We start from the raw sequence: 57,274 nt of genomic DNA, 5'->3' as shown, positions 1-57,274 counted from the left end.
TGGCCGATGTTGACCCGCTTCAGGGCGCGCGGCGCAGTTCCGATGCGTCGTCCGTTTCTGTGGATGAAACAGATATCGCGGCGGCCGCGCTGGACCGTCTGTATCGCCCACAGGCGCTGGATGTGCCGGTTCTGGTAGCGCGCGACGCGCCTATTGCGACGCTGAACCCTGGTAGCCTTGGCAATTTTGCCGTGCCGGAATTGCCCAGCTTTACACTGGCAGAGGCAAGCCTGTCGTCGTCAGAACCAGCTGGACTGGCAGTTCCACAGGTTGTTGAACCCGTATCGCCTGGCGTCGAAATGGTGGCCGTGCGTCCCTCTTGGGTGCAGGTCACTGCTGCAGATGGCTCTGTTATCTTTGAAGCCATCATGAATGCAGGCGACAGTTTCTCGGTTCCGCTGACAGAAGAGGCGCCTAAGCTGCGCACCGGCGAAAGCGGCGCAATCTATTTTGCTGTCAATGGTGATCATTTTGGTCCGGTTGGCAACCGTGGTCAGGTAAGCAAAAATGTCGATCTATCGGTGGATGGCGTCTTGGACCGCTTTGAGGTTGCCGATTTGAGCGACGGGAAAAACAGCGCCCTTGCAACTATGGTTGCGGCCCTGCAAACCCAGCCTGCCTCTGAGTAGAGACCATAAAACCCGGCTATATTGGCGGCTACCGCCGATCTGCCCTGCGTTGACATCTTCCCGCAGAAAGAAAACCCGTCTGTTGTGGGGGTGGTAGGCTCCCACCCATTGCAGCGCCAGTGCAGAGCCCTTAGTTAAACCCCAACGAGGGTCAACCGGGATCAGCCTGCATGTCGATGAATCACATTCGCCCCTGGCGCAATATTGAGCGCCGCAAAAGCCGTCAGATCCATGTCGGTAAGGTCCCCATTGGCGGGGATGCTCCCATCGCGGTGCAGACCATGACCAATACGCTGACCACGGATATTGCGGCCACCATTGCCCAGGTTCAGGCCGCAGCCGAGGCTGGGGCCGATCTGGTGCGGGTCTCGGTGCCGGATGAGGCCTCCTCCAAAGCCTTGAAAGAGATTGTCGCCGAAAGCCCGGTCCCCATTGTTGCGGATATCCATTTTCACTACAAACGTGGCATCGAGGCCGCCGAGGCGGGCGCGGCCTGCCTGCGGATCAATCCCGGCAATATTGGCGATGAAAAACGGGTGGCCGAGGTGATCAAGGCGGCGCGCGATCATGACTGTGCCATCCGTATTGGCGTCAACGCCGGCTCATTGGAAAAACACCTGCTGGAAAAATATGGTGAGCCCTGTCCCGCCGCCATGGTTGAAAGTGGTCTGGACCACATCAAGATCCTTGAGGATCATGATTTCCACAATTTCAAGATCTCCCTCAAGGCGTCCGATGTCTTTATGACCGCCACCGCCTATCAGCAATTGGCCGATGCCACCGACGCACCAATCCATATTGGGGTGACCGAGGCCGGCGGCTTTGTGTCCGGTACCATCAAATCAGCCATCGGGCTGGGCCAGTTGTTGTGGATGGGCATTGGCGACACCCTGCGCGTCAGCCTCTCGGCGGATCCGGTCGAAGAGGTGAAAGTGGGTTTTGAGATCCTCAAATCTCTGGGGCTGCGTCATCGCGGCGTCAATATTATCTCCTGCCCCTCCTGCGCGCGACAGGGGTTTGATGTGATCAAAACCGTCGAGGCGCTGGAACAGCGGCTTGCCCACATCCACACGCCGCTCAGCCTGTCGATCATCGGCTGCGTGGTCAACGGACCAGGTGAGGCGCTGATGACCGATGTCGGCTTTACCGGCGGCGGTGCCGGCTCTGGCATGGTCTATCTGGCAGGCAAGGCCAGCCACAAGATGAGCAACGAAGCCATGGTGGATCACATCGTCGAAGAGGTGGAGAAAAAGGCTTCTGAGATCGCCGCCAAAGAGGCGCTGGAGGCCGCGGGGGACTGATCCCGCTCCCAGTTGGCCCAGGCGGGCCTGTCTCCACATGCAAAAGGGCGCCAGTTTAGGCGCCCTTGTTTGTTTTGTTTGTCCGGTTAGATCAGCTGTTTTCTTCGCGCTGTTCATCCACCAGGATTTTCATCTGATCCGCAGGCAGATATCCCCGCAGCAGTTGGTTGCCGAGTACAAAGGTCGGTGTGCCGGAAATGGCCAGGTTCTGAGCCAGATCGCGGGTGCGGCGCAGCTCATCGGTGACGTCATCGGAATCCATCGCGGCCAAAATGGCATCCGCGTCGATCGACAGCCCTTCGGCCAAGCGGCGCAGGGTGACCTCATTCAATTCGCTGCTTATTTCAATCAGCGCGTCATGGACCTGTTCATAGGCCTCATCCCCGGCCACCTGTTTTGTGGCAACCGCAAACCGGGAGGCAAAGACCGAGGCCTCTCCCAGAATGGGGAATTCTTTGACGATGAGCCGGATATTTCCGTCAGCCTGAAGGAGCTTGGCAACTTCTGGTGCCGCTTTGCGGCAGTAGCCACAGCGGTAATCCATAAATTCAACCAGGGTAATATCGCCCTCAGGGTTGCCACCGACCCAGGAATAGCCATCGTTGTGCAGCTCTTCCAAATTGGCGGCGACCATGGCCACATCCCGGTTGGCCTCGTCTGCTGCTTGTTGCTGTTCCAGCAGATTGACAGCCTCCAGGATCACCTCGGGGTGTTCCATCAGATAGGCCCGCACTTCGGCCCCAAAGGCCGCGCGTTCCTCTGCGGTCATTGCACCCAGTTCAAAGGCCTGCGCCGGAAGGCTGCCCAAAGCGAGCGCCGCAGCAGTTGCGACCCCGGTGGCCATGCGCGAAAGAGGTTTCATCGTCGTTTCCTTTTTTGACTTTGTTCATAGGCCAGCACAACATCCTGCGCGCGGCGCCAGGTGGCAGAGCCACGTGGCAGCAGCGCCACTGCACGTTTTGCGTGAAGGCCTGCATCTTCAAAACGCCCGGCAAGAGCGTAGCGTTCGGCAGTCACCAAAGCTGCCATACCGTTTTGTCCGGTCTTGGCATAGGCCTGTGACATATCCCGCAACAACAGCGCATTGCGAAAATCCAGACTGCGGGACCTCTCCATTGTTTTTAAGGCCGCAGTTGCCGCACCAGCGGCCAGTTGCGCCCGCCCATAGCTGGCCAGAACCAGAGGTTCAGAAGCGGCAAGTTGCACCGCACGGGCAAAGCTGTTTTTGGCCGCGTTCCAGCGGCGGTTTTCAAACAGAATTTGACCTTTGAGTTCATGGTAGAAGGCATCATTGGGGCGGATAGAGAGGGCGCCATTAATGCCGCGCAGCGCCTTTTGTAGGTCCCTGCGTCGATGGTAGGCAATGGCCTCACGCATCAGGCGAATATCCCTGTGCGGCTCTTCCTTGGCACGGCGCAGGCTCCATTTGGGGGCGCGTTTGAAGGCAGAGAGCTTGCCGCGTATGCGGGCAAACCAATACTCGTCCTGAGGGTCAGGGGCGCTCACGCGGCCATGGGAGGTCACAAAGGCCTCGGCGGCGCGGATCCGGTCCCGGCTTAAGGGGTGCGAGCGCATGTAGGGATCCTGGTGCGCGGCGCTGAGCACTTCCTGGCCGGCAAAAATCTTGTGCAGGTCCACCAGTCCCTGTGGATCAATGCCAGCCGCCTTGAGGTAGCGTGCGGCGGCGCGATCCGCCGAGGATTCTTCGGCACGGGTATGGGACAGAAATCCCCGCAAGGCAGAGGTCTGTGTGCCAATGGCGATGCCGCCTGCGGCCTCACCGGCGCCTGCAGCAGCGGCCAGGGCGGCAAGGGCCAGACCCAGCCCGGCAGCGGTGCCGGCGGATTGCAAGTTTTGCATTCTTCGGGCGATGTGCCCATTGGTAATATGGGCCGCCTCATGGGCAATCACCGCCTGCAGCATTTCAGGGCTGGAGACCTTTAGGATCAGGCCGTAGTTGATAAAAATTGCACGGCTGTCCAGAACAAAGGCATTAAACTGGGAGTCATTCACCACCAGAATGCGCAGGCGTTTTGCGTTCAGACCAGCGGCGCGCAGCACAGGGGCGGCCAGCCTGGACAGGCCCTGTTCGATATCCGCATCCCGCAATAGCGTGATCGTCGCCGCCTGGACACAGGTGGCGGTATAGACGAGCAGGCAAAACACCACGGCCGGGATTGACGCCAGCCGAGAGAAACGGTCAAAAGTCATGCGCGCACCATGGGAGATCATCATGCGAAACTCAAGCAGATCAAACGTCGATCCCTTCATTGTGATGGATGTGATGGAGGCAGCCCGCCAGGCCGAAGAGCAGGGGCGCCACATTATCCATATGGAGGTGGGGCAGCCCTCGACCGGGGCGCCGATGGCGGCGCGGCGGGCTCTGGCGGATGCGCTGGAGGACAATAGTCTGGGCTATACCGTGGCGCTGGGTTTGCCTGCCCTGCGACGCCGTATCGCACGGCTGTATGGCGAATGGTATAATGTTGATCTGAACCCGGACCGGGTGGTGGTTACGCCAGGGTCCTCCGGCGCTTTTCTACTGGGCTTTACCGCCCTGTTCGACAGCGGCGACCGGGTCGGCATTGGCGCGCCGGGCTATCCTTCCTATCGTCAGATCCTGTCGGCGCTGGGGCTGACCCCTGTTGATGTCGAAACCGCGCCGGAAAACCGGCTGCAGCCGGTGGCCGCTGATCTTGAGGGGCTGAACCTGGACGGGCTGATGGTGGCGTCGCCGGGCAATCCCACGGGCACGATGCTTGATTGCGGGGCAATGGGCAGCCTCATCGACGCGGCGCGGGCGCAGGACGCGTCTTTTATTTCGGATGAGATCTACCACGGCCTGGAATATGAGGCCAAGGCGGTCACCGCGCTGGAGCTGACGGATGATTGCTATGTGATCAACTCCTTTTCCAAGTTCTTTTCCATGACCGGCTGGCGGGTTGGCTGGATGGTGGTGCCCGAAGATCAAGTGCGGGTGATCGAACGGCTGGCGCAGAATATGTTTATCTGTGCCCCACATGCCAGCCAGGTCGCAGCCCTTGCGGCGCTTGATTGCCAAGATGAGATGCGCGAAAACCTTGCGGTTTATGCCCGCAATCGCCAGCTGATGCTGGAGGGGTTGCCTGCAGCTGGCTTTGACAAGATCGCGCCACCGGATGGTGCCTTTTATGTCTATGCCGATGTGTCTGATCTGACCACAGACAGCCGCAGCTTTGCCGCTGAAATCCTTGAAAAGGCGGGTGTAGCTGTGACGCCGGGTCTGGATTTTGATCCGGTCCGCGGCGCCACGACGCTGCGGTTTTCCTATGCACGCGGCACGGCGGATATCAAAGAGGGCCTTTCCCGGCTCAAGGCCTTCATGGCGGCGCGTGGCTGAAAGATGCAAACGGTTAGGCAGGCAGTTTGATCTCTCCTCCGCGCGGCGGCTAGGATAGGACAAAGCCATAAACACAGGGCAGGGGCAGTACATGGGCAGATTGAACGCGGCGGTGACGGCCCTTTGGTTGGGCGGGCTATGCGCTATGGGGTCTTTGGCCTCAGCGCAGGAATTTAGCGGCCTGGCACGCGTCACCAGCGAGGTCTCGCAGATCAGCGATACTGGTGACGGCGCGACCCTTCAATTGGGGCTGAGCCAGGGGGTGCCGTATCGGCTGTTCACCCTGGATGAGCCCGCTCGCCTGGTGCTGGACTTTCAGGAGGTCGACTGGAGCGGGCTCGACCCGGAAGCATTTTTGAGCGGCGAGGCTGTGGCCTCGGTGCAATTTGGCACCTATGTGCCCGGCTGGTCGCGGTTGGTGCTGGAACTCTCTGAACCGATGGTGGTTGCCGCGGCGGCGCTGGAGGTCGATCCGGTGACCGCGGCTGCGGTGCTCAAGCTGGACTTGCAGGCCAGCACAGCAGAAGATTTTGCCAAAGCGGCGGGCGCGCCGCAGGATGCCCGTTGGGATTTGCCCGCGCCACAGGTTTTGGACGTCGCGCCGCACCGGGATGAAAACGCGCCGCTGCTGGTGGTGCTGGATCCGGGGCATGGTGGTATTGATCCTGGGGCCAAGGCTGCGAACGGCGTCGTCGAAAAAGATCTGATGCTGCAGTTTGCGCTGGAGCTGGGCGAGGTTTTGGTGCGCTCGGGTCAGTTTGCGGTTCAGGTCACCCGGGATGGGGATTATTTTGTCTCGCTTGAGCGGCGCACCGCGCTGGCGCATCAGGCCGGAGCGGATTTGTTTATTTCCTTACATGCGGATTCGCTGACCCAAGGGCACGCCCATGGCTCCACCGTCTACACCCTATCGCAAGAGGCCACGGATGCGGCCTCGGCCAGCCTGGCAGAGCGCCATGATCGCGCCGATCTGCTGTCGGGCACCGACCTGAGCCACACAGATGATCTGGTTGCCGGGGTGATGCTGGATCTGGCGCGACAGGAAACCCAGCCCCGCAGCGAAGCCCTGGCACGGGCCTTGGTTACCGGGCTGAAGGAGCAGGGCGGGCCGCTTAATCGTAAGCCGTTGCGATCTGCCGGGTTTTCGGTGCTGAAATCCGCCGATATCCCATCAGTTCTGGTGGAGGTCGGGTTTTTGTCCAGCCCCCGCGACCTGGCCAATCTGCAAGATCCTGATTGGCGCCGGCAAACCGCAACTGCGATGCTGAAAGGTCTGATTGATTGGCGGATAGCGGATGACGCGCGTCGCGCTCTGGTACGCCAATAGGCCAAATGCGCTGTCGTCAGACCTGATGACAGCCCTGCGACAGACCTGCGACAGACGTAGCGGGCTCTGCAGGTCTTTTTTTGTTTCCGGTGGTTGCAGGGTTTGAAGAGAAAAGGCAAAGACCCGAGGGGCATTGCAAGGCGTTTTTTCCCCTGTGACGGCATCTTTCCGCTGTTTCCGCTTTTGACCCCAGGCCGTCTCCCTCCTATATAGGCGGCACCCCGCGAGAAAGGCAGCATCCGTGCTCAGGTTTATTCTATCCTTCTTTGGTTCGATCTTCAGCACCGTAACCCTGGGCATTGCCATGGTTGCGCTGACACTGGGAGCGATTTTCTGGATCTATGGGCGTGACCTTCCCAGTCATGAATCCCTGTCGCAGTATCAGCCACCAACCATCAGCCGGATTTATTCTGGCGAGGGGCGGATGATTGATGAATTTGCCAAGGAACGGCGCCTGTTCACACCTTCGGCGGAGATCCCGGATTTGGTGAAACAGGCGTTTATCTCGGCTGAGGACAAGAATTTCTATTCCCACAATGGCTATGATGCCCGTGGTATTGCCGCCGCCGCAGTTGAGGCGGTGCGCTCGCGCGGGGATAACGTGCGCGGGGCGTCGACGATCACCCAGCAGGTGATGAAAAACTTCCTGCTGTCCGGCGACCGTAAGGCAGCGCGCAAGGTCAAAGAGATCATCCTTGCCACCCGGCTGGAGGAGACGCTGAACAAGGATCAGATCCTTGAGCTCTATCTCAATGAGATTTTCCTCGGGCAGAACTCCTACGGGGTGACGGCAGCGGCGCAGAGCTATTTCAACAAGACCCTGGGTGAGCTGGCACCCCATGAGGCGGCGACGCTGGCCTCGATGCCCAAGGCGCCGGGGAAATTCCATCCGGTGCGAGGTAAGGCGCGGCTGAAGGAACGGCGCGACTATGTGCTGCGGGAAATGTTTGAAAACGGCTACATCTCCGACGCCGTTTATAAAGTCGAAGTCCAGCAGCCGCTGCGCTCGGTGCAGAATGGGGACTTCCCCAGTTTCCGCACCACCCTGCCGCCCCGTGATTATTTTACTGATGAAATCCGCCGCCAGCTGTCTGAGAACTTTGGCGAAGGCGAGTTCTTTACGGGCGGCCTGTCGGTGCGCGCGACCATTGATGCCGAGATGCAAACCGAGGCGGCCGATGCGCTGCGCACGGGATTGCAAAAATATGACCGTTCGCGTGGGGTCTGGATCGGCACCGGCGTTACCCTGGAAGAGGAAGTGCTGGCGGATGAGGCAAGCTGGCGCGAAGCCCTGGCACAGGCCGAGGTCCCCCGCGATATTACGCTGGGCGGTAAATGGTATCCGGCTGTGGCACTAGAGGTCGGTGACAAGGCCCTTATTGTTGGCGTCGAGGAACAGACCGGCACCGGTGCAGTGCCGCGCGATGACATCAAATGGATGAAGGGCAGCTTTAAGGACAACATCACCCGTGGCGATGTGGTGCTGGTGCGCGCTGCTACGGCGGATGACGGCAGCATTAAGCATTGGTCGCTGCGTCAGGTGCCCGAGGTGCAGGGTGGCTTTGTGGCGATGGATGTGAACACCGGCCGGGTTCTGGCGATGCAGGGTGGATTTTCCTATCAGGATTCCGTGTTCAACCGCGCAACACAGGCGCAACGCCAGCCGGGCTCCAGCTTTAAACCTTTTGTTTATGCGGCGGCCCTGGACAGTGGCTATAGCCCGGCGACCATCGTTATTGATGCGCCAATCGAGATCAACACCCCACAGGGGCTGTGGCGTCCCAAGAACTCATCGAATAAATTCTATGGACCAACGCCCCTGCGCACCGGCATCGAGCGGAGCCGGAACCTGATGACCATTCGTCTGGCACAAGAGGTCGGTATGCCGGTTGTCGCGGGGTATGCTGAACGCTTTGGGGTCTACGACAATATGGGCACCTTCCTGGCCAACTCCTTGGGTGCAGAAGAAACCACGCTGTACAAGATGGTGGCGGCCTATGCGATGTTCGCCAATGGCGGCGAGCGGGTGCAGCCAACCTTGGTGGACCGGGTGCAGGATCGCTATGGGCGCACGATCTATCGCCATGATGATCGCGACTGCGTCGATTGCGCCTCGCCAGGCCTGCCAGCCGGGCAAGCGCCCCGTATCGCCACGGACCGCGAACAGGTAATGGATCCAATCACCGCCTATCAGCTGAGCTCGATGATGCGGGGCGTGGTGGAGCGGGGCACCGCCTCCAGTGTGATCAACCTGCCGGTTCCCACCGCAGGCAAGACCGGGACAACCAATGATTCCCGCGATGTCTGGTTTGTGGGCTTTACCTCCAATATTGTCGCGGGCTGCTACATGGGGTTTGACCAACCCCGTCCGATGGGGCGGGGCGCCTATGGCGGCACCATGTGTGGTCCGGTGTTCCAGCAGTTCATGAAGGTGGCCACCGAGAAATTTGGCGGTGGACCCTTTGAAGTGCCCGAGGGTGGTCATTTTATAAAGATCGACCGCTATACTGGTGCACGCCTGCCCGACAGTGCTTCCGGCGCCTATGTGGTGGCCGAGTATTTCCGCGACGGGGCTGAGCCCATCTTTGGTTTGGCTTTTGACGGCGGTTTTGCGATGGGGTCTGATCTGCCGCTATTGGAAGAGGTGCAGCAATCTGGCCGTCAGGTGACCACCTCTAGCGGCGGCACCGCAGTTCTGGGACCAAAGGCCACCTTTGGCACTGTCACATCAGGCGGCCAGTATTAGGCGCTGAAACTGTGCACTCGCTTCGCGTCGCAGCTAAAGGAAGCTTCGGGGGAAGGATAACGTTTTTTATCCCAGGGGCGGAGCAGGTGTTTCCGGCGATGTCGCGGGGGCCGTGGCCATCAAAGCCAGAGTTTCTCGCCGGGTGAGACAGTGGCGCGCTGTGGGGCCAAAGCCCAGGGGGTGGCCACGCAGCTCAGGCATACAATCAAACAGGCTAAACAGGGCCGGTGGGCCTAGGGCCTCAAGCGCCTGATCGCCGGGAAAGAAGCTCTCGGTGGGACAGTTCTCCGCATAGATAATCTCATGCTGATCCAGCAGCAGGTGAACATAGGTGATCATGCCACCCGGCTGGCGGCGAATGCAGTGATCGTTGACCAGGTGATGCGCCGCCGACAGAACCTCATTGGTGTCAAACAGCATCCGCGTCGTCGCCCCGGTGAGCAGCATGCGGTGCTGTGGCGACACCAGAAGATCACGGCTGGTGCCAAGTGTCCCTGCCTGAATGCGGATCGGGGCCCAGTCTCCCATCGCCGGAACAGTTGTTTTGCCCACCCAGCGCACCGGCTGAAAGCCATTGTCACGGGTAAGGACCAGATCTCCCTGGGCCAGCTCGTCAACCGGGACCGCCCCGGCAGCGGTGGAGATTCTGGTGCCGGCAGCAAAGCAGATGATTTTTTCAATATTGGAAAATGTCAGACTAGAACCATCCAGCAAGGTGGCGGTTCCGCTCATGGTGCCATCTTCTGTTGTGGTGACATCCAGCGTGCTGCGATCTATTAATCCACCAAGATCCAGCGTGTCCCAATCGGTGCCGCCTTCATTGCCATCAATGACAATACCTGCATCGCCGGTTTCACCCAGATCGACAAGGGTAAAGGTATCCTGATCATCGCCGCCAAAGACGGTATCCCCCTTTGCTGCCGCAATCTGGTCCTTGCCCGCGCCACCTGACATAAGATCGCTGCCAGTGCCGCCGGACATTGTATCATGACCCGCGTTGCCATCCAGCGTGTCGTCGCCACTACCGCCAAGAATGCTGTCAGCACCGTCGCCGCCAAGAATGCGGTCGTCGCCCGCGCCCCCAAGCAGGGTGTCGTCGCCTGCGTCTCCATGCAATGTATCGCGCCCGCCGGCCCCATCCATGTAGTCATCGCCGTCGCCGCCATAGAAATCATTGGTGTAGGTGTCACCCGCGCTGGTGCCTTCGTTGTCAAAGCCGACAATCGTGTCGTTGCCATCCGTGCCGATGACGCCGTCAATACCGGAATAGGTATCACCAGCCGCATCGCCGCCACTGGCCGCACCCGTTGCCAGGTTTACGTCCACAGCCTCCGCGGAGTTGGAATAATCCGCATAGTCGAGCCCGGTGCCGCCACTCAGGTGGTCCGCGCCGCTGCCCCCCTCCAGGGTATCATCGCCATCCTGGCCATGAAGCGAGTCGTTTCCTGTGCCGCCGACTAGTGAATCATCGCCGCCCGCGCCAAAGACCGTGTCGTTCCCAGCGCCCGCCAGCACAGTGTCGCCATTTCCAGAAGCGCCACCGCCGATCCCGTCGTTCATGCTGTCGCCGTCGGCATCCGTGTGGGTTGCCAAAATATAGTCATCCGAATCCGTGCCGTCGACGGTGCCCTCGGAAGAGGTATAAGAGGGAGGGTTGGTTGCAGAGGCAGAGCTAATGGTGCCAACCGGCCCGGCATCCGGGGTGAAATAGACGTTGCCATCATCGCCCAGGGCGTAGGTGCCGGGTTCGGTCTCGTTGGTGTAGGTGGTGCCACCGGAACTGCCGCTCCAGGTCCAGGTGCCGGAACCAAGTGCCTGATCCGTCGTAAAGGCGGTATAACCGCCGGAAATGGTATCTCCTGAGTTCAGGGCGCTATCGCCAAGCGAGACTAAATAACCAGAGGGCACGTTGGTATTCCTTTGTTGATTCAGAGAGCCGCCTTTACGGCTTCCTGAACTGTTAGTGGTGCGGCGTCATTCCGGAGCGGTGCTGATTGGTCCAGATCGGCACATAGATGTCCTGTAGGGAACCAGATCATCCATAGGTGTGAAAAATTTCCCTAGGGTTTCTCGGGGGTTTCTCGGGGGAAGTTTTTGCTTCAACTTTTAACGAGGTGTCAGCCACAGAGGGCGATCCGGTGCGGTTGCGGCAGTCGCGGCTTTGTCCGCAGCCCGGCTTGCTCGCAAGGGCTCTGTGGTCTATCACCCTTGCTTGATACGTAAGTTCAAGGACATCACATGCGCGCTGAGACCCAAAATACCGTGGCCGAGATCGAGAAATCTCTGGAGCTTCTGGCCCAGCGTCTGAATTGGGAAACAGCAGAGTACCGGCTGGAAGAATTCAACGCCCGCGTCGAGGACCCTAACCTGTGGGATGACGCCGAGGCGGCGCAAAAGCTGATGCGCGAGCGTCAAAATCTGGTTGATGCGATCGACACCTACAAGGGCATCAAGCAAGACCTGGCCGATAATATTGAACTTATTGAACTGGGCGAGATGGAGGAGGACCAAGAGGTCATCTCCGACGCCGAAGAGGCCCTGAAAACGCTGCAGGTTTCTGCTGCCGAGAAGGAGCTGGAAGCCTTGCTGGATGGGGAGGCCGACAGCAATGACACCTTCCTTGAGATCAACTCGGGCGCCGGTGGCACCGAGAGCTGCGACTGGGCCTCGATGCTGGCGCGGATGTATGTGCGCTGGGCTGAGAAAAAAGGCTACAAGGTCGAGCTGCAATCCGAAAGTGCGGGCGAAGAAGCTGGCATTAAATCCGCCGCCTATAAGATCACCGGGCATAATGCCTATGGCTGGCTGAAATCCGAAAGCGGTGTGCATCGCCTGGTGCGGATCTCGCCTTTTGATTCTGCCGCCAAACGCCATACGTCTTTTTGTTCGGTCTGGGTCTACCCGGTGGTGGACGACAATATCGAGATTGAAGTGAACCCGGCGGATATTCGCATTGATACCTACCGGTCGTCCGGGGCGGGTGGTCAGCACGTAAACACCACCGACTCGGCGGTCCGGATCACCCACCACCCCACCGGTATTGTGGTGACCTCGTCAGAGAAGTCACAGCACCAAAACCGCGACATTGCGATGAAAGCGCTGAAATCCCGGCTGTATCAGCAAGAGCTGGACCGCCGTAACGCGGCCATCAACGAGGCCCATGAAAACAAGGGCGATGCAGGCTGGGGCAGCCAGATCCGGTCGTATGTGTTGCAGCCGTACCAAATGGTCAAAGATCTACGTACCAGCCACGAGACCTCTGACACCAAAGGTGTGCTCGACGGGGATCTGGATGGGTTTATGGCAGCGACGCTGGCGATGAATGTCGCCGGCAAAAGCCGTTCGCAAGCGCAGGGCGACTAAAGCTGTTTTGGGTGCCTTGTTTTGCAAACAAGGCGTCATTCAAAAGGGGCAAAGAACACAGGTCCGGGTGCAGGGAGAAACCCTGCACCCTTTTTGTTGCTTGTGTGCCTGTCTACCTGCCCGTCTACCTGCCTGTCTGATTTTTAGGGTGTAGCCACTGATCTGGGTGAGTGGTGGTGGATTTTCCGCCAGATAAAGTCGTTTTTCCAGGCGAATGAAAAGGTTAGCCTTGGGTGCAGCTTTTCAGACGTAAATTCCAGCGCTAGGCTGATCCATAAGTATAGCAGGAGCATTTTCATGTATGACCCCTTTGGATCGGCGCTGGAGCTGGTGACACAGCTGCGCAGTGGTGCGCTTAGCGCGGTGCAGGTGATGCAGGAAACCCTGGACCGGATTGATGCGATCAATCCGCAGCTGAATGCCATTGTCGCCCTGCGTGACCGGGATGTTCTGATGGCCGAAGCCGCTGCCGCTGATCAGGCCAAATCCCGCGGCGCACTGCATGGTTTGCCAATGGCGATTAAGGATCTGGCCAATGTCAAAGGCATAGCCTTTACCCAAGGCTCGCCCATGTTCAGGGATTTTGTGCCGCAGCAGGATGAACTTTTTGTGGCGCGTCTGCGCGCCGCCGGGGCCATTTTTATTGGCAAAACCAATACGCCAGAGTTTGGCCTGGGCTCCCATACGTTCAACCCTGTTTATGGCGCCACCCGCAATCCGTTCGACACAGACCGTAGCTGTGGCGGATCCTCTGGCGGGGCTGCGGTGGCGCTGTCTGCCGGGCTGGTCGCATTGGCCGATGGCTCTGACATGATGGGATCCCTGCGCAACCCTGCGGGCTGGAACAATGTCTACGGCTTTCGCCCGACCTGGGGCATGATCCCGTCAGAACCAACCGGGGACCTGTTTCTGCACCAGCTGGCAACCGCAGGCCCGATGGCACGCAGCCCAGAAGACCTTGCCTTGTTGCTGGATGTGATGTCCGGCCCTGATCCGCGCCAACCGCTGTCGCGAAGCCGCGAGACAATGCTGCCGCTCCCAGAGCCCGCGCCGATGCGTATTGGCTGGCTGGGCGATTGGGGTGGGGCCTTGCCGATGGAGCCTGGGATTTTAGAGACCAGCGAACAGGCCCTGGCGCATCTGCGCAACCTCGGTCACCGGGTCGAAACTGTGCCTGCACCATTTTCCGCAGAGCAGATCTGGGAGTCCTGGATTACCCTGCGGTCTTTTGCGGTGGCTGCCGGCCTGCGCGCCTTTGACGGGCAGCGGACAAGCCTGAAAGAGACGGCGATCTGGGAATTGGACCGGGGCCTGTCCTTTAGCGCCCAGCAGATACAGCAGGCCTCGGATCTGCGCTCTGATTGGCAGCGCCGGGCCACGGAGCTGTTTCAGAGCTATGATGCGCTGGTTTTGCCATCGGCGCAGGTCTGGCCCTTTGCGCTGGATCTGGACTATCCGCGTGACATCAATGGCGTCGCGATGGACAGCTATCACCGTTGGATGCAGGTTGTGACACCGGTCAGCCTGCTGGGGCTGCCCTGTCTGGCGGTTCCTGCCGGTTTTGGCCAAACCGGGCTGCCTATGGGGGTGCAGATCTTTGCGGCGCAGGGACAGGATCAAAACCTTCTGGCGCTGGGGCAGGGCTATCATCAAGCCAGCCTGCTGCCACAGAACGCCCCGCCGCCCCTGGGGTGATCCTAGTTGTTCCATTCCGGACGATCACATAGATTTTCGCCGGTCCGCATTTTTCATGGCAAGATCGGTTTTCGGTGACATTCGGGAGGGCGCTTAATGCTGATCCATCTTCATAACCAAGCGACAACAACGCCTAAGATACGGGCTGCCATCCAGGCGAGCGACGAGCCTGCATGGGTTCTGGCTGAGCGTTTTGGCACAACCGAACAGACAGTTTGGAAATGGCGCAAGCGCGACAGTGTCCATGACCGTAGCCATACCGCTCATCGGCTGCAAACGACGTTGACGCCTGCTCAGGAGGCCGTTGTGGTTGCGCTGCGCAAGATGCTGCTAGTGTCGCTGGATGACCTGCTGGCCGTGGTGCGGGAGTTTCTGAACCCGGACGTCTCGCGCTCTGGACTGGCTCGGTGTCTGCGGCGGCATGGGGTCGGCAACCTGCGCGATCTTAAGCCAAAGGCCGCCCGCCCAAAGCAGAGCGCCTTCAAGGCATACGAGCCGGGATATCTGCATATCGACGTGAAGTACCTGCCACAGATGGCTGATCAAACTTCCCGCCGGTATCTGTTTGTTGCCATTGATCGGGCTACACGCTGGGTTTTTATCCGTATCTACAGCAGCAAGACAGCGGCCAACGCGCGCCGCTTTTTGCGTGATCTAGAGCGGGCTTGCCCACTTCGCATCCGAACCATACTCACAGACAATGGAAAGGAGTTCTCCGACCGTCTCTTTGGCCTGCGCAAGCGCGAACAAAGCGGAAAACATGATTTCGACAAGCTCTGCGCCGAACTGGACATCGAACACCGTCTGACGCCGCAAAGATCGCCCCAAACAAACGGCATGGTCGAGCGCTTCAACGGTCGCATCGAAGACGTGCTGCAAAGCCACCACTTCCGATCAGGCGAAGAACTGGAGACCACGCTGCACCGCTATGTTTGGCTCTACAACCAACAGCTTCCGCAATCAGCCTTGGGCAGCAAGACGCCCTTGCAAGCGATGAAGCACTGGCACAAACTCAAACCAGAACTGTTCAACAAACTGCCATACTACCGTCCGGGATGTGACACGTAGGGGAAAACAGAACACGAGACATTTTTCTGGGGAGGAGAATTGAGTGAGTGAGAAAGCTTTTGGAGTGCCGGACCTGCAGCCAATGCGGGTCGAGATTTTGGCGCAGGCGCTAAAATGTGGTTGGAAGGATTTTTGCAAAAAACCCGGATACGGGCTGTTTTTTTCCGGGGTCTATGTGCTGGCTGGCTGGGCGATGATCTGGATTACCCTGCAAACGGGAACCACATTCTGGCTGGTGCTTGCCGCCATTGGCTTTCCATTGATCGGCCCCTTTGCCGCGGTTGGGCTCTATGAGGTTTCGCATCGTCTGGAACAGGGGGAGCCTATGGATGCCGGGGGTATTCTGGGCGTCATTCTGCTTCAAAGCCGACGCCAGCTGCCCTCGATCTGCGCCATTATTATTGTGGTGTTTCTGTTCTGGTTCTTTTTGGGCCATATGATCTTTGCGCTGTTTCTGGGGCTTTCGACGATGACCAATATTTCCAGCTCGCTGGAGGTGTTTTTGTCGCTGAACGGGGCGCTGATGCTGGGCGTCGGCAGCCTGGTTGGGGCGCTTTTTGCGTTGCTGCTCTATATGATTACGGTGATTTCGCTGCCGCTGCTTCTGGACCGCGAAGTTGATTTTGTCACCGCGATGATCGCCAGTTTTACCTACGTGCAGAGAAACTTCCTGTTGATGATGCTCTGGGCGGGAGCGATTTCGGTTTTGACCTTCGCGGCGCTCTTGCCGGGGTTTGCCGGGCTGTTCCTGGTGTTGCCTTTGCTGGGGCATGCCACCTGGCATATCTACCGCCAGATTGCCCGTTGACCAAGGTGCGCCCGGCAACGGCAAAGGGGAGCGCCTAGGGCTATGGCCTTAGCTGAAGGGGTCATCTGGGCGTAGCAGGTGGCGGTGATAGGGCAGCAGATCTTCGGCGGTGGAGAATCCGGCTGTGCGTGCCACCTTGAGCGCGCTGCCTATGTCCCGCCCCAGATGTTCGTAGACCATACGCGTAACCCGCTCACCGCTGCCGTCGCGCACGGTGCGCGCCACATAGCCAAGCCAGAAGTTGTTTTCCAAAGACCCAACCCGCGCCAGGTAGTTGAACGAATAGGTCATAGCGTGGCGTCGTGAGATGACAAAGGCAACGCCGTCCTCATGGGAGGTCAGAATGCCTCGAAACTCGCGCCGCTTGGGGGCGTCGGACAGGCCTTGGTAGCGCATCGCTTCGCGCGCCTCGTAGCCTTTGATAAAGGTTGCAGCCTTGCCAGAGCGGAACACATGGACCAGCCCGATGACAAACTTGTCGCTGTTGACAAAACTGCGTCGGGTGAACCTATAGAACCCTGTCGGGAACATTGCCTCGTTGACCTGGCGGATACCGTGGCCAAGAAAATCGGCGAGAAACGGGCCGTTAAGGATGTTCCCCTGATGCCCGATTGTCTCAACCGGTTCCAACAAAATGCGGGCGTCCACTTCGAAAAAAGTACATATCCGGTCAAGAATGTCCGGCCGTGGAAAGCTCTCGCCGGACATGTAGCGGTTGAACTGGGTTCTGTTGATCCCAAGCCGCCGTGCCAGTTCTGAAACCGAAGGATAGTGCTGCGCGAGGTGACGCAGATTGGTGCCAAACATATTGCGCAGCTGTGCCGGCGACCGTGTCGAAGCAGCGTCTGTTTGACCTGTGAGGTCCAGTGAGTCTGACATAGCAGCCTGCGTATCCTGTTTTCTGGGCGGAAAAGTCACGAATTTCGAGGATATGGACGCTAATCCGTGTCATGCCGTCTCTAAGTTGTGTCAGAGTCTTAGGGGTGCAGACACAAAATGCAATGGGTCGATGCATTTTTGACGATGTTGAAACAGAGCCTTTTGAACCAAACTTGATCTGTCCAGAATGCGAGGACCGTTATGATTGGAATTGTTCTTTGGAGTGACGCGACAGCTGGAAAAGCAGTTATTTGGTGCGAAGATCAGGGGGATTTGGCGTTCTACACCCATGTGGGTACCTTTGATAATTTTGCATTCCGTTCTGGTGACTGGGTGTCGTTCGAGTTGACGTTGGAAAATGATCTGCGTGTGGCGTTGGATATTCAGGTTCTTCAGGAACCTGGCTGTCCTGGTCTGGCAGAGGATCTTGCTGTTGCCAGCAAAAAGGCATGTGCGGGCTCATCGCTTAAGCTGGTGGCGCAGCAGGGGGCGTCATGCGACATACCTGTCACAGCCACCGCTGCAACATGCGTCGCGTTCGCAGAAAAGCCAGGCTCTCCCGTTCGGTTGGAGCGGCCAAGCACGGCTGGGGTGAGACCGGAAGAGGCGGAGCAATCCCACAGCCGCGTTTCGCCTTTGGCCGATGACGATGAGGCGCAGAACATCATTGCCTTTCCATTAGATGCAGCTGGTCGGTTGCGCCGCGCCTGAGCCTTGTCTGCGGTGACGGCAACCGGGCCTTGGCTTTAGGTGTGGCCTCAGTTCTGGTGCCTAGCTTCTGATGGTGTTGGATCTCCGTCAGCAAGGAGGGACGGCCAGGAGAGAACGGCCAAGGAGAGACCGTAAGTCTAGAACACAAAAAGGCCGGTCAGTGGACCGGCCTTTGTTACATCTCGTTTTCCTGTTCGTGCTGTCAGGCGCCGCGCAGCAGCGCTGCAACGCCGGTTCGCGCAACTTCTGTCAAACCCAAAGGCCGCATCAGATCGGCAAAGGCGTCAATCTTCTCCGGTGCTCCGGTGATTTCAAAGATGAAGCTGTTCAAGGTGCTGTCGACCACATTGGCCCGGAAAATATCGGCCAGGCGCAGGGCTTCGACCCGCTTGTCACCTTCGCCGGCCACTTTGAAAATGGCCAGCTCGCGTTCGACCGATGCGCCCTCAACGGTTAGATCATGGACCTCATAGACCGATACGATACGGCCAAGCTGAGCCTTGATCTGCTCGATCACCTGGGGGGTGCCGGTGGTCACCACAGTGATGCGGGACAGATGCCCGGTGTGATCCACTTCGGCGACGGTGAGGCTTTCGATGTTATAGCCACGACCGGCAAACAGGCCGATGACACGGGCCAGAACGCCGGGTTCGTTTTCGACCAGAACCGCCAGAGTGTGTTTTTCCTGAACATCCGAAAATGTGGGGCGTAGGTTATAGGCAGAATGGCGGGTGGAGCCTTTTTTGATATGTAGGGCAGACATTTATGTCCCTTTCTGAATTCGGGCCAAAGTACGGGGCAGGGCGCAACCGCCCTGCAAATTCTGTAGCGGGGCTAAGGTTAGACCAAAACCGCGCCACCGGACTGGATCACACCCTGGGTGTCGGCTTCGCCCATCAGCATCTCGTTATGGGCCTTGCCTGATGGGATCATCGGGAAGCAGTTCTCGTGCTTTTCCACCAGACAGTCAAAGATCACTGGCCCGTCGTGGTTGATCATTTCCATGATGGCGTCGTCCAGATCAGCGGGGTCAGAGCACAAGATGCCCTTGGCGCCAAAGGCCTCAGCCAGTTTTACAAAATCAGGCAGCGATTCAGACCAGGAATGGCTGTACCGTTCGCCATGCAGCAGCTCCTGCCACTGGCGCACCATGCCCAGACGTTCGTTGTTGAGGATGAACTGTTTCACCGGCAGGCGATACTGGGCAGCGGTGCCCATCTCCTGCATGTTCATCAACCACGAGGCTTCACCGGCGACGTTGATCACCAGCGCGTCCGGGTGCGCCATCTGCACCCCGATAGAGGCGGGGAATCCGTAGCCCATGGTGCCAAGCCCGCCGGAGGTCATCCAGCGGTTGGGGTCTTCAAAGTTGAGGTATTGCGCCGCCCACATCTGATGCTGGCCAACCTCGGTGGTGATATAGCGGTCATGGTCCTTGGTCAGAGCTTCGAGCCGTTCCAGGGCATACTGTGGCTTGATGGTCTTTTGCGACCCGGTATAGGCCAAGCAATTGACCCCGCGCCATTCGCTGATCTGTTTTTGCCATTTGGCAATGGCTTCGCGGTTCACCTTGCGGCCGCGCGCCTTCCAAACCTTGAGCAGATCCTCCAGAACATGGCCCACGTCACCGACAATTGGGATGTCGATGCGGATCACCTTGTTGATCGAAGAGGGGTCGATATCGATGTGGGCCTTTTTGGAATTCGGGCTGAAGGCATCGATACGGCCGGTGATCCGGTCGTCAAAACGGGCGCCGATATTGATCATCAGATCGCAGCCATGCATCGCCAAATTGGCTTCATAAAGCCCATGCATCCCCAGCATGCCCAACCAGTTCTCGCCTGAGGCCGGATAGGCCCCCAATCCCATCAGGGTCGAGGTGATTGGAATACCGGTGCCATCCACCAGTTCGCGCAGCAGCTGGCAGGCGGCAGGGCCGGAGTTGATCACGCCACCGCCGGTATAGAAAACGGGGCGTTCAGCAGCTTCAATCGCGGCGACCAGTTCGGTGATTTCTTCCATGTCGCCTTTGACGATGGGCTGATAGCGCGAAGCGCTTGGCTTGGCGGGCTCATAGGTGCCGGTTGCAAACTGCACATCTTTGGGGATGTCGATCAGAACGGGGCCGGGGCGACCCGAGGTGGCGACATGAAAGCCTTCGTGCAGGGTTGCGGCCAGCTTGTCGGTGTCTTTCACCAGCCAGTTGTGCTTGGTGCAGGGGCGGGTGATGCCAACAGTGTCGGCCTCCTGAAAGGCATCCGAGCCGATCATAAAGGTGGGAACCTGGCCGGTGAGAACCACCAGCGGAATGGAATCCAGCAACGCATCGGTCAGGCCGGTCACCGCATTGGTGGCGCCGGGGCCAGAGGTCACCAGCACAACGCCGGGCTTGCCGGTGGAGCGGGCATAGCCTTCGGCGGCATGGACCGCGCCCTGCTCGTGACGCACCAGGATGTGGCGAATGTCATTTTGCAGGAAAATTTCGTCATAGATCGGAAGTACGGCGCCACCTGGGTATCCGAAAACTGTGTCGACGCCCTGTTCCTTCAGGGCTTCGACTATCATCTTTGCGCCGGTCATTTCACGTGTCATCTGCTTTTTGCTCCAATTGGCGGCATCGTCCATTACGCATAAAAAAAGCCTCCGCTAATTCTAGGGGAGGCGCATGGGTTTGATTGTGGTCTACCGTTACCGGCCCATGCGCTTGGTTCCTACAATTACGACTAGGCTGGTCATTGCCAGGCTCTCCTTTACTGCGTTGCAGCGGACATTATGATTGCTTTGGCGGGGCGTCAACAGGCAAAAGGATCGAAAGCCCCCTCATTTCGGACATTTTCTTGCGCAAGGGGTCGGCTTTTGGGAATTATCGGAATGTTTGGGTGCGAATTGTGATCTTTCGTTCCCTTTTTTCCATTCCCCAGCGCTGTTTTGCCCGCCGAAAGCGGCCGAACCGGGGTCTATGCGCCTGAGGCGCCTCAGCTGTGACGGCAAGGAAATGGGGTTCTGGAGCTGGGCAAAACCTGTGCGGGCGCGTGGCCTCAGAATTCGTGGCCAGTGCCCTGCAGGACGCCATGTTCCAGTGCATAGCGGGTCAGGCCTGCGGTTGAGGAAATGCCCAGCTTGCGCTTGATGTTTTTGCGGTGGGTCTCAACCGTGCGCACCGAGATATCCAGTGCCAGGGCGACTTCCTTGTTTGATTTGCCCTGGGCCAGTTCCAGCAGGATGGTCTGCTCGCGCCCGGTGAGCGCTTCGCGCGTCTCGCCATCCTTGGGTTCGAGCGAGCCCTGGGCGCCTGTGCAGAGATACCGTTCACCGCTCATCACTGTATCAATGGCCTGCTTGATCTCTTCGGTGGGCACATCTTTTAGGATATACCCCAGCGCGCCATGGCTCAGCGCAGTGGAGATATATTCAGGGCTGTCATGCATCGTCAGGATGACAATTCGGGTTTCTGGCTGGCGCTCCAAAATCATCTCGGTGGCGCTTAAACCGCCAAGCCGGGGCATGTTCAGGTCCATCAAAATAACGTCCGGTGCAAGAGCCGGGGCTTGTTCCACCGCCTCAGCTCCATCCTTGAGGCAGGCGAGCACCTCAATGTCGTCATAGCTCTCTAGGATCGATTGGATGCCTTCGGCGACCATCGGGTGATCATCGACGATTAAAACGCGAACTGTGGTGCTCATCTCTTTCCCTTTGGTCGAAAGCGGCGCATCGGTCTTGTACTGAAGCAGAGGCGTCAGCTTTCAACCGACTTGCTCCCCAGATCCGCGCCAAGGGATTCCCCCGGGGCCAGAAGGTGGCTAAGGGGGAGGGTGGCTTCGATCATGGTGCCGCTTTGGGTGCCACGTGATGACAGAATGCGTAAGGTGCCGTCAAGCTGCTCTATCCGTTCCTGGATGTTGCGCAGGCCAATCCCTGGGCCGGTGCGGTCCTGATCGAGCGGCAATCCGCGACCGTTATCGGTGATACGCATGGTAACGCCCTTGGCGTGGCCGCGCAGATCCATGGTCATTTCACTAGCATCAGAATGGCGCTCGATATTCATTAGGGCCTCTTGGGCAATCCGGTAGAGCGCGATCTTGGCCTCCGGGTCGAGCCGGTTGCGAAAGACCACAGTGCTGAATTCTGAGTGGATGCCGGTGCGGGTAGAAAAATCATCGGTCAAGGCCTTGAGTGCGGGGCCCAACCCCAGGTCATCCAGCACGCGGGGGCGCAGGTCACGGCTGATGCGACGGACCTCGGTAATTGCGTTGGCCAGATCGTCGATGCCTTTGTCCAGGGGGGGCAATCCGCGATCCAGTTCGCCGCGCTTGAGACGGCGACTGGCATTGTCCAGCGCGTAGCGTACCCCGACCAGGATTTGACTGATGCCGTCGTGCAATTCCCGCGCCACCCGGCCGCGCTCTTCTTCCTGGGCGTCAAAGACCCGTTGGGTCAGCTCCTTGAGCTTGGCATCGGCCAGGCGACGTTCGCGGATGTTGAGAACCATACCAGAGGCAAAAACCACGATCAGGGCGGCCAAGGTGATGACGCCAATATACAAAAAGGTACGCTGTACCCGGGCTTCAACCTCGGCACGGGCAACCGCGACCGAAGCCAGCACATCGTCGATAAACACGCCAGTGCCCACAGCCCATTGCCAATCCTGCAGGCCAACAACATAGGCAACCATCCGGGCTTCTTCCCCGGTAGAGGGCTTTTGCCACATAAAGCTGTGCCACCCGGCACCTTGCCGTGCCAGCCGGATGAATTCATCCACTACGGGGGTGCCTTGGCTGTCTTTGAGGCCCGACCAGTTTCGCGTGATGAACTCTGTCTGCCGCGGACTGACGAGATTGGTGCCGTCATAGTCATAGACAAAAAAGAACCCATCCGTGCCATAGATCATCGAAGACAGAATCTGGGCGACCTGTTCCTTGGCCTCGTTGTCATCAGGTGAGGCACGACCGTAGATAAAGGAAAACCCATTGCGCGCCTGAGTCACATAGTTGCGCAGTTCGGCCTTCTTGGCAGCCAGCAATTGCTGTTGCAGCGCCTGGATCTCGCGCTCAGCTGAGCTCCTTGATTCAAACGCGACCAGCAGGGCAATTGCCGCCACCGCAACAACAAGCGGCAGTGTCGCCAGAATCGATAGCTTCTGTGCGTAGTTCGGTCGAAAAGGTGGGCGGAATAAGGCCATGTGCCGAATCGTTACGCAATCCCGCAACCGAATCAAAGGGCTGGAAGCGCATTTTCCGGACGTGACGGCCGAGATTCGCTGCAGTTCCACAAAAATTCCGTCTTTGAACGCAGGATTTTGGGGTTTTTCGGCGTACCTACGCAGTACTAGGTATTCACAAGGGGCGCAGCACCGCTACGTTGACGCCACTCGAAAAGATCCGTCCGGCCCAAGCTGGACATAGGGACTACTTATGGGAGGAGCACTATAATGGATCGTCGTTCTTTTTTGAAAACCTCTGCGCTGGGCGGGACCGCCGCAGCTGCAACCACTTTGGCCGCACCGGCATATGCACAGGGTAAACGCACCCTGACCATGGTTACCACCTGGGGCCGTGGTCTGGCGGGCGTGTTTGACGCTGCACAGCGCGTTGCCGACAATGTTACCGCCATGTCCGATGGTCAGCTGACCGTCGACATCAAAGCCGCCGGTGAGCTGGTTGGCGCGTTTGAAGTGTTTGATGCGGTTTCTTCCGGTCAGGCCGATATGTACCACGGCGCCGACTACTACTTTGTGGGTCAGCACCCAGGCTATGCCTTCTTTACTGCTGTGCCCTTTGGCATGACCGCTCAGGAACTGTCCAACTGGTATTACCAGGATGGCGGCATGGAGCTGCACGACGAGCTGGGTCAGATCTTTGGTCTGAAATCCTTCCTCGGCGGCAACACCGGCGCCCAGGCTGGTGGCTGGTTCTCGAAAGAGATCAACAGCCCCGAAGACTTCAACGGTCTGAAGTTCCGTATGCCTGGCCTCGGCGGTAAAGCTTTGGGTAAACTGGGCGCTTCCGTTCAGAACATCCCTGGTTCCGAAGTGTATCAGGCGCTGTCCTCTGGTGCCATCGACGGCACCGAGTGGATCGGCCCCTGGGCGGATGAAAAGGCTGGTTTCCAGGAAATCACCAAGACCTACTACACCGCCGGCTTCCACGAGCCAGGCGCCGGTCTGTCGGTTGCGACCAACCGTGACGTCTTTGAAAGCCTGTCGCCTGCGCACCAGAAGATCATCGAAATCGCTTCGGCTGAATGCCACCAGTGGAACCTGACACAGTTCCTGGCCAATAACGGTGCAGCTCTGCAGCGCCTGCAGGCTGGCGGCGTCAAGGTCATGGAATTCCCTGACTCGGTCTGGGATGCCTTTGGTCAGGCTTCGAAAGAAGTGCATGAAGAAAACCTGGGTGATGATCTGTACAAAAAGATCTACGACAGCGCCATGAAGTCGATGAAGTCTTCTTCTGGCTGGCAGAACCTGTCGTCCGGTGTTTACACCGCACAGCGCGACCGCGTTCTGGGTTAACCCAACCCGAAGCCTCTTTTGGATCTCCCGCCAGGTGCGGGGGATCCCTTTTTCATTTTTGCCGCAGGCCAGAAGGCAGTGGTCGCCCGCGTATCACGCATTCTGGGCGGAACTGTCGCTTGATGCCGCAGCATGCAATCATCCGAGGGAACAATGCAGGACGATACAGGCATTTCCTTTTTCGGCGCCCTGTTCAACGGTCTGATCTGGCTGGTTCAGAACATCGCTGGCGCCTTTTACAATTTCGGCTACGCCGTAACCCATCCGCAGCTGTGGCTTGATTGGTCTGACAAGACTTCGATCATGCGCTTTGTCTATTATGGCGGCTCGGTGGAGTTCTTTTTTGTAGTCTTTACTGTGTTCCTGATGCTGACGGCTGTTGGCCTTTACCGCCGCCAGGTCATGTGGGGCATGGTGCGTGGCCTTGAAGGTTTTGCCAATGGCATCGGGCGCTTTTTTGCCTGGGCTGGTCTGATCATGGTGATCCAGCAAATTGTCATTGTGTTCATGCAGCGGATCTTTGCCCGCCCCGACATGAGTTTTGGTCTTGGGATTGCTTTGGAAAAAGACATCAGCTGGTTTGCTGAAGAGCTCAAGCTCTACAACGCCTTGGTGGTCTGCCTCTGTGTGAGCTACACATTTGTGCAGGGCGGCCATGTGCGGGTTGATCTTGTCTATTCCGGTGTCAGCTTCCGCACCAAACGTGTGATCGACATGGTGGGATCGCTGATCTTCATGATGCCGGCCGCCGTGCTGACCTGGATGTATGGCTGGTATTTCCTGTGGCGCCACCTCATCGTGCCAAAGCCGTCGGCATCCGACAGTCTGGAGCGCCTGGTGATGAAAGCCCGCGCGCTGCGCTGGAACGTCGAAACCATCGGGTTCAGTCCCAATGGCTTTAACGGTTATTTCCTCTTCAAGATCTTGCTGGTGACCTTTGCCGGTATCGTCTTTATGCATGCCATCGCCTTCTTCTACCGCTCCATGCTGGAGTTCATCGAAGGCCAGGGCAGTGAAAATAAATACCTCGACAAGGATACCCTTGGAGAGGGCGAAGAAGCCTATGAAGGCGCTCATTAACCTAAGGGACAGCTGATATGCTATTCGGTCTTGATGGCGTCGAACTCGGCCTGCTCATCGTATTTCTATGCCTTTTTGGAGGCATCCTCTCCGGTTTCCCGGTGGCTTTTGCCATCGGTGGTGCCGGTATCATCTCCTTTGGGATCATCGCGGCACTGGACAGTGCCGGACTGCTGATCCACCAGGCCATTGATACCTCTTCCGAGGTCTATCGCAGCCTTGTGGATAGCGGGGTGAAACCTGATGCAATTTCAATCTTCCGATATCCGGAACTGCCGCGCATTGCCGAGCCTGTGTTTGTACAGGGATGGGAATATGCGATGGATCGCAATGTCTCGTTCATTGTGAACCGGATGAACGAGCGGGTTCTGGCCGGGGCGTCGATTGAAACCCTGCTGGCAGTTTTGATGTTCGTTCTGATGGGGATCACCCTGGAACGGTCCAAAATTGCGAATGACCTGCTGACAACAATGGCGCGGGTCTTTGGCCCGCTGCCGGGTGGTCTTGCGGTGTCTATCGTTGTGGTTGGTGCCTTCCTGGCGGCCTCCACCGGGATTGTTGGTGCCACCGTGGTGACCATGGGCCTGCTGGCCCTTCCCACCATGTTGCGCAACAACTACTCGCCTGAACTGGCAACTGGTGTGATCGCGGCCTCTGGTACCCTGGGGCAAATCATTCCACCGTCCATCGTGATCGTTCTTCTGGGGACCCTGGCGGGGGATCTGTATTCCACTGCGCAGGAAAGCCGGGCGATGGAGGCGGGTTGTTCCGACGCTTTGACCTATCTGGGCGAGCCGGCGGTTGTCTCTGTGGGCACATTGTTCCAGGCGGCTTTGCTGCCGGGGATCATGCTGGCGCTGCTTTATGCGCTTTATGCCTTTGGCTATGCGATGCTGAACCCGGAAAAAGCGCCAGCTGTTGCGCTGGAGGCCAGCACCAATGAGCCGGTGACGCGCAACGAAGCGCTGCTGTGGTTCCTTGGCGCACCTGCTGCCATCATTGGCGGTGCCATGCTGTTGGGCTCCTTTGGGGTGATCGGTTCGCAGAACATTACTGTCTCGGCATTTTCTGACGCAGGTCAAACCGCCTCTTTGCGGACCAATGTCGGACCTCAGTGCCAAGCGGCAATGATTGACCTGCACGGTCAAGAGGCCTGGGATGCCGCAGTTGCGGAACAGACCGCGATTGATGCGGCTGGCGGCGTTGCACAGGCAACCAAGCTGACTGAGGAAGAGTTTGCTCAGGCAGGGGTCGACAAGATCGCGGCAGCTGCTCCGATTGGCACAGGCGTCACCATCCTGGTGATCATGCTGGGGCTGGTTCTGGCCATTGGTCGTGGGGTTGCTCCGTCGCGGGACACCAAGCCGCTGATCCTGGGGGCCATTGGCCTGTTGCTGGTTTTGCTCGTCGATGTTCTGTTGATTGCACCTACGACAACGCCCGGTGTCACGGTTCTGTTGTTGGCTCTGCCTGCGCTGTTGGCGCTGTATGGTGCGCGCGAAGCTGCCGCCCGCTGTGCGCGCAATGATCTGATCCGGGTGGTTTTCCCACCGCTGGTTCTGATTGTTGCCGTGCTTGGGTCGATCCTTGGTGGTATTACCAACCCAACGCCCGCTGCGGCGCTTGGCGCCGGTGGTGCAATCATGCTGGCGGCCTACCGCAAGCTGCAGGACCAAGGCAAGTCGGGCAAGATCATCATCTGGGCCACCTTTGCCGTGATGATTGCGATCCTGATCGGGGTGAACTTTGATCTGCGGATCAACCAGTCTGATGTCAGCGTCGAAAGCTGGATCGCCTTTGGTGTTGCCTATGGTGCCTATCTGTTTGCTCTGTTTGGCCTGCTTTATGGCTGCTGGGTTCTGTACAAAGGCGCTGTTCTGACACCCATTGTGCGGGAAACAGCCAAGGTTACCTCCATGGTCTTTACCATCCTGATCGGCTCGCAGCTGCTCAATCTAGTGGTGATTTCCTTTGGTGGTGAACACTACATCCAGCAGTTCCTGAAGAGCTTTGACAATGAGATGACGGTCTTCCTGATCGTGATGTTGGTGCTGTTCTTCCTGGGCTTTGTGCTCGACTTCCTCGAGATCATCTACATCGTGATCCCGATTGTTGGTCCGGTCATCTATGGCGGTTCCTTTGATCCCAAATGGGTGACGATCATGGTTGCGGTGAACCTGCAGACCTCCTTCCTGACACCACCTTTTGGCTTTGCGCTGTTCTATCTGCGTGGGGTCGCACCAAAAGAGGTGACCACCGGACATATCTATCGTGGGGTTCTGCCCTTCGTATTGATCCAGGTGGCGGGGCTGGCGCTGCTGTGGTTCTTCCCCTCGATTGTGACCATCATTCCGGCGCTGATCCCCAACTGATCAGGACGATCCTGGAACTAGACGATTGCAAAGGGGCTCCGGTTTGGGGCCCCTTTTGCGATTGCGCAGGGGGGCGCAACGGGCCGATCTGACAGGTGGCTTTACAAAGTCAGGATAGGCATTAGTCTGGGGCCTGTGTTCTGGTGGGGGCTGGGGCAAATAAAAGGAGTGGTATTCCATGTCCTTAGTGCGAGAATGGCGGTTGGCCAAAAAGCGGTATGACGCGGCCCATACCCAAGCGCAAAAACAGATTCAGGGCTTAAATACCAAGCTCTCCGCGGTAGAGTATTATCTGCATGCATTGCGCGACAATAAACTCTCTGATCAGGCGCATATGCGCAAGATTGACGCCTATCTGGATGAGTTTTCCCCCGACAGTATCGAGACAATCCAGGCTGCACTGTTTCGTGAGCTGGAGAACCTGACTGCAATCGAGTGTCGCCCTGAAGCGGGGATCGAAAGAACGCTTGCAGCATTGGAGCAAATCCTGGAAGCCGCAGAAGAGCTGATGGCCAAAGGCGAGGTCTCTGCAGCCCAATGGAGCCAATACCGGGAGGTCTATGACCGCAGCGCCCATCGGCTGATGGATGCCGGGGATGTTTTTGAGGAGTTCATCAATAAACGGGCAAATATGGAAGAAAAACTGGCCCTGCGGCTGGACCACGCCACACTTCTGAAAAAAATCACTCAGCGCAGCCGCGCGGTGCATGACTACCTGCAGCGCAACGAGATCCCCGGCTAGGCGCGACCTGGCTGGCCTTTTGCGCTAATCTGTTGTGAATTCTAGCAAGTCCCAGCGATTGCCAAAGGGATCTTGCCAGACGGCCACTGTGCCATAGGGCTCCTGACGTGGCGCTTCTTCAAACAGGACACCAAGGGCAAGCATCCGGGCATGGTCACGGGCAAAATCATCTGTTGTCAGGAATAGCCCGACGCGGCCGCCAAACTGGTTGCCAATGGCGGCATCTTGGACAGGCCCTGTTGCCCGCGCCAGGATCAGGCTGCCCTGGGTGGCACCTGGGGGCAGGATGCGCACCCAGCGTTTGTGGCCCTGGTCGATGTCCTCGACCAGCTGCCAGCCCAGAAGATCACAGTAATAGGCGATTGCGGCATCATAGTCCGGTACCAGCAAAGCAACCGCATGCAGTGCCTGAACTGGGCTGGGCTTGCTCATCTGCGGCGATGAACTGGCTGCTCGGGCAAGTGGATATTAGCCACCTGTTCGGCGATGGGATCTGTGGACAATGGATGGCTGCTTTCGGCAAATTCTGCCGGATCGCGCATCGGTTTCCAAGCCCCCTGATGATAGACTTCAAGGCCGGAAAACTTTTCTTTGTAGCTCATCTTGCTGCTGCCGGGCACCCAGTAGCCAAGATAGACATAGGGAAGTCCGGTCTCCAGTGCGATGGCGATATGATCCAGGATCATATAGGTGCCGATGGAGTTTTGCGGCTGGTCCGGGTCGTAGAAGGAATAAACCATGCTCAACCCGTCTTCCAGCACATCGGTCAGCGAGACCGCAACAAGGCCGCTGAACTGGGGTTCGGTGTATTCGATAACCCGGCTTCGGATCGGGGTTTCCTCGATCATTGCGGCATATTCAAAGACATCCATATCCGCCATGCCACCGTCAGAATGGCGGCTGTCAAGGTAGCGTCGGAACAGGGTGTATTGATCTTCTGTCGCCCAGGGAGAGGTGGCGCGGCGCAACAAGGAGGCATTGCGCTTGAGGATGCGTTTCTGGCTGCGGGTCTTTACAAAGGCGCTGACATCAATGCGGGCCGACATGCAGGCAGAACAATCCGAGCATGAAGGGCGATAGAGCACGTTTTGAGACCGGCGAAACCCTTGATGCGACAGGCTATTGTTCAGCTGATCGGCACCTTCACCCTGTAGCGAGGTGAACAGCTTCCGCTCCATCCGGTTTTCCAGATAGGGGCAGGGCTGGGGGGCCGTGACATAGAACTGAGGAGCAATGGGAAGTGTGTGACGCATCTGAGGCTAGACTAACAAACAGGATTTCTTGATCATATGAAACAACCACAAGATAGCAATGGCAAAGCCAGACTCCAAGCGGCCAATGGAAACTGGTTAAAATCGCGAGACAAGCGGTCGCGCTGCAAAAGATGCTGCACAGCGCGCGCCAGATGTGCGTTGTCTGGATTGAAGCCCCTTAGATGTATGTTGCCTGGTGCAAAGAAGGTCCAAGCGGCGCTTCATACCTGCCGCTCTGGTGCACTGGCGAAATGGGTAGGGGGCTATCTGGCCGCAGCAGAGCAAGCACGGTTTCCCCGCTTGGCCAGCACAGGCTTAAGCGCGCCGGTTGAGCATGACAGTCCCCAACAGAGCGTCGCTTAGCCCCTGTCCTCTGGAGGTGGTCAGCATCATGATGATCGAAATCACCTGCAACACGGGAACTGCGACAGAAAAGGTAAAGCCAAGTGTGTGCAGCATGGCCTGCTGCCCGTTCAAACGGCGCCCGGACAGGTCGCGCAGTTCAATCCCGGCAAAACGCATACCCAGAGTGGCAGAGCTGTTTGTGAGGGTAACGGTTCGGTAGATAAAACCGATCACCAAATAGAGCAGCGGCCAAATGAGGAGGCCAACAAAAGCCGTCAAAAGCACTATTACAAGGCTCAACACGATGATCAGAATACTATCGACAACCCATGCCACGAGACGTTTTGGGGCGGTGAGCGCGTAGAATTCGGCCTGATAATCGGGGTCGGGCAGGGAGGTCATGGGGATGCCTTTTTGAATGTGGATGACATAGAGGGCGCCGCCCCCGGCCTAAGCCTAGGCTAAGGGGGCGGCGCGGTCTTGAACAGAGGTTAGTGGGACTTTTCAGCGCGGTCCTCGTCGCTGGAATCTTCCGCAGGCATTGTGCTGCGTTCATCCATGAATTGGTCGAACTCGGCCTTGTCCTTGGCATCGCGCAGACGCTGCATAAAGCCTTCAAAATCGTTCTGTTCCTGCTCAAGCCGGCGCAGAGTGTCTTCTTTGTAGGCATCAAAGGCAGAGTTCCCGGAGGGTTTCATTGCCGACATACCATGGCTGGCCCAGGGTTTACGGCTGTGGCTGCGGCAGGATTTGTTGAACATACGTTTGCTCCAGATCATGTAAAAGAGAAGGGCGAGGCCGATGGGCCAGAAAAAGACAAAGCCAAGAACCATTGCGGCGATCCAGGCACCTTTGCCCTTTTGGTCCAGCCAGGCTTCGCTACGGGTAAACCATCCCTGTTGACTGTGGGCAGGGGGGGGGGAGGTCATTGCTGTCATAATTCGTCTCCAGGGGTTGCAGTCTTGCGACTGGGTAACTGCGTTTGTTCGATGTAAATCGTGTTCACATTACTTCATATTGGAGTGACTGCGCCCTGCTTCAAGCCCGTATGTGAATCTTATTTACATTTTGTTTCGCGCCACCGATATGGGGCCTAAAACGATACGGGCGCCTAAAGCGACGGCGTCAGGGGACAGATCTTAGCGCGCCCCTGGCCCTGCGCCGCGCGGTCGGACACGTTGACACCGTGGATGATACTGTACGCCTGCTGAGTGTCCCTGGCGCTTATGGCAGCGAAGCACTGCGCGTTTCAAAGCGATTGCCGGACTACTTTCGGCATCTTGGCCACCGACTGTGGCGGGTGTAGCGGGACACTTCGCGTTGCAGTACGGGACACTTCCCGTTGCAGCAAATTATTTTCCTGATTGGTCGGCCGAAGGCGGCTCGGACGTAAGGTTGATTTGCGTCCCACCGGCCGTCGGGCTGACAGGGTCGGCCCACCCTAAGAGCGTCTTGAATTGGTTCAACCGTCCGCATGCAGAACAGCGCCCGTTGAAACTTTTCAAAGCTTCCCTGGCCTCTACTGTGAGCTACTCCCCAATCCTTGGACAGGATCTGGCGTGATTTAAGCTACTCTTTGCATCTGCTGATCGGGGTTGGTTGTTTCGTTTCTCTGCCAATAGATCACAGCGGGTGGTTTGCCGCCAAGGGCGGAATGAGGGCGCTTGTGGTTGTAGAACGCGATCCACTTTCTGACGCCAGCTTTGGCCTCTGATCCGGTCTCCCATGCGTGCAGATAAACGCATTCGTATTTCAGCGACCGCCACAGTCGTTCGACAAAGATATTGTCGAGGAACCGGCCTTTGCCGTCCATTGAGATGCGGATGCCGGATCGACGCAGGCGGTCGGTCCAAGCAAATGACGTGAACTGGCTGCCCTGATCCGTATTCATGATCTCGGGTGGGCCGAACTTGTGGATCGCTTCATTCAAGGCATCAACACAGAACTCGGCTTCCAGCGTGTTTGAGATACGCCACGCCAGCACCTTGCGCGTGTGCCAGTCCATGATGGCGACCAAATATAAAAACCCACGCCGCATCGGCAGGTAGGTGATGTCGGCGCACCAAACTTGGTTGGGCCGATCCACGCGCAAGCCGCGCAACAGATAAGGGTAAATCTTGTGACCCTTCGCTGCCTTGCTGGTGTTGGGCTTCTGATAGATCGGCATGAGGCCCATCAGCCGCATCAGGCGTCTGATCCGCTTCTTATTGACGAGGTGGTCGTCATTGCGTAGGTGCCATGTCATCTGACGCACGCCGTAAAACGGCGTTTCCAGGAACTGCTTGTCGATCAGGCGCATCAGATCGAGGTTCATCTCACTTTCGCCCTTCGGCTCATAGTAGAACGAGGACCGCGAGATCGACAGCAGCGAACATTGCTTGCTGACTGACAGACCTTTTAGGTTCGGCTCAATCATCTTGCGCCTCACTTGCCGGTCCAAGGTTTGAGCTTTCTGGCCAAAAAATCGTTGGCGACGGCCAACTCCCCAATCTTGGCGTGCAGGTCTTTGACCTGCTCCTCATCGACTTCCGGTGCCTTCCGTCCGCCACGCTCAAATACGCCCGATGCGCCTTCAAGTAATGCGCGCTTCCACTGATGGATCATCGTTGGGTGCACGCCAAACCGAATGGCCAAATCGCTGACCGTCTCTTCGCCTTTCAACGCCTCCAACGCCTCCAACGCCTCCTTGGCTTTGAATTCTGGATGATGTTGCTTCCGTTTCGACATTCCTGATCTCCTTCGTGTTGAAGATCAGCAGACAACAAATAGCAGCTTACGTCAGTGTCCGAATTTCGGGGGGTAGCCCAGTACCTGTCACAGATGGCTGATCAAACTTCCCGCCGGTATCTGTTTGTTGCCATTGATCGGGCTACACGCTGGGTTTTTATCCGTATCTACAGCAGCAAGACAGCGGCCAACGCGCGCCGCTTTTTGCGTGATCTAGAGCGGGCTTGCCCACTTCGCATCCGAACCATACTCACAGACAATGGAAAGGAGTTCTCCGACCGTCTCTTTGGCCTGCGCAAGCGCGAACAAAGCGGAAAACATGATTTTGACAAGCTCTGCGCCGAACTGGATATCGAACACCGTCTGACGCCGCCAAGATCGCCCCAAACAAACGGCATGGTCGAGCGCTTCAACGGTCGCATCGAAGACGTGCTGCAAAGCCACCACTTCCGATCAGGCGAAGAATTGGAGACCACGCTGCACCGCTATGTTTGGCTCTACAACCAACAGCTTCCGCAATCAGCCTTGGGCAGCAAGACGCCCTTGCAAGCGATGAAGCACTGGCACAAACTCAAACCAGAACTGTTCAACAAACTGCCATACTACCGTCCGGGATGTGACACCTAGCTCTTCGACTTTCTCTTCTGCCTGCTTGTCACCAGCCAAAGCAAGTTCTCGGAGTTTTTCAATAAGGTCATAGCAAACGGCAACCCAACAAGAGACTATAGAAGAGCGGTAAGCGCCGGCGCGGTAGCTTACTACAGACTCTCGTATGAACTCTTTGGAGCTGTCATTCCGGCATTTCAGTATCAACTCGTCCAAGTCTACGAGGTTTCCGGCCACTACTTTCTCGCTTTCACTTTCGGTTCTATACAATCTAAGGTGTCGATTTACTTACCATGCGCAGTCTTGACAGCAAGCGAATATGGAGGGCATCCGAAAAAGTTTGCAATGAGAAGTGTCTCAAAGTCGACGCATGGGCCTTTAAGAGCCATTCTAGCTGAGTTTGAAAGACAAAACGCCTTAGGGCTTCATACGTCCTTAAAGCTAACTAAAATTCTTGTTTAACAAGGGCCTGTTCGGATTCTTCCGAGATCATCCGGCCTCTTCCGGTTACTGCAACATGAAGTGTCTCCTAACACCGACTGATGCGGGGGGGGGGCGCCAGATAGCTGCGGCAGCTTTCCCTGCCTCTGCCGCGCTCTTTACGCTGCGTTTACTTCTAATTCGAGCGCTTCGGCGGCACGGCGGAGGATCGTCGCAAGTGCGCCGGAAAAATGCTCTGGATTATCGTTTGGAACCAGGATGCTGATGGTTCGATCCGCACCGGGTATGGTCAGCGGCATGACCCGGACTTCGTTGCGGTGGATCCCTTGTCGTCGGGTAAAAAGGTCAGGGAGGATGCCAATGCCTGCTCCCGTCGCGGCCATCAGCACAATCGAGTCGAGACTTGTGCCCTCGTAATCGTTGGACACCATGGCGCCGCTTGCGCCGGCGATGCCATAGACAATACGCGCCAGCCTGTGGCCGGTATCGAGCGTCAGTAGCCGCTGCCCTGCGAGGTCTGCCGCTACGACCTGGCTGCGCCCTGCCAGCGGATGGTCCTGCGCCACCGCAACCCAGAGCGGTTCGACAAACAGGTGATGCTGAAAGGTGTTGGGGTGATCTTCGGGTGTCGAGATAATCGCGTCGAAACGCCCGTTTCTTATGCCCTCATCGAGGCTTAGTGTGTTTTCCTCGCGTACAATGACGCGCAGGTTGGGCTCGGCTGCGTGCAAAGCCTTCATCGCTTGCGGCAAAAGATATGGCCCAATTGACGGTAGCACGCCCAACCGTAGTCTGCCGCCAAACGGCAGGTCCGACAGCATACTGCCGCGCAGAGCTTCGACCTCGGACAGGATGCGACGGGCGCGGGTGACAAATTCCAGCCCCCGGGCGGTCGTGCGTGCACCGGCGCGCCCTCGGTCAAAAAGCCGCAAGCCAAGGTCGGTTTCTACTGCAGCCACCTGGTTCGAAAGGCTGGGTTGACTGACGTGCAGCGTTTCCGCAGCAAGGCCAAAACTGCCCAGCTGATGGATCGTGACGATATACTCCATTTGGCGCAGTGTTGGTCGCATCCATAATCTCAGACTATATTTTATGTCGTTAGATTGTATTTAAACTATCAGATGAATTCGGGCAACAGGCGGTAAACCTGTTGCGGAGATACAAATCATGCAGATTTTTGACAGCCTTGTGGGCAACCTGATGGTGCCGACGATATTGTTCTTTGTCCTTGGTCTTTTGGCTGCGGTCGTGCGCAGCGACCTTTCGATCCCCGAAGGTGCGGCCAAATTTATGTCGCTCTATCTTCTCTTGGCAATTGGCTTCAAAGGGGGGCACAGCCTGGCAGAAAACGGCCTGAGCCCAGAGGTCTTCACGGCACTGGGTGCTGGGTTGGTGCTGTCCTTCTTGATCCCCTTTATTGCCTACGCCCTGCTGCGCGGCATGACTCGGTTGAATGCGCTGAATGCAGCCGCTGTGGCGGGTCACTATGGCTCAATCTCTATCGTTACCTTCGTCGCGGCCTCCAGCCTGCTGGAGCTGACTGACATTGCTTCGGATGGCTACATGGTTGCTGTGGCCGCAACGATGGAGGTCCCTGCGATCCTCTCGGCGTTGTGGATTGCCCATCGCTTTGGACGGGAGGGGGTGGCGGAACACATGCCCATGCGAGAGCTTTTTGCCAATGGCTCCATCGTGCTTTTGACTGGTGCGTTTGTGATTGGCGTGCTGACGCAGGACAGGGGCATGGAGATGATCGCGCCCTTTGTCGTCACACCCTTCACCGGCATACTCTGCCTGTTCCTGCTGGACATGGGCCTGTCTGCTGGCCGCAGCCTGTTGCGCAACCGGCACCTGCTAAGCACAGGGCTGTTTGCCTTTGGCATCATGATGCCAATCCTCGGCGCGGTGCTGGCCTGGGGCATGGGCGCGATGATCGGTTTGCAGACTGGCAGCCTGTTTCTGTTGATGGTTCTTGCCGCTTCGGCCTCTTATATCGCGGTGCCAGCAGCAATGAAGATCGCGCTGCCGCAGGCCGAGGCAGGCATTTACCTGACGCTGTCTTTGGGGGTGACCTTTCCGTTTAACATCACAGTCGGGCTTCCCCTGTACCGCTGGCTTGCGGGGCTGGTCTAAGACCCTGGCGGGGCCTGCGGCTCCGCCACGTGTTGTCGCAGGATGCATAAAGCACGCAGAATGGTCCTTGGTTCACTCCCATTGAAAGACAGACCAAACCAAAGAGAGGCCAGGGCCAGTCCCTATATTGCGGATGGTGCAATCACACCAGGACAAGCAATGCGCAGATAGTGCTGTAGCATTTCCACGGTCGCCAAGACGCTTTGATAGGCATTCTTTTTCACAACATATCCGGCCACGTTGTAGCGGTTGGAGTTGGCAACATCAGTCGGGTCCTCGGAGGTCGTCAGGACAAAAACGATGGTATGCGCCAATTCCGGCCTGCTGCGCAGTTCAGCAAGAAATTCCAGGCCGTTCATCCGGGGCATGTTCAAATCCAACAGAACAAGGCAGGGATTGCGGCCTGGGGTATCGTTCAACACCTGCAATTGCTCCAGCGCTTCCAGCCCGTTCCGGCCGACGCGCACAGGGTTGCTCATACCAAGTTTGCGCATAGCCCGCTGTACCGAAGCGACGCCGATGTCATCGTCGTCAACGATGAGCAGTGTTATCTCTTGCGGCTGTTTCATTGCGCATGAGCCTTGCCGAGCAGCAGCATGCCTGCCTTTGGCCCCAAGGACCGGGTGAGTGTCCCACCGATGTTACCATTTGCCCCATGCTTCAAATCAGCCACCCGTATCATTTTTAGCCATGGGCTGTTTGCCGGAACTGCCCCTTTGCTTCCTTAATACATTAGACATGAAAGGTTGCCTGTCTGTTAATTGCAGGATTTTGAATGTATGGCTGTAGAGTTTGAACTATAAAGTTTTCAATAATTTATCGCAAAATGAAGGGGTGTTAACGCATTTTTATCGGTGGGGCGGCACCCTATGTTTAGCGGCTAAAACGCCTAAGCCGACCAGCGCTACGTCGGTCGCCAGAAACATACCAGGAGGCCTGTTGCGATGACGCCAGAAGGGGCACGGAATGACGCAGAAGCGGGTCTGCTGCAGCCTGGTTCGCAACAGCAGACAGCGGATGAGATCATCTACCGTCTGTCACATGATTTGCGCGGGTCAACGCGGGCGCTGTCGGATTTGCCCACTTGGATACAGGAAGACTTGGAGGAAGCCGGGCTGGAGTTACCCGATTCAGTCCAAGATTGCCTGCATTTGATGCAAAATCATACGCAGCGGCTTAACAAAATGATCGATGGATTGCTGTTGCATTCCCGCGTAGGTCGCAGTCCAGCGGAGGTGATGGATGGTGGGCAGGCAGTCAGAAAGGTTCTGACGCGCCGCACATTGCCTGACACAGCGCGGCTGCGCAGCAAGCTGCAAGAAGGCGCGGTGCAGATTTCCATGCCTGATCTGGAGATGGCTGTCGACGTGCTGATCAGCAATGCGTTGATACATGGGTCCCCTGACACAAGAATTGCCATAACCGGGTCTATTGAACAGGACAGCCCAGAGACCGGACTTGGGGATTTCTGGGTGTTGAAAGTCAGGGACAATGGCCCCGGAATCCCCGAACGCCATTGGACAGAAGTTTTCAAACCTATGGTCTCGCTGCATGCCGCCAGCGAAGACAAAGGTGTTGGCATGGGATTGGCCATCCTGGACAAGATCGCCCTGCACTGCGGCGGGCGCGCATGGGTTGCCCGACCTTCAAGAGACAGGCAGGGCGCGTCCTTGTGTTTGGCCCTGCCTTTATCAGATGAAACACAGATGCAATCACCGTCTAGGGTCAGGGCCCATTAATCCTGCACCATCAGTTTGTGAGATCGGGTCTCTGACAAGACGCGTTTGTTCAGCTGTAGTGGTTATATTTCAACAAGATGTGACGCGGGCAGCAGCAAAGTTCGTTAAACCTGCCACGCCAAAGGGGGGCCGATGTCTTGTCGGCCCCCCTTTGGGGTGATCGGTGGTCACTCTACTTCACTTCATTTCAGCGTCTTGGGTGGCTTGCACATAGAGCGACTATTCACGGCAGGCCCCAAACCACTGAAATTTTAGAAAATTCGGCTGCCGACGCAGGATTATCGGGTTCCGACCCTAGTGAACCGGTTTGCTGAACCCATCGGCGTAGGCTTCTACCTCATCAAAGAACCGCCAAACTGCGAGGCAGTTTTGCTCGATTTTATCGAGTGCCTGCGGATCTGGCAAAAGACCCATGTTATGGCAATTCCGAATAAAGCTGACCTGGCGATAAATCTGGCGAAGCCGGGGCTGGAGTTCTGCAATGCAGCCTTTGGCAATCCCCTTTACAACGGCCTCTGACGCTTCATGCAATCTGTAAGTCAGGTCCGGATCCGGCATCGAAGAGGTCAGCGCCTGGAAGATGGTTTGGCGCAGTTTGTCTGCGGTCAGGTGGTCTTTTTCCAGAAAGTCGGTGCAGCCAGCCTTGATGGTTCTGACAACAGATTCTGTATCCTGCATGCCAGACACCATGACGACAGGCAGTTCTGCGCTGTCAGGCCTTCTGCGCAGAGACTGCATGACATCGCACCCGTCGAGATCCCCCAACCTCAAATCCAGTAGGCATAGGTCAATGACCTGATGATCCAAAACGTCATTCATCTGCTCGACTGAAGAACAGGCGTGAACTTCCACCTTCTTGTCGACCTTTTGCAACAGGCGCTGGAGACGTGTCAGGTCAAAGTCATCATCATCAAAAACGAGTATTTCCAAAGCGGTCTGCGCTGCGAGCAAGCCCTGCTTGGGATGTTCGATATTTGTTAACTGCATAAAACAACTCCACTCTTTACGGGTGCATTTGAAACTAACACTAAACACGGGAAGATTTCTAAATGATTGTATTAATAAATTGATTTGTTATGACTTGTCTTTCTATCAACTGACATTCCCCAAGTGGAACGTCCTCCCGCCCACCTTGCCGCTGTTCTGCGCTCCTATCAAGCCTCTTGGACCCATGGTGCCGTTGTTCGGGCATCTGACGCGCGAACTGAGCACGATTTCCGGTCTCGGGGGCGAGGTTGATCCGGATATTGGTCTGACCGACCCCCGTATGGATAGACCGGTTGAGCCGCTTTTGTTCAGGTTTTATGATTAACGATGTTGTCATTAGGGAACCGGCGGTGCGCGCAGCCGATGTATGGCCGCAAGGATGCGGTTGAACAGATCGCCGCTGACAGCCACCTCGGCCAGTTGGAAGGTGATTGCACGGGCGTGACGCACAACCCTCGCACCAATCTTGATCAATCGCGTCTGCAGGCTTGTCAGTGACCAGTCGGCTATCTCATCAGGTAGATCAGTGCCCTGTAGGAAGGCACCGATATTGTAAGCCAGTGCATGGAGTTGCAGCCGCACCTCGTTCTGCGCCATGCCTTTGCAGGACAAACGGGTCCAGTTGATCGCCTGCTTGCCTTCCTTGATGTATTGCTCGGCGGTGCCGCGTTGGTTGTAGAAGCGGATGATCCAGTCGGGTTCCATCGGCATGTTGGTGACCACGAAGCCCACGCGCGGGAACAACTCGCTGGGATGCCATTCCACCTTGGCGATGACACGACGAGGTTTGTCCCAAGATGCCGCCTGATATTGGAAGTCGCCGTAGATGCGCTTCACGCCTTTTGGCGGACGACCCACAGGGCGCTTGAGCAGATGCGCAATCTTGCCCTGAAGAACGCGATTGGCCCGAAGGCGGATGGCGTAGAAATAGTTTTCCAGTTCCAGAGTTTTGTATAGCTCCGGGATGGCGAACGCAGCATCCCCCCGGAAGAACCGCATCAGGTGACGATCCGCATATCGCGCGATGACGGGCTTCAGAACCTCTTCCCACCCATCTGCGCTGTGAACATTGCCGGGGCGCAGGGCGCAGCGTTCCAAATGGCCAAACTGGTTGAAGACGAACAGCGGGTGATAGCACATGCAGCCGAAATGCCCGTTCCAAGCGGTGCCTTCTTGCGCGCCGTGGGTGGGACTGACTGAACTGTCCATGTCGAGCGTGATCCACTTGGGCGGTTTGCGATTGTGAACCCGGTCGATCCAGTGTCCTGATAAATCCGCCAGCACAGTGCGATTGTCGGTTGCCGCCAACACCTCGGTCTCGAACCGTCCCATCTGGCTCGCAGACGCGGCCTTGGCCTCAACGGCACGCCCTCCAACGACCTGCCGCATCACCGGATCAAGCGATAAACGGTCCGCGTCATTAACATCATCATATCCGGCCAGCCGCCCAAAGACCGACTGGCGCAACAAGCCGACCAGTGAGTGCAGGCGATTGTGGCCAGTTCGCGTGTCTCTCAGAAATCCGCCCGCAATGTCGTGCAGGCCGAGCACTTCATCCAATTCCCTGAACAACAGTAATCCACCGTCCGAGCTGATCTTGGAACCATGAAACTCCAGCCGGACCCGGCGGTCAAAACTGAGCCGCCCATCACCCGTTTCGCGTGCACCCTCTGGGTGATCCATAATCCACCACCTTCAGCCAAATTAACATACTGAAATATAACACATTAGTGGCCGTTGGAGGCGCGAAAACGTCAAGTTACTTGGGAAATGCGGGATCAAATTTAACACCTAATGGGAGTGTGCGTATTTGAATGCCGCATCCATGGAATTTTTTAGGTCAGAACTTATAACCAATAAATAGCAAGAGCAGCCCGCGAGATGGAAGAGGAGCATGATTTTGAAGAGCGATGATAGCGTATTGCCACGCGTCGCCAGTTTTTGAAATTTGGCGGAATGGCCTGCCTGCGTGCAGGATGATTGGGTCCTGTATTTAATGCGGGCGAGCCGTTAGGACAGCATAAAATAATTTCCCCGCAGAATTTTATGCAAGTTTATTAACTAAACCAATTTAGTGTCAGGGGAAGCCAAACAGAAACTCAGGAGCGTTTTATGTCTGATGTTGTTTCCTCGTCTATCACCGGGAATCTGGCAGATACCACGACACATGCCAATGCGTTGGCCGATGCGCTGGCATGGTTTGATATTACCGCATCAGACCAGGAGGAAAGGCGGCGCCTGTCCGGTATTGCAGAGCAAATGGCCGGGGAAATCATCGAAGCGTTTTATGACCATATTCTATCTTTTGGTCAGGCCTCAAAACATTTTCAGGATGAGGAACACATCAATCGGGTGAAACGCGCGCAGGTCCGGTATTTTGAGGAATTGGTATCAGCCGATATTGATGACGCCTATATCGAGAACCGTCGTTTGATTGGCCGCATCCATGAACAGGCTGGGGTAACACCCACGCTCTATATCGGGGCATACGCCTTTTATATGCACCGCCTTGGGCACGTCATACTGGACAAGCTGGCCGAAAAACCAGAAGAGGCCTTCCGGTTGATGCTGGCGCTGTTGAAGATATCCCATTTCGACATGTCCCTGGCGCTGGAAACCTACGTGGAAACCCGTGAGGAGACGATCCAGAATCGTGAGCGCGAACTGAGCGAACTGCCGACTCCGGTGCTGAAATTGCGCGAGGGCCTCTTGCTGATACCTGTCGTGGGAACGCTTGACAGCCACCGGGCCCGGTCGCTGACCGTGGAGCTTCTTGAAGGCATCCGCGAACATCGCGCCCAGGTCGTTGTGCTGGATATCACCGGTGTGGCTGGAGTGGACAGCGCAGTGGCCAACCATCTGATCCAATCCATGAGCGCCGCGCGCCTGATGGGCGCGGCCTCTGTTCTGACTGGCATTTCTGCAGAGGTGGCCCAGGCCCTGGTCAAGATCGGTGTATCGGGCCAGCAACTTAATACTGCCGGGGATTTGCAGCAGGGAATTAAGATCGCTGAAAAGTTGATCGGTACCTGATCCCGATGGCTGTACGCGTTCCCATCCTGCAACAGAACCGGCGTTTGATTGCGTCTATTCAGGAAGATCTGTCAGATCAGGAAATTCTGGATCTGCAGAGTAGGCTGCTGGATATGGTGGTGACCAAAGGCGTGACTGGCGTCATCATTGATGTCAGTGCTGTGGATGTCCTGGACAGTTTCAGCAGCCGCACCTTATCCGAGATTGCAGGCGGCGTGTACCTGCGGGGCGCAAAGCTGGTCCTTGTCGGCATTCAGCCTGAAGTCGCCATGGCTCTGGTTCTTCTGGGGCTGACCCTGAAGGATGTTGAGACCGCGCTGGATCTTGACCGCGGCATGGCGCTATTGGATCGGTCAGGCGCATGAAAATGGCTGGCGGAGTTCCCGACATTCAGCTTCGTCGGATCACCACGGACAGTGATATTGTTGCGGCTCGGAAGTTGGGGCGCAACATTGCGGAATCCCTTGGGTTCAGTCGGCCAGACCAAGCACTGGTGGCGACTGCGATTTCAGAACTGGCCCGCAATATCGTCAATTATGCGGGCAAAGGAGAAATCCAGATTGCAGTGATCCAGGACACAAAAGGGGCTGGTATTCTGGTCCGGGCCAGTGATCAAGGCCCGGGTATCAAAGACCTTTCCAAGGCGATGCAGGACGGGTTTTCTACCGGGAACAGCCTGGGGCTCGGCCTGCCTGGAACCAAGCGTATCATGGACGAATTTGATATTTCTTCCCAGCCAGGTGAAGGCGTGCTCGTGGTCGCCGCCATGTGGTGCAAGCCATGAAACAAGGTGTGCTGGATAGGCAAGGTTACAGTATCAGCTGGGCAATCGAGCACCGCTCGAAACACTCAGGATCAGCCTGCGGGGATGGCTATTTGCTGCGCTTTATTGGCCCCGTACTTGTCGCGGCAGTGGTCGATGGCACGGGCAGCGGAACAGCAGCAGCGCAGGCTGCCAATCAGTGTCTCAGACGGCTGAGCGAAGCGGAGCACCCGGACCTGCGCCAGATCTTTGCGCTGTCGCATCAAGCCTTGAAAGGAACCCGCGGGGCGGCTCTTGGTGTTGCTTTGATTTCCCTTGAATCCCTGACACTGGACTGGGCTGCTATGGGCGATATTGATGGTGTCCTGCTTCAGGGCAGGTCTCAGACGGACTCGGTTATCCAGTGCGGCGGCACACTGGGGTTGGCCTTTGGATCGCTGCTGCCGCAGAGACTGGCTTTGCAGCCGCCTGCCACGATCGTGCTGGTCAGTGATGGCATATCTGCCAGCTATCGCAGCCAATTGGACGCCTATGAAAGTGCAGCAGATCTGGCGCACAATACAGTGTTGCAACACGGCCGTCAGAATGACGATGCGATCGCACTGGCCGTGAAAATCGGTGCTGCGCCATGATCAATAGCGCAGATGAAATAACTGAAACAGAAATCAGCGACTTCGGCGCCTTTTACAGCGGAGCCCTGAGGAAGTATCTGGTCAGTCAGGACGAGGACGTTCTTGATTCCGCACATCTTTTTTCGCGATCAGCGCTTGGGAAACGGTTGACGTTCTCGGAACTGGCCAGCCTGCATCATCGGGCCTGCGTTGCAGTGTTAGAGACCGTTTCCGCAGCTGAAACGCGCCAGATGGTCGCCCGGATGGAAGTGTTTTTTCTGGAGGTTGCGGCTGTCTACGATATGGCTCTCAAAGGCTACAGGCAGAACTTGGAGCAACTGCACCGCGAAATAGAGGAACGCCGTAAGGCGGAGCAGGAACTGCGCAATGTCACCGTCGAACTGGCCCATCAGCGTGATCAGCTGGACGATCAAGTGCGGGCCCGTACTCAGGAACTAGAAGTCCAGTCCAACAAGCTCCGGCGGCAGAACGCGCGTTTGGTGCAGACAAATCTGGAACAGTCCGATTTTACCTATGCAATTTCCCATGACTTGAAATCGCCAAATAACACGATCAGGATGATTTTGCAGATCCTGGCACAGGACTATGGCAGCAGCCTCGACGAGGAGGCCCGCTCCTTGCTGACTGCTGCGCTGGAAACGGCGGACCGGATGATCAAGATCATCGAGGATGTGTTGAAATATTCCCAAACTCTTGGTGACGAAACACAACATGAAACAGTCTCGCTGGCAAAAACCTTGCAATCCATTGCCGAAGATACCAAGGCCGATTTGCTGAGCAACAAAGGCCAGTTGGATCTGGCTGATCTGCCCGATCTGATCTGTTCTCCGATGCAGGTGCGGATCATGTTCCAGAACTTCATTTCCAATGCGATAAAGTTTCGCCGGGATGGCGTTGCGCCGCGCATAGAGGTGTTCACTGAAGTGCAAGAGGATGGCGGCACGGATATCGTGGTGCGTGACAATGGAATTGGAATCGCCGAGGAACACAAAGCCCGGATTTTCGGCCTGTTCCAACGGTTGCATACCTATGATGTTTACCCAGGCTCAGGACTCGGCCTTGCCCTGTGTCAGCGTGTTGCCTCAAATCATGGCTGGAATATTTCTATCACTTCGAAACCCGGCTTGGGATCCAGTTTCCGTATTTCCATCAATCCGGAGCAACTGCCATGACCGCCCCGATCCGCATCATGTTGATTGATGATGAAAAAGTTGACCTCATGCTGTACCGGCGTCTGTTTGTACAATGGAGCGAAGAGGTGGAGACGGTTGTTTTCAGCTATGCCTTTGAAGCCTTGGAGTATCTGAAGGACGAAACCAACCCGCCGGTGGATGCCATTCTGCTGGATATAAATTTGCCGCGCATGAGCGGCTTTGAGTTCCTGGACGAGTTGGATTTTGTTTTCCACAAAAACGTCTGGCCTGATCTTTTTGTCTTGTCGACGTCAATGGACCCACGCGACCGTCTCCGGGGCCTGGCCCACGAGAAGGTGCGCGGATTTATAGAAAAGCCGCTGACAGGAGAGAAGCTTCAAGAAATCATAGGAGTTCTGGCACAAGACTAGGTCGCTAAAGCCTCGCTTGGTGGCGATACTCGCGGTGAGGCCGCGCTAAATGGCGACACCGCGCTCGGCATCCCGGTTGCCAAGCCCCCGGAATAAGGGCGTCCAGGACAAGGGAACTCATACCTTCACCTTCTTTGCGCAACAATGCCCGGTGTACCGGGTGGTCGTGCCGCCTGAATACCCGCGATGAAGAGGCTGCATCCAAACCACTTGCATGCGACTGCTCACCAATGCCAGCGTTCATGCTTTAGGGGGGGCTAGGGACTGGCATGTACCACCCGGCAGGTGATGCTGCCGAAAGCAAAAAGGCGACGGGCTTTGAAAGCCAGATTGCAGGCACACCTGGCACGACATGGGGGAGTAATGCGTCGCCGCATGGGCTGCTGTGAGGTGAAAGAGGCCCTGCACCGCTTGCGTATGTAAGTCCGGGCTGGGCGGAAGCGCCAATTTCCGCTATCTGCAAGAGAATTGTTAAGTTCATTACTTGACGCCCGAAAACCAATGAAATACTAGCTGACCACACTGAGCGGGCGTTGTGTAATGGTAAGACCTTAGCCTTCCAAGCTAATGACGCGGGTTCGATTCCCGCCGCCCGCTCCATAAAATCCCCTGCAAAATACATCATAAAATTTGGCAAGTGGTCATGGATATAGGCTCACAGCGTCCGTGATTTGACAGTGCCCCCCCCCTTGCGCAACCCTGCTGTTTGGCAAAATATCTGTCAGCCCGATCAGGCAGAATGAAGGGGGCTGCCCCTAGTCTACAATTCGGGATGCAGCCTCGGCGATTTTGGACCGCAACCACATATGCGGCGCCGAAACATGGGTCCGGGCGGTCCAGTAGAGATCGATTGAAAGCTCTGCTGGAAAGGGGCAGGGAACCGATACCACCGCATCGCCGAACATCTGGGCAATCCGTGAGGGCACAGTGGCGATCATATCGGTTTGCACCAGAATGTCGGGCAGATTGGCCGGGCTTGGGACTTCCATCACAGTGTTGGGCACATGCCCGGACGCCTCCATCACCACCAGAAACCGAGACCTGAAACTGCCTCCGTAGTTCACCACCACCTGCGGCGCCTTGACAAAGCGTTCGATGGTCAGTGGGGTCCGAGCAAGAGGGTTAGATGGATCCATGACGCAGGTGTATTCTTCGCGTAAAAGCGATCTTCGGTAGTATCCGCTGTCCTCGATCCTGATCGGGCCAATCAGAAGATCACTTTCCGAGCGCAACAGCTGCTGTTTGGCCTGGGCGGAGGAGGAAATCACCTTGAGTTTGATGCCTGGTGCTTCGCGCCGCAGAATGCGGGTCACGTGGGGCAGGATCGTAACTCTCTCGTAAAAGTTACAGCTGAGCCCGATTTCAACAGAGGCCTCGGCCGGGTCAAACTGTCGTTGCGCGGTCAAGGTTTCAAACCGATCAATCAGCTCGCCGGCCTGGGCCACGATCTCGTTGCAGCGGTCTGTTGGCACCATACCGGCGCCTTGGCGCACAAACAGCGGATCGCTGAACACCTCGCGCAGGCGGGACATGGTGTAGCTGATTGTCGATTGCGTAACGCCAAGGGTTTCGGCGGCCCGTGAAAAGCTCCCGTGGGCAAAAACCAGGCGGAGCGTACGCAGAGCTGCGAAATCCAAAGCAAAGGGATCTTGGGTCATCGGGACATCCTATCGAATTTTTCGAACTAGAGTATCAAATCCATCGGATTGCCCAATACTTAATCGCTGGATAACGTCGCAGAACTGTCGTTTTGTGAGGACCAACCATGACCGTAACCGCTTTGCCGTCGATCCCTGTGCAGGATCAGATCACCATCGCGCAGCTGACGGAAAATCCCTATGCGATCTACAAACGGTTGCGCGCCCAAGCACCGGTGGCGCGTATTCCCAGCATTCAACGGATCTTGCTGACCAAAGCGGCCGACACCAAACATGTCAAAGAAAATTGGGAGCTGTTCAGCTCGGATGATCCGCGCACCCCGATGACGCGGGCCTTTCAGGCTCAGACCCTGATGCGCAAGGATGGCGAGGCCCACAAACGTGAACGTAATGCCATGGCGCCGGCTTTTGCCCCCCGCAACATCACCGGATGCTGGCAAGAGCTCTATACCAAAGTGGCGCAGGACTATGTCGGAGGCTTGCAGCGTGGCGACACCGTTGATCTCTTTACTGCCCTGGCTGCGCCCTATGCGGCGCGCTGTCTGACGCATCTTCTGGGCATTCCAGAAGCCACAGACCCAGAGATGATCCGTTGGTCGCAGGCGTTGATTGACGGGGCTGGAAATTTTGGCAATGCGCCTGAGCTTTATGAACGCTCCGACCAGGCCAATGCAGAAATGAACGCGCTGTTTGATACCTGCGTCGGTCGGGTCAAAACCGCGCCGGACCAATCTGCCCTGTCAGCCATGGTGAACGCTGAAAATCCGATTGAGAAAAGCCAAATCTATTCCAATATCAAAATCGCGATTGGCGGTGGCATCAACGAGCCGAGGGACGCGCTGCTGACCATCCTCTATGGGTTGCTGACAAACCCAGATCAGCTGGAAGCCTGCAAAGCCGAGGGGCTTTGGAATGCCGCATTTGAGGAAGGTGTGCGTTGGGTTGCTCCGATTCAGGCCAGTTCGCGGCTGGTGATGGAAGACACCGAAATCCGCGGCCACGCCATCGCCAAGGGAGAGGTGGTGATGACAGCGCAGGCTTCGGCCTGTCACGATGAAGACCTGTATGACAGACCTGATGAGTTCAATCTCTTTCGGCCCAAAACATCACATCAGGCCTTTGGGAACGGTCCTCATTTCTGCCAAGGGACCCATATCGCCCGGCGGATGTTGGCACAGATCATTCTGCCAATGCTGTTCGACCGGTTCCCCAACATGCGGTTGCCGGAACCCGGTGCGGTCAAGTTTTGGGGCTTTGGCTTTCGCGGACCGCTCAGTCTACCGGTCACACTAAACTGACAAGAACACGACATGAAAAACGAGGGAGGTACTTCATGAAACGTCGAAATATTCTTAAATCTGCAGCAGCAGTTGCACTGGCCATTGGTCTGATGCCCAGCACCACGCTGGCACAGGAGGTCACGCTGCGCCTACACCAGTTTCTGCCAGCGCCAGCAACCGTGCCAAAGCATATTCTCAAACCCTGGGGCGCCGCCGTGGAGGAGCGCAGTGGCGGCCGTATCAAGATCGAACACTTCGATTCCATGGCGCTGGGTGGCAAACCCCCTGGCCTGATTGATCAGGCGGTTGATGGCGTGGCGGATATCGTCATGACCGTGGTTGGCTATACTCCGGGCCGGTTCCCTAAAACCGAAGTCTTTGAATTGCCCTTTATGATGACCAATCCGGTCGCCACCTCGCAAGCCTTTCAGCATTTGGTCGAAACCGACCTGCAGGAGGGGGAGTACAAAGACATGAAGGTTCTGGGGGCCTGGGTTCATGGTCCGGGGGTTATTCATACCACCGATGGTGTGACCCGACCTGAAGATATGGAAGGGGTCAAAATGCGGGGGCCTACCCGTGTGATCAATGACTACCTCAAGGAACTGGGGGCCATTCCGGTTGGATTGCCACTGCCCGCCATTCCCGAGGCCCTGTCCAAGGGCGTGGTATCGGGCACTGTGATCCCCTGGGAGGTGACCCCTGCGATCAAGCTCTCTGAACTGGTTGGAAATCACACCGAGTTTGTTGGAGAAGAATCGCTGTATACCGCCACGATTGTCCTGGTGATGAACCGGGCCAAATACGACAGCCTGCCCGAGGATCTGCGCGCAGCAATCGATGCAGAATCTGGACAGGCGCTTTCGCAGATGGCTGCCGAAGTGATGTGGAGCTACGATGCTCGTGGCCGGGAAATTGCCGAAGATGCCGGCAACTCCATCATTCAGCTGTCAGAGGCAGAAGTCGCCCGGTTTAAGGAGAGATCCGTGCCCGTTATCGATCGCTGGGTCAGCGAAATGGAAGGGCGCGGCATTGATGGCCGTGAGCTGATTGAAACGGCCAAAAGCCTGATCAAGCAATACGGCGGCTGAGGCCGCAATAACACCGTGAAGGCGTCTTGCGGTGCCTTCACGATCCACTGGGTGCCACCCTGCGGATCGGCATCTGCGCCCCAAGCAACCTGTGAGTTGTTCGCTTGCCGCGACGATAGATTGTCGTCGGCGAAATTTTATTGCGTCTTTTTGTCCGAAGCGGCCATTCGGCAGCCCATGACCCCGGTTTGTTCTCAGCAACCGGGCGAGAGTTGCTTGACCTGCTGAGCTGGGAGGGCCATGAACCTGCTTGGACCGCAGGGCACCAGGCCCGAGCAGGGAAAACTGTCAAAGGGACTCGGTATGGCGCGAAATAAGGCAGCTCCGACAACAGAAGAAGACCGCGAGAGTTCTCGCGAAATCGGGGTTCTTGGAGCCTTGTGGCCCTTTATGCGCCCCTATTGGCTGTTGATGTTTGCGGCCACCTGCGCCCTGGTCTTGACGGCGGGTTTGTCTCTGACGCTGCCCTTGGCGGTGCGCCGGGTGGTGGATAACTTTCGGATCTCCGAAAGCGCGTTGCTCAATCAGTATTTTATGGCCGCTTTGGTCATCGCGGCTTTGTTGGCTGTGGGGACCGGGCTGCGCTATGCGCTGGTGACCCGATTGGGCGAGCGCGTAGTATCCGATATCCGCAAGGCCGTCTTTGACCGTGTTATCGGCATGAGCCCGGCCTTTTTTGAAAAGATCATGACCGGTGAAGTGCTGAGCCGTATCACCACTGATACCACCCTGATCCAATCGGTTCTGGGCTCTTCGGTATCCATTGCCCTGCGCAACCTGTTGATCTTTATTGGTGGCATGGTGCTGATGCTGCTGACCTCGGCCAAACTGACCGGTCTGGTTTTGCTGATTGTCCCAGCGGTCATCGTGCCGATCATGGTTTTGGGGCGTCGTTTGCGGGGCATCAGCCGCGAGAACCAGGATTGGATCGCGGCCTCCTCTGGCAATGCGGGCGAAGCGCTGGGCGCGGTGCAGACGGTGCAGGCCTTTACCCATGAAAACGCCAGCCGTGCGCAGTTTTCCAAAATGACCGAGACAGCGTTTGATGTTTCGATCACGCGGATCAAAACCCGTGCCTATCTGACCGTTATTGTGATTTTCCTGGTTTTCTCGGGTATTGTTGGGGTGCTGTGGATGGGCGCCAATGATGTGCGCGCCGGACTGATGAGCGAAGGCACCCTGATCCAGTTTGTGATCTATGCGGTGTTAGTTGCCGGATCCGTGGCGGCGCTGTCGGAAATCTGGAGCGAGCTGCAACGCGCCGCCGGGGCCACCGAGCGGCTGATTGAACTGCTGAACGCAACGGATACCGTAAAGGATCCCAAGGCAGCCAAGACCCTGTCCCAGCCTGTCCAGGGTGAGATCACCTTTGAGGATGTCAGCTTTGCCTACCCGTCCCGCCCCGGGGTACAGGCCTTGAATGAGGTAAACTTGACGGTGCGCCCAGGTGAAACGGTTGCGTTTGTCGGCCCGTCAGGCGCGGGTAAAACCACCATCATCCAGATGATCCAGCGGTTTTATGATCCCGACAAGGGGGCAATCTTGCTGGATGGTGTCGCGCTGCCGGATTTGCAGCGCGATGATTTCCGCCAGTATCTGGCCATGGTGCCCCAGGATCCGGTGATCTTTGCCGCATCCGCTCGCGAAAATATCCGCTTTGGTCGCCCCGATGCGACGGATGCTGAGGTTGAGGCCGCAGCGGCGGCAGCGGCGGCGCATGGGTTCATCTCAAACCTGCCCGAGGGCTATGACAGCTTTGTTGGCGAGCGCGGTGTGATGCTGTCCGGGGGGCAGAAACAGCGGATCGCCATTGCCCGTGCCATCCTGCGTGATGCGCCGGTTCTGCTGCTGGATGAGGCCACCTCGGCGCTGGATGCCGAAAGCGAGCGTTTGGTGCAGGCAGCAGTGGATGAGCTGAGCCAAAGCCGTACAACTTTGATCGTCGCGCACCGTCTCGCCACGGTTAAAAAGGCCGACCGTATTGTCGTTATGGAAGAGGGGCAGGTGGTCGCCACCGGCACCCATGAGGCGCTGGTCGCCGAAGGTGGGCTTTATGCCCGGCTGGCGCGGTTGCAGTTCACCGACGGGCTGGCCGCAGAATAGGACCCTTTGCAAGCGGCTTGCCTGGGGCAGGCTGCTTGTGTCGCGACGTCAAAACGGCTTGTTGCCTTGACGTGATCCTTGCCATTCTCTTGCACGATCTGGCTTTTGCCCTCAGATTGGGGCTGAAGAGGAGTTTCCCGGCTAAAGCCGGGATCAGGGGAGGATTACAATGGCATTTGCCACGATAGATGACAGCATTGCGATGGAGAACGAGGCGAGCTGGGAGGAGCGGGACAACCCGGTCACTCTGTATCAGTTGTTGTCACGTACAACAGACAAGTTTCCCAATAACAATGCGGTAAGCTATCAGATCTTTTCTGGTCCCACCGATAAGGCGGAAACCCTGAGCTGGAGCCAGCTTAAGGATCAGGTGACGCAAGCGGCCAATTTGTTCCGCGAGCTGGGCATCGGGGAAAAAGACGTGGTGGCCTATGTGCTGCCTAACTGTAACGAGACCCTTGTCACCATGCTGGCGGGGGCCGTTGCGGGGATCGTCAATCCGATCAACCCACTGTTGGAACCCGAACAGATTGCCTCAATCCTGCGCGAAACCAAGGCCAAGGTCGTGGTGACGCTGAAACCTTTCCCCAAGACTGACGTGGCACAGAAAGTGGTCGAGGCGGTGCGGCACGCACCGGGTGTTAATACTGTTCTGGAAGTGGATTTGAACCGCTACCTGACGCCGCCAAAATCCTGGATCGTGCCATTGGTGCGTCCCAAGTTGGAAAACAAAGACAAAGTCGCCCACGCTGATTACAAATCCCTGCGTGGCGAGATGCGCAAACAGCCAACCACACTGACCTTTGCCGACAGCACCACGGACCGTGTCGCCTGCTACTTCCATACTGGCGGCACCACCGGCATGCCCAAGGTCGCTCAGCACAAATACTCTGGTATGATCTACAACGGCTGGATCGGCAGCACGCTGCTGTATACTGAGAACGACAACATCATGTGTCCGTTGCCACTGTTCCACGTCTTTGCCTGCCACGTCATTATCATGGCCTCGGTTGCCTCAGGCGCGCATGTGGTGTTCCCGACGCCACAGGGCTATCGTGGCGATGGGGTGTTCGACAATTTCTGGAAACTGATCGAGCGCTGGAAAATCACCTTTATCATCACCGTGCCCACGGCGATCTCGGCCAAGATGCAGCGCCCGGTGGATGCGGATATCTCGACGGTAAAAACCGCCTTTTCCGGCTCTGCACCGCTGCCGGTTGAGCTGTACCGCCGGTTTCAGGATGCCACCGGCATCAATATCATTGAAGGCTACGGCCTGACCGAGGCCACCTGTCTGGTGTCCTGTAACCCGGTAGATGGAGAGAAAAAGATCGGCTCGATCGGGATCACCTTCCCCTATACGGATGTGAAGATCGTCAAGGGAACTGCCGACGGGCTGGTGGAATGTGGCACCGATGAAGTGGGCGAGATCTGTATCTCCAACCCTGGTGTGTACGCAGGCCATACCTATACCGAGGCGGATAAGAACGTCGACCTTTACTATAAGGAAAAATATCTGCGCACGGGGGATTTGGGGCGGTTTGACGAAGACAGCTACCTGTGGATCACTGGCCGGGCCAAGGATCTGATCATCCGTGGTGGTCACAACATCGACCCGGCTGAAATCGAAGAGGCGCTTTTGGGCCACGAGGCCGTTGCCTTTGCCGGTGCCATTGGCCAGCCAGACGCCCATTCGGGCGAACTGCCCTGTGCCTTTGTCGAACTTGTCGAGGGAGCTAAGACCTCAGCAGAGGAGCTGCTGGAGTATTGCAAGGTCCACGTGCATGAGCGCGCCGCCATTCCAAAACACCTGACGGTTATGGACGAGCTGCCAAAAACGGCGGTGGGCAAGATCTTCAAACCGGATCTGCGCAAACATGCCATAACCCGCGTCTATAACGAGGCCCTGCTGAAGGCGTCCTGTCCGGCGCGGGTCGTCGCTGTGATTGACGATAAAAAGCGCGGTCTGGTGGCGCAGCTGGAGTCCAATGGCGCCAGTGACGGTGACATCTCCGCTGTGCTGGGCGGCTTTACCCGCCCTTGGGAACACATGGCCGCAGAGGCCGCTTTGGCCAGCTGAGTGAGAAACGCGTAACGACCACCGCATTCGGTCGGGACGGATTTGTTTAGGGCGCGCCAGCAGGGCGTGCCCTTTTTTTGCGCTTTGACCATTCCCTTGCCCCGGTGCTCTGGCCTAGGCTGTTGCCCAGAACCACGATACTGAAGGGCCAGGCATGGACTATGAGAGACTAATCGACGAAGAAACCTGGGCCTTCATCCGCAAGACCGGGGAATGTTATCCCGAGGACGCTGTTGCGCTTAGCATTGAAGAGCAGCGCGGGGTTTACAATGATATGGCGCGGGAATTTCTGGCACCGCGCCCCGATCTGGTGACAAGCGAAGACCGCAGGGTGTCTGATGTGCCGGTGCGAATTTATACGGCGGGTGATCCCAGTCGCACGGTGCTGTTTTGTCATGGTGGTGGCTTTGTTGTGGGTGATCTCAACAGTCACGATGATGTCTGCGCCGAAATCTGCGCGCAAACCGGCTACCGCGTGGTTGCGGTCGACTATCGCCTGGCGCCCGAGCACCAGCACCCGGCCATGTTCGAAGACGCCTGGACGGCGCTCAGATGGGTGGTTGCAACCTATGGCAAAGGCGTTGTCCTGATGGGCGATAGCGCTGGGGCCAATCTCTGTGCGGCGCTGGCCCATGCCGCACGGGCGGATACCGAACTGTCGTCGGCAGTTATGGGACAGGTTTTGATCTACGGCGCCTTTGGAGGCGACATCAATGCCGGCTCCTATCTGGAGCACGCGCAGGCCCCCATGCTGACCCGTGACGAGATCCTCTTTTATATGGATGTGCGCCGCCCCAAAGGCGATCTGGGGCCTGATCCTACTTTCGCGCCGTTACAGGACAAGGATTTTACCGGTTTGCCGCCGACGGTTCTGGTCTCGGCGGATTGTGATCCGGTGCGCGATGATAGCCGGGACTACCGGGACCGGATCCAGGCAGCCGGGGGCAAGGCCTATTGGATCAACGAGCCGGGGCTGGTGCACGGGTTTCTGCGCGCCCGCCACTCGGTTGGGCGCGCGCGCGACAGTTTTGAGCGCATCTCAGCCGCGGTAGAGGCGCTGGGGCAGGGGATCTGGGCCTACGACTGATAGATGCCAGTGACCGTCTAGCCTGCGATGTCTCGGCAGCTCTTGGGGGAGACCGCCAGATCGGTCCAGCCTGCCGATTTCAGCGACCAATTGCTGTCATAGACCTGCACGTAGTCCCAGCCGTCTTCGGGAAGGTAGTTGTAGCCAATGGTGTCGCCCGGGCTGATTTTTCCGATGATCGGAGCATCTTGGCTGTGTCCCATGCGTAGACCGACCTGGGGACCCAGCCAGCCGATGCAGGCGCTTCCGGACAGGTCTCGCAAGTGCAGATGCCACAGGCCTTTGCGCAGCCCTAAATCGTCCAGGGAAAGATGCCGTTTTGCTGTATCGACACTGCATTGCTCTTGCTGCTCCAGGCGCTGCAGTTCGGTGACTCTTTTCTCGTCATCGCTGCTGAGTGATACGGACTTTCCCAGGCAGTCGCTGTTGTCAAAAATGGCCTGACCAAGGGGCGAGCCAAAGCAATAGCCAGCCCGGTCCATGATGGCATTGCGCGTGAACCAGAGATCCTCACAATAGTCATTGGCGGTGGCTGAGGATGCGCTGAGCAGCACCGCGCCAAGAGCTGAAATAAGAGAAGAATAAAAGTGGTTCATGTAAACGTCTTTCATGTGCGGCGCGATCCTCTCTCCAAATGCGGCGCTGGCCAAAGGAGAGAGGGGCGCAGGATTTTGGCCTATTTCAGAAAGGGCTTTGCCGTCATGGTATCGGCAATCGGGGCACCAAGCCTGTCCAGGATTGTTGGTGCCAACTGGCGCTGGTCAATCACATCGTCCTTGTCAGGGCCCTCGGCCGTGCCAAAGTAGTAGAGCGCGGTTTCTTGTTGGAGCGCACTGCGTCCGCCGTGATGACCACGTTCATCCTGGCCATGGTCTGCGGTGACAATCACCTCATAGCCCAGTTGCCGCCATTTGGTGACAAAGGGGGCCAGCATCTCATCCATCACAAAACAGGCATGGTCCATCTGTTGGCAATCATGGAAGAACCGATGCCCCATACTGTCCAGGGTGCAGGTGTGCAGCATGCCGTAATTCAGACCAAAGCGTAGGCAGAGATTGGTCAGCGTGCCAAACAGATCCACATCTGAGGGGGTCATCTGGTTGTCGTGACCATAGCCGGTCATGGTGTGAAAGCGGCCATGGTTGATGGTGGCATTGTCGGGCTCGTCGTACTCAATATCACGCACATAGTCGAAGGGATGGCGGTTGAAGAATTGCGACCAGAAGCTATGGGCCACTGCACCGGTGGTGCCGCCGGCCTCGCGCACCTGGGAAAAGACGTCCTTGTGGCTCAGCTTGAAGACATTGCCATTGCCGGTGCAGCCGTGTTCTGCGGGCGCGACACCTGTATGGATCGAGGCATAGCAGCTGGCAGAAATGGAGGGCAGCACCGAGCGCAGCTTCCACACCCTCGCCTCACCGCTGTCGACCCAGCCTTCCAGGTTGCCAAACAGACGGCGGAAGTTGCGATAGGGGACTCCATCCAAAATGATGAGAAGCAATTTGTTGTTCATAATCCGAATCCTTTTGTTCCGCCGGGCGTCCTAGACACATCATTGCGAGGAGAACTTGAATTACCATTCAAAAAAAGGATGGCGAAGCCGCCACCCGTCATTTTTTTGCTTTTCGTCAGGTCAATTGCCAGGGCCAATTTCCGGAGTGAATTGCCTGGGTCACTCAGCTGGCACCGCAGTTGCTGCAGTTGCCACCCCTTTGAAATGCTGCCGGTTGAGGCGCAGCACCAGCGCAATCATCGCCCATTGGAAAGCCAGGGCCAAGGCGGTGAGAGCCCAGTAGGAAAGGCTGAACTTGTCGACGATCTGGGTGCCAACCAGACCCTTGTTGATAAAGAAATGCAACATAACCGACAGGGCCACACCGGGGCAGACCAGCGCATAAGAGCCAGCAGACAGTTTGTCGCCAAAGACAAAGTCAGAGAAATATTTCTGACGGGACATCACCAAAAGGCCAAGCAGCGAAAAGACAATCTGGATGGTCAGGATGCGCGCCAGCAGAACCAAGGTTTCAGCCGGGGCGCCATGCACGTCAAAGCTGGCATGCAGCCCGTGGTTCTGGCGCAGCATCGTGATGCCCAGCACAGTCAGCAGCGGCACGATCACCATCAGTGTGGGGCCAGCCTCGCGCGCGGTGCCATGCATCAGCATGGAGGAGAAGGCAGTGACAGAGGCATAGGCCGCATAGAGCATTGCAGTGACCCCAAAGAAGGTCGAAAGCACCAGGGAGACGCCAACCACAAGGCTGTTGCCGCTCATCGCTGCCGGGGCCGACAGGCCCACGGCCACCATCGACAGGGCAAAGGCGGGCAGCAGTTGGGCAAAGGAGTTATGGGCCGTCATGTCAAAGGCGCCACCTTCGGCAAGAGTACGGCCCAGAAAATGCCCGATCAGGCGGAAGGCCCAGATGCCCACAGCCAGAAAGGCCACCATGGCTGCGGGGAACAGATATTCAACCACGCTCCAGAGCTGCGGCACAAAGACCAGGCCAACAATAAAGCCCCCATTGATGGTCATCGCTGTGGCCAATGGACCTGCCAGAAGGGTCGTTTCGCCATTGGTTTTGCACAGGTCGCTATAGGCATCGGTCTTTTTAAACCGCGACAGCGCTGCAAAGTTCCACAGCAACATCTTCACGTTCAAAAAGGCAAAGACAGCAATCCCCAGCATTGCCAGCACCACGGCGCCTTTCAAAGGCAGGCTATCCCTGGCAAACACCGCCATGAGGTCTTCAAAGACGGGAGCGGGGCGACTGGGATGGGGCACCCAGAACATCAGGTACATAAAGAAGGTGACAGTCAGACCACCAGCGCCGAGGGAGGCAAGAAAGTAGAGCGGAGAATAGCTTTGATCTGCGGCGGCGCCAGCAGGGGAGCGAGATTTGGTCATCGGCCTATTCCTAACATGATAATAATATTCCAATTATGGAATATATAAGCATGCCTAAAATGGAATGTATAGATCCAAAACGACGCAGGCCCGTGCAAATTGCACGGGCCTGAAGGGTTTTAGCGTAAAAAGGGCAGCCGGATCAGTTGCCGGCACTTTCCATTTTACGGTTGGCAATGACCTCTTCCAGCCAGCCCAGACGCATCTCGGGCACAGAACTGAGCAGAAGATCGGTATAG

General features: G+C 57.2%; 50 protein-coding genes, 1 tRNA gene and 1 pseudogene (2 of these 52 running past the window's edge). 30 read left to right on the top strand and 22 right to left on the bottom strand.

What is annotated here, in order from left to right; all coding sequences use genetic code 11:
• Together JZI28_RS12650 and ispG are read left to right on the top strand one after the other, a co-directional pair.
• On the top strand, nt 1-629 hold the 3' portion of the coding sequence (locus JZI28_RS12650) for a RodZ domain-containing protein (RefSeq protein ID WP_297339490.1). It extends 586 nt beyond the left edge of the window; 629 of the gene's 1,215 nt are visible here — the last part of the coding sequence; its start codon lies beyond the left edge, outside the window; its stop codon occupies nt 627-629.
• A gap of 170 nt (nt 630-799) precedes the next feature.
• Nucleotides 800-1,930: a flavodoxin-dependent (E)-4-hydroxy-3-methylbut-2-enyl-diphosphate synthase gene (ispG, locus tag JZI28_RS12645; protein WP_295450012.1), complete on the top strand. Its 1,131-nt coding sequence runs from the start codon at nt 800-802 to the stop codon at nt 1,928-1,930.
• A 91-nt stretch (nt 1,931-2,021) separates the two neighbouring features.
• Here ispG and JZI28_RS12640 read toward each other — a convergent pair whose 3' ends face one another.
• Entirely contained in the window at nt 2,022-2,792 is a 771-nt protein-coding gene (locus tag JZI28_RS12640; RefSeq protein WP_375697821.1) for a DsbA family protein, read from the bottom strand.
• The gene (locus tag JZI28_RS12635; RefSeq protein ID WP_297339487.1) at nt 2,789-4,165 is read right to left on the bottom strand and encodes a M48 family metalloprotease; all 1,377 of its coding nucleotides are present in this window, start codon (nt 4,163-4,165) and stop codon (nt 2,789-2,791) included. Before JZI28_RS12635 ends, JZI28_RS12640 begins: the two co-directional genes overlap by 4 nt.
• Here JZI28_RS12635 and JZI28_RS12630 point away from each other — a divergent pair.
• The 3 genes from JZI28_RS12630 (at nt 4,164) to JZI28_RS12620 (ending at nt 9,382) form a co-directional block, all read left to right on the top strand.
• Nucleotides 4,164-5,309: a pyridoxal phosphate-dependent aminotransferase gene (locus JZI28_RS12630; RefSeq protein ID WP_375697820.1), complete on the top strand. Its 1,146-nt coding sequence runs from the start codon at nt 4,164-4,166 to the stop codon at nt 5,307-5,309. The genes JZI28_RS12635 and JZI28_RS12630 overlap by 2 nt on opposite strands.
• 91 nt (nt 5,310-5,400) lie before the next feature.
• Nucleotides 5,401-6,636: an N-acetylmuramoyl-L-alanine amidase gene (locus JZI28_RS12625; protein WP_375697819.1), complete on the top strand. Its 1,236-nt coding sequence runs from the start codon at nt 5,401-5,403 to the stop codon at nt 6,634-6,636.
• Nucleotides 6,637-6,877: 241 nt separating this feature from the next.
• Nucleotides 6,878-9,382: a penicillin-binding protein 1A gene (locus tag JZI28_RS12620; RefSeq protein WP_375697818.1), complete on the top strand. Its 2,505-nt coding sequence runs from the start codon at nt 6,878-6,880 to the stop codon at nt 9,380-9,382.
• A gap of 66 nt (nt 9,383-9,448) precedes the next feature.
• Here the strand turns inward: JZI28_RS12620 and JZI28_RS12615 are convergent, their stop codons facing one another.
• Nucleotides 9,449-11,290, bottom strand: coding sequence for a Hint domain-containing protein (locus tag JZI28_RS12615; protein ID WP_375697817.1), 1,842 nt, complete (start codon nt 11,288-11,290; stop codon nt 9,449-9,451).
• Nucleotides 11,291-11,620: 330 nt separating this feature from the next.
• On the opposite strand from JZI28_RS12615, the gene prfB reads away from it, so the two are divergent.
• The 4 genes from prfB to JZI28_RS12595 all read left to right on the top strand — a co-directional run bounded on the left by prfB (nt 11,621) and on the right by JZI28_RS12595 (nt 16,316).
• Nucleotides 11,621-12,745 carry a peptide chain release factor 2 gene (prfB, locus tag JZI28_RS12610; RefSeq protein WP_297339482.1) on the top strand — a complete coding sequence of 375 codons (1,125 nt, stop codon included), beginning with the start codon at nt 11,621-11,623 and terminating at the stop codon, nt 12,743-12,745.
• Between the two features lie 297 nt (nt 12,746-13,042).
• Complete coding sequence (locus JZI28_RS12605; RefSeq protein ID WP_375697816.1) at nt 13,043-14,440, top strand: amidase; 1,398 nt, start codon at nt 13,043-13,045, stop codon at nt 14,438-14,440.
• A 96-nt stretch (nt 14,441-14,536) separates the two neighbouring features.
• On the top strand, nt 14,537-15,508 hold the full coding sequence (locus JZI28_RS12600; protein ID WP_375697815.1) for an IS481 family transposase: 972 nt from the start codon (nt 14,537-14,539) through the stop codon (nt 15,506-15,508).
• Nucleotides 15,509-15,551: 43 nt separating this feature from the next.
• On the top strand, nt 15,552-16,316 hold the full coding sequence (locus tag JZI28_RS12595; protein ID WP_375697814.1) for a DUF2189 domain-containing protein: 765 nt from the start codon (nt 15,552-15,554) through the stop codon (nt 16,314-16,316).
• A 48-nt stretch (nt 16,317-16,364) separates the two neighbouring features.
• On the opposite strand, the gene JZI28_RS12590 is transcribed toward JZI28_RS12595, so the two are convergent.
• Nucleotides 16,365-17,195, bottom strand: a complete 831-nt coding sequence (locus JZI28_RS12590) for a helix-turn-helix domain-containing protein (RefSeq protein ID WP_375697813.1) — start codon at nt 17,193-17,195, stop codon at nt 16,365-16,367.
• A gap of 201 nt (nt 17,196-17,396) precedes the next feature.
• Here JZI28_RS12590 and JZI28_RS12585 point away from each other — a divergent pair, with 201 nt between their 5' ends.
• Nucleotides 17,397-17,906, top strand: a complete 510-nt coding sequence (locus JZI28_RS12585) for a hypothetical protein (protein WP_375697812.1) — start codon at nt 17,397-17,399, stop codon at nt 17,904-17,906.
• 202 nt (nt 17,907-18,108) lie between these two features.
• Here the strand turns inward: JZI28_RS12585 and ilvN are convergent, their stop codons facing one another.
• The 4 genes from ilvN to JZI28_RS12565 form a co-directional block, all read right to left on the bottom strand.
• Entirely contained in the window at nt 18,109-18,669 is a 561-nt protein-coding gene (ilvN, locus tag JZI28_RS12580; RefSeq protein WP_295454390.1) for an acetolactate synthase small subunit, read from the bottom strand.
• Between the two features lie 77 nt (nt 18,670-18,746).
• The gene (locus JZI28_RS12575) at nt 18,747-20,498 is read right to left on the bottom strand and encodes an acetolactate synthase 3 large subunit (RefSeq protein WP_375697811.1); all 1,752 of its coding nucleotides are present in this window, start codon (nt 20,496-20,498) and stop codon (nt 18,747-18,749) included.
• A 446-nt stretch (nt 20,499-20,944) separates the two neighbouring features.
• A complete protein-coding gene (locus tag JZI28_RS12570) occupies nt 20,945-21,589 on the bottom strand; it encodes a response regulator transcription factor (RefSeq protein ID WP_295454386.1) in 645 nt (214 codons plus the stop codon).
• Between the two features lie 53 nt (nt 21,590-21,642).
• On the bottom strand, nt 21,643-23,085 hold the full coding sequence (locus tag JZI28_RS12565; RefSeq protein ID WP_375697810.1) for a cache domain-containing protein: 1,443 nt from the start codon (nt 23,083-23,085) through the stop codon (nt 21,643-21,645).
• 249 nt (nt 23,086-23,334) lie between these two features.
• Between JZI28_RS12565 and JZI28_RS12560 the strand changes: the two genes are divergently transcribed.
• From JZI28_RS12560 to JZI28_RS12545, 4 genes are all read left to right on the top strand, one after another.
• Nucleotides 23,335-24,417 carry a TRAP transporter substrate-binding protein gene (locus tag JZI28_RS12560; protein WP_295454382.1) on the top strand — a complete coding sequence of 361 codons (1,083 nt, stop codon included), beginning with the start codon at nt 23,335-23,337 and terminating at the stop codon, nt 24,415-24,417.
• Nucleotides 24,418-24,570: 153 nt separating this feature from the next.
• Nucleotides 24,571-25,497, top strand: a complete 927-nt coding sequence (locus JZI28_RS12555; protein WP_295454380.1) for a TRAP transporter small permease subunit — start codon at nt 24,571-24,573, stop codon at nt 25,495-25,497.
• Nucleotides 25,498-25,514: 17 nt separating this feature from the next.
• On the top strand, nt 25,515-27,869 hold the full coding sequence (locus JZI28_RS12550) for a TRAP transporter large permease subunit (RefSeq protein WP_349387958.1): 2,355 nt from the start codon (nt 25,515-25,517) through the stop codon (nt 27,867-27,869).
• Between the two features lie 178 nt (nt 27,870-28,047).
• Entirely contained in the window at nt 28,048-28,611 is a 564-nt protein-coding gene (locus JZI28_RS12545) for a hypothetical protein (protein WP_375697809.1), read from the top strand.
• A gap of 24 nt (nt 28,612-28,635) precedes the next feature.
• Here the strand turns inward: JZI28_RS12545 and JZI28_RS12540 are convergent, their stop codons facing one another.
• The 5 genes from JZI28_RS12540 to JZI28_RS12520 all read right to left on the bottom strand — a co-directional run bounded on the left by JZI28_RS12540 (nt 28,636) and on the right by JZI28_RS12520 (nt 32,936).
• Nucleotides 28,636-29,043, bottom strand: coding sequence for a VOC family protein (locus JZI28_RS12540; protein ID WP_297339621.1), 408 nt, complete (start codon nt 29,041-29,043; stop codon nt 28,636-28,638).
• Nucleotides 29,040-29,864: an arginyltransferase gene (locus JZI28_RS12535; protein ID WP_295454373.1), complete on the bottom strand. Its 825-nt coding sequence runs from the start codon at nt 29,862-29,864 to the stop codon at nt 29,040-29,042. The genes JZI28_RS12540 and JZI28_RS12535 overlap by 4 nt, the downstream gene beginning before the upstream one ends.
• A gap of 315 nt (nt 29,865-30,179) precedes the next feature.
• Nucleotides 30,180-30,611, bottom strand: coding sequence for an RDD family protein (locus JZI28_RS12530; protein WP_295454372.1), 432 nt, complete (start codon nt 30,609-30,611; stop codon nt 30,180-30,182).
• Nucleotides 30,612-30,700: 89 nt separating this feature from the next.
• Nucleotides 30,701-31,147, bottom strand: coding sequence for a DUF2852 domain-containing protein (locus JZI28_RS12525; protein ID WP_375697808.1), 447 nt, complete (start codon nt 31,145-31,147; stop codon nt 30,701-30,703).
• Nucleotides 31,148-31,773: 626 nt separating this feature from the next.
• A protein-coding gene (locus JZI28_RS12520) for an IS3 family transposase (RefSeq protein ID WP_375697807.1) occupies nt 31,774-32,936 on the bottom strand; the annotation gives its coding sequence in 2 pieces (ribosomal slippage) (nt 31,774-32,666 and nt 32,666-32,936; 1,164 coding nt in all).
• Between the two features lie 78 nt (nt 32,937-33,014).
• Here JZI28_RS12520 and JZI28_RS12515 point away from each other — a divergent pair.
• Nucleotides 33,015-33,563: pseudogene (locus tag JZI28_RS12515) on the top strand (integrase core domain-containing protein); the annotation flags it as partial.
• A gap of 578 nt (nt 33,564-34,141) precedes the next feature.
• On the opposite strand, the gene JZI28_RS12510 reads toward JZI28_RS12515, so the two are convergent.
• Nucleotides 34,142-35,053 (bottom strand): LysR substrate-binding domain-containing protein, encoded by a 912-nt coding sequence (locus JZI28_RS12510; RefSeq protein ID WP_375697806.1) that lies wholly within the window; start codon nt 35,051-35,053, stop codon nt 34,142-34,144.
• Nucleotides 35,054-35,150: 97 nt separating this feature from the next.
• Between JZI28_RS12510 and JZI28_RS12505 the strand changes: the two genes are divergently transcribed.
• Complete coding sequence (locus tag JZI28_RS12505; protein WP_375697805.1) at nt 35,151-36,116, top strand: sodium-dependent bicarbonate transport family permease; 966 nt, start codon at nt 35,151-35,153, stop codon at nt 36,114-36,116.
• A gap of 122 nt (nt 36,117-36,238) precedes the next feature.
• Here the strand turns inward: JZI28_RS12505 and JZI28_RS12500 are convergent, their stop codons facing one another.
• Entirely contained in the window at nt 36,239-36,685 is a 447-nt protein-coding gene (locus JZI28_RS12500) for a response regulator (protein WP_375697804.1), read from the bottom strand.
• Nucleotides 36,686-37,060: 375 nt separating this feature from the next.
• On the opposite strand from JZI28_RS12500, the gene JZI28_RS12495 reads away from it, so the two are divergent.
• Nucleotides 37,061-37,855 (top strand): ATP-binding protein, encoded by a 795-nt coding sequence (locus tag JZI28_RS12495; protein ID WP_375697803.1) that lies wholly within the window; start codon nt 37,061-37,063, stop codon nt 37,853-37,855.
• Nucleotides 37,856-38,149: 294 nt separating this feature from the next.
• Here JZI28_RS12495 and JZI28_RS12490 read toward each other — a convergent pair whose 3' ends face one another.
• On the bottom strand, nt 38,150-38,842 hold the full coding sequence (locus tag JZI28_RS12490) for a response regulator (protein WP_375697802.1): 693 nt from the start codon (nt 38,840-38,842) through the stop codon (nt 38,150-38,152).
• Between the two features lie 184 nt (nt 38,843-39,026).
• Here JZI28_RS12490 and JZI28_RS12485 point away from each other — a divergent pair, with 184 nt between their 5' ends.
• The gene (locus JZI28_RS12485; RefSeq protein WP_158441640.1) at nt 39,027-39,167 is read left to right on the top strand and encodes a hypothetical protein; all 141 of its coding nucleotides are present in this window, start codon (nt 39,027-39,029) and stop codon (nt 39,165-39,167) included.
• Nucleotides 39,168-39,178: 11 nt separating this feature from the next.
• On the opposite strand, the gene JZI28_RS12480 is transcribed toward JZI28_RS12485, so the two are convergent.
• Nucleotides 39,179-40,525 (bottom strand): IS1380 family transposase, encoded by a 1,347-nt coding sequence (locus JZI28_RS12480; protein WP_040176196.1) that lies wholly within the window; start codon nt 40,523-40,525, stop codon nt 39,179-39,181.
• 429 nt (nt 40,526-40,954) lie between these two features.
• Between JZI28_RS12480 and JZI28_RS12475 the strand changes: the two genes are divergently transcribed.
• The 7 genes from JZI28_RS12475 (at nt 40,955) to JZI28_RS12445 (ending at nt 45,434) form a co-directional block, all read left to right on the top strand.
• On the top strand, nt 40,955-41,875 hold the full coding sequence (locus JZI28_RS12475; protein WP_375697801.1) for a protoglobin domain-containing protein: 921 nt from the start codon (nt 40,955-40,957) through the stop codon (nt 41,873-41,875).
• 5 nt (nt 41,876-41,880) lie between these two features.
• A complete protein-coding gene (locus tag JZI28_RS12470; RefSeq protein ID WP_295454360.1) occupies nt 41,881-42,240 on the top strand; it encodes an STAS domain-containing protein in 360 nt (119 codons plus the stop codon).
• Nucleotides 42,241-42,242: 2 nt separating this feature from the next.
• On the top strand, nt 42,243-42,659 hold the full coding sequence (locus JZI28_RS12465; RefSeq protein WP_295454359.1) for an anti-sigma regulatory factor: 417 nt from the start codon (nt 42,243-42,245) through the stop codon (nt 42,657-42,659).
• The gene (locus JZI28_RS12460; RefSeq protein ID WP_297339626.1) at nt 42,656-43,270 is read left to right on the top strand and encodes a SpoIIE family protein phosphatase; all 615 of its coding nucleotides are present in this window, start codon (nt 42,656-42,658) and stop codon (nt 43,268-43,270) included. Before JZI28_RS12465 ends, JZI28_RS12460 begins: the two co-directional genes overlap by 4 nt.
• Nucleotides 43,267-44,442, top strand: a complete 1,176-nt coding sequence (locus JZI28_RS12455) for an ATP-binding protein (protein ID WP_297339627.1) — start codon at nt 43,267-43,269, stop codon at nt 44,440-44,442. The genes JZI28_RS12460 and JZI28_RS12455 overlap by 4 nt, the downstream gene beginning before the upstream one ends.
• Complete coding sequence (locus JZI28_RS12450) at nt 44,439-44,834, top strand: response regulator (protein ID WP_297339628.1); 396 nt, start codon at nt 44,439-44,441, stop codon at nt 44,832-44,834. The genes JZI28_RS12455 and JZI28_RS12450 overlap by 4 nt, the downstream gene beginning before the upstream one ends.
• A gap of 526 nt (nt 44,835-45,360) precedes the next feature.
• A tRNA-Gly gene (locus JZI28_RS12445) sits at nt 45,361-45,434 on the top strand.
• Nucleotides 45,435-45,589: 155 nt separating this feature from the next.
• Here the strand turns inward: JZI28_RS12445 and JZI28_RS12440 are convergent.
• Nucleotides 45,590-46,492 (bottom strand): LysR family transcriptional regulator, encoded by a 903-nt coding sequence (locus JZI28_RS12440; protein WP_375697800.1) that lies wholly within the window; start codon nt 46,490-46,492, stop codon nt 45,590-45,592.
• 107 nt (nt 46,493-46,599) lie between these two features.
• Between JZI28_RS12440 and JZI28_RS12435 the strand changes: the two genes are divergently transcribed.
• From JZI28_RS12435 to JZI28_RS12415, 5 genes are all read left to right on the top strand, one after another.
• Nucleotides 46,600-47,790: a cytochrome P450 gene (locus tag JZI28_RS12435; protein WP_375697799.1), complete on the top strand. Its 1,191-nt coding sequence runs from the start codon at nt 46,600-46,602 to the stop codon at nt 47,788-47,790.
• A gap of 35 nt (nt 47,791-47,825) precedes the next feature.
• On the top strand, nt 47,826-48,863 hold the full coding sequence (locus JZI28_RS12430; RefSeq protein WP_375697798.1) for a TRAP transporter substrate-binding protein: 1,038 nt from the start codon (nt 47,826-47,828) through the stop codon (nt 48,861-48,863).
• A gap of 303 nt (nt 48,864-49,166) precedes the next feature.
• Nucleotides 49,167-50,966 carry an ABC transporter transmembrane domain-containing protein gene (locus JZI28_RS12425; protein WP_375697797.1) on the top strand — a complete coding sequence of 600 codons (1,800 nt, stop codon included), beginning with the start codon at nt 49,167-49,169 and terminating at the stop codon, nt 50,964-50,966.
• A 169-nt stretch (nt 50,967-51,135) separates the two neighbouring features.
• A complete protein-coding gene (locus tag JZI28_RS12420; RefSeq protein WP_375697796.1) occupies nt 51,136-53,046 on the top strand; it encodes an acyl-CoA synthetase in 1,911 nt (636 codons plus the stop codon).
• 154 nt (nt 53,047-53,200) lie between these two features.
• On the top strand, nt 53,201-54,133 hold the full coding sequence (locus tag JZI28_RS12415) for an alpha/beta hydrolase (RefSeq protein WP_375697795.1): 933 nt from the start codon (nt 53,201-53,203) through the stop codon (nt 54,131-54,133).
• A 17-nt stretch (nt 54,134-54,150) separates the two neighbouring features.
• Here the strand turns inward: JZI28_RS12415 and JZI28_RS12410 are convergent, their stop codons facing one another.
• The 4 genes from JZI28_RS12410 to JZI28_RS12395 form a co-directional block, all read right to left on the bottom strand.
• Nucleotides 54,151-54,744: a DUF4453 domain-containing protein gene (locus JZI28_RS12410; RefSeq protein WP_375697794.1), complete on the bottom strand. Its 594-nt coding sequence runs from the start codon at nt 54,742-54,744 to the stop codon at nt 54,151-54,153.
• 65 nt (nt 54,745-54,809) lie between these two features.
• Nucleotides 54,810-55,646 carry an alkaline phosphatase family protein gene (locus JZI28_RS12405; RefSeq protein WP_353397432.1) on the bottom strand — a complete coding sequence of 279 codons (837 nt, stop codon included), beginning with the start codon at nt 55,644-55,646 and terminating at the stop codon, nt 54,810-54,812.
• Nucleotides 55,647-55,805: 159 nt separating this feature from the next.
• The gene (locus tag JZI28_RS12400; protein WP_375697793.1) at nt 55,806-57,035 is read right to left on the bottom strand and encodes a hypothetical protein; all 1,230 of its coding nucleotides are present in this window, start codon (nt 57,033-57,035) and stop codon (nt 55,806-55,808) included.
• 142 nt (nt 57,036-57,177) lie between these two features.
• A protein-coding gene (locus JZI28_RS12395; protein WP_375697792.1) for an ABC transporter ATP-binding protein crosses the window boundary here: on the bottom strand, nt 57,178-57,274 show its 3' end. It continues 1,541 nt past the right edge of the window; only the last 97 of its 1,638 coding nucleotides appear in the window; its start codon lies off the right edge, out of view; its stop codon occupies nt 57,178-57,180.

The sequence above is a fragment of the Pseudophaeobacter sp. TrK17 genome, assembly GCF_042192375.1.
Taxonomy (GTDB): domain Bacteria; phylum Pseudomonadota; class Alphaproteobacteria; order Rhodobacterales; family Rhodobacteraceae; genus Pseudophaeobacter.
The sequence above is the reverse complement of the archived record's forward strand: the minus strand, read 5'-3'. Positions and strand labels throughout refer to the sequence as shown.

Excerpts from the sequence above, each read along its gene's own strand:
- JZI28_RS12535 (WP_295454373.1), bottom strand. The coding sequence starts at position 29,864 with ATGCGTCACACACTTCCCATTGCTCCTCAGTTCTATGTCACGGCCCCC.
- JZI28_RS12470 (WP_295454360.1), top strand. The coding sequence starts at position 41,881 with ATGGCTGTACGCGTTCCCATCCTGCAACAGAACCGGCGTTTGATTGCG.
- JZI28_RS12540 (WP_297339621.1), bottom strand. The coding sequence starts at position 29,043 with ATGAGCAAGCCCAGCCCAGTTCAGGCACTGCATGCGGTTGCTTTGCTG.
- JZI28_RS12465 (WP_295454359.1), top strand. The coding sequence starts at position 42,243 with ATGGCTGGCGGAGTTCCCGACATTCAGCTTCGTCGGATCACCACGGAC.
- JZI28_RS12450 (WP_297339628.1), top strand. The coding sequence starts at position 44,439 with ATGACCGCCCCGATCCGCATCATGTTGATTGATGATGAAAAAGTTGAC.
- JZI28_RS12640 (WP_375697821.1), bottom strand. The coding sequence starts at position 2,792 with ATGAAACCTCTTTCGCGCATGGCCACCGGGGTCGCAACTGCTGCGGCG.
- ispG (WP_295450012.1), top strand. The coding sequence starts at position 800 with ATGTCGATGAATCACATTCGCCCCTGGCGCAATATTGAGCGCCGCAAA.
- JZI28_RS12460 (WP_297339626.1), top strand. The coding sequence starts at position 42,656 with ATGAAACAAGGTGTGCTGGATAGGCAAGGTTACAGTATCAGCTGGGCA.
- JZI28_RS12545 (WP_375697809.1), top strand. The coding sequence starts at position 28,048 with ATGTCCTTAGTGCGAGAATGGCGGTTGGCCAAAAAGCGGTATGACGCG.
- JZI28_RS12630 (WP_375697820.1), top strand. The coding sequence starts at position 4,164 with ATGCGAAACTCAAGCAGATCAAACGTCGATCCCTTCATTGTGATGGAT.
- prfB (WP_297339482.1), top strand. The coding sequence starts at position 11,621 with ATGCGCGCTGAGACCCAAAATACCGTGGCCGAGATCGAGAAATCTCTG.
- JZI28_RS12480 (WP_040176196.1), bottom strand. The coding sequence starts at position 40,525 with ATGGATCACCCAGAGGGTGCACGCGAAACGGGTGATGGGCGGCTCAGT.
- JZI28_RS12405 (WP_353397432.1), bottom strand. The coding sequence starts at position 55,646 with ATGAACAACAAATTGCTTCTCATCATTTTGGATGGAGTCCCCTATCGC.
- JZI28_RS12530 (WP_295454372.1), bottom strand. The coding sequence starts at position 30,611 with ATGACCTCCCTGCCCGACCCCGATTATCAGGCCGAATTCTACGCGCTC.
- JZI28_RS12420 (WP_375697796.1), top strand. The coding sequence starts at position 51,136 with ATGGCATTTGCCACGATAGATGACAGCATTGCGATGGAGAACGAGGCG.
- JZI28_RS12625 (WP_375697819.1), top strand. The coding sequence starts at position 5,401 with ATGGGCAGATTGAACGCGGCGGTGACGGCCCTTTGGTTGGGCGGGCTA.
- JZI28_RS12415 (WP_375697795.1), top strand. The coding sequence starts at position 53,201 with ATGGACTATGAGAGACTAATCGACGAAGAAACCTGGGCCTTCATCCGC.
- JZI28_RS12635 (WP_297339487.1), bottom strand. The coding sequence starts at position 4,165 with ATGATGATCTCCCATGGTGCGCGCATGACTTTTGACCGTTTCTCTCGG.
- JZI28_RS12560 (WP_295454382.1), top strand. The coding sequence starts at position 23,335 with ATGGATCGTCGTTCTTTTTTGAAAACCTCTGCGCTGGGCGGGACCGCC.
- JZI28_RS12475 (WP_375697801.1), top strand. The coding sequence starts at position 40,955 with ATGTCTGATGTTGTTTCCTCGTCTATCACCGGGAATCTGGCAGATACC.
- JZI28_RS12585 (WP_375697812.1), top strand. The coding sequence starts at position 17,397 with ATGATTGGAATTGTTCTTTGGAGTGACGCGACAGCTGGAAAAGCAGTT.
- JZI28_RS12435 (WP_375697799.1), top strand. The coding sequence starts at position 46,600 with ATGACCGTAACCGCTTTGCCGTCGATCCCTGTGCAGGATCAGATCACC.
- JZI28_RS12485 (WP_158441640.1), top strand. The coding sequence starts at position 39,027 with ATGGTGCCGTTGTTCGGGCATCTGACGCGCGAACTGAGCACGATTTCC.
- JZI28_RS12575 (WP_375697811.1), bottom strand. The coding sequence starts at position 20,498 with ATGACACGTGAAATGACCGGCGCAAAGATGATAGTCGAAGCCCTGAAG.
- JZI28_RS12440 (WP_375697800.1), bottom strand. The coding sequence starts at position 46,492 with ATGACCCAAGATCCCTTTGCTTTGGATTTCGCAGCTCTGCGTACGCTC.
- JZI28_RS12490 (WP_375697802.1), bottom strand. The coding sequence starts at position 38,842 with ATGCAGTTAACAAATATCGAACATCCCAAGCAGGGCTTGCTCGCAGCG.
- JZI28_RS12600 (WP_375697815.1), top strand. The coding sequence starts at position 14,537 with ATGCTGATCCATCTTCATAACCAAGCGACAACAACGCCTAAGATACGG.
- JZI28_RS12410 (WP_375697794.1), bottom strand. The coding sequence starts at position 54,744 with ATGAAAGACGTTTACATGAACCACTTTTATTCTTCTCTTATTTCAGCT.
- JZI28_RS12505 (WP_375697805.1), top strand. The coding sequence starts at position 35,151 with ATGCAGATTTTTGACAGCCTTGTGGGCAACCTGATGGTGCCGACGATA.
- JZI28_RS12525 (WP_375697808.1), bottom strand. The coding sequence starts at position 31,147 with ATGACAGCAATGACCTCCCCCCCCCCTGCCCACAGTCAACAGGGATGG.
- JZI28_RS12605 (WP_375697816.1), top strand. The coding sequence starts at position 13,043 with ATGTATGACCCCTTTGGATCGGCGCTGGAGCTGGTGACACAGCTGCGC.
- JZI28_RS12495 (WP_375697803.1), top strand. The coding sequence starts at position 37,061 with ATGACGCCAGAAGGGGCACGGAATGACGCAGAAGCGGGTCTGCTGCAG.
- JZI28_RS12550 (WP_349387958.1), top strand. The coding sequence starts at position 25,515 with ATGCTATTCGGTCTTGATGGCGTCGAACTCGGCCTGCTCATCGTATTT.
- JZI28_RS12430 (WP_375697798.1), top strand. The coding sequence starts at position 47,826 with ATGAAACGTCGAAATATTCTTAAATCTGCAGCAGCAGTTGCACTGGCC.
- JZI28_RS12425 (WP_375697797.1), top strand. The coding sequence starts at position 49,167 with ATGGCGCGAAATAAGGCAGCTCCGACAACAGAAGAAGACCGCGAGAGT.
- JZI28_RS12400 (WP_375697793.1), bottom strand. The coding sequence starts at position 57,035 with ATGACCAAATCTCGCTCCCCTGCTGGCGCCGCCGCAGATCAAAGCTAT.
- JZI28_RS12590 (WP_375697813.1), bottom strand. The coding sequence starts at position 17,195 with ATGTCAGACTCACTGGACCTCACAGGTCAAACAGACGCTGCTTCGACA.
- ilvN (WP_295454390.1), bottom strand. The coding sequence starts at position 18,669 with ATGTCTGCCCTACATATCAAAAAAGGCTCCACCCGCCATTCTGCCTAT.
- JZI28_RS12565 (WP_375697810.1), bottom strand. The coding sequence starts at position 23,085 with ATGGCCTTATTCCGCCCACCTTTTCGACCGAACTACGCACAGAAGCTA.
- JZI28_RS12570 (WP_295454386.1), bottom strand. The coding sequence starts at position 21,589 with ATGAGCACCACAGTTCGCGTTTTAATCGTCGATGATCACCCGATGGTC.
- JZI28_RS12555 (WP_295454380.1), top strand. The coding sequence starts at position 24,571 with ATGCAGGACGATACAGGCATTTCCTTTTTCGGCGCCCTGTTCAACGGT.
- JZI28_RS12510 (WP_375697806.1), bottom strand. The coding sequence starts at position 35,053 with ATGCGACCAACACTGCGCCAAATGGAGTATATCGTCACGATCCATCAG.
- JZI28_RS12500 (WP_375697804.1), bottom strand. The coding sequence starts at position 36,685 with ATGAAACAGCCGCAAGAGATAACACTGCTCATCGTTGACGACGATGAC.
- JZI28_RS12455 (WP_297339627.1), top strand. The coding sequence starts at position 43,267 with ATGATCAATAGCGCAGATGAAATAACTGAAACAGAAATCAGCGACTTC.